The sequence below is a fragment of the Propionibacterium ruminifibrarum genome, from assembly GCF_900289195.1.
Classification (GTDB): Bacteria; Actinomycetota; Actinomycetes; order Propionibacteriales; family Propionibacteriaceae; genus Propionibacterium; species Propionibacterium ruminifibrarum.
Window position 1 is genome coordinate 1 of sequence record NZ_OMOH01000002.1, and the last position, 55690, is coordinate 55690.

Sequence of the window (55690 nt, forward strand, 5' to 3'; positions counted from 1 at the left end):
CAGGTTCGGGTTGGGTCTTCCCGATGTGGCCGGGCCGGTGTGACGATGGGGACATCACGGGCCCTGGGGGTGATTGTCATGATCCGGTGGCGGATCGGTCTCGCGGTGGCTGGCCTGTGCGCGGCCCTGGTGCTGGCCGGGTGTGGTTCGGGTGACTCGCCCGGGCCGGATGGTTCGTCCGTCAGCTCCTCGCCGGTGTCGTCGGGGCCGGTGTCGTCGGGGCCGGTGTCGTCTTCGCCGGTGTCTTCGGCGTCGTTGTCCGAGGATGAGTTGTATGCGGAGGCCGAGCGGGTCTACCGGGCGTATTTCGAGCTGGAACAGGACACCTTTGCGGCGGGCGGGGCCGAGACCCTGCCCGAGGGAATGGACGAGTACGTCATGGACCCCTTCGCCAATATCTTGGTACAAGGGTTCTCCCAAGTATTCGACAGGGGCTGGCGGATGCAGCCCGGGACGAGGGCCCGGATCGTATACGTGAAGAGAACTCCCGAGATCGCCCGTGAGGACTCCCTGGCCACCCTCCAGGTCTGTGTCGACTCCTCCCAGAGCCCGCTCGTGGATTCCAGCGACAACATCATTGGCGGCGGCTACGACACGAACAGGCTTTTCTTCCGGTACGACAATGATGGGCTGCTCAAGATCTACGGATCCAACAAGATGGAGGATGACTCATGCGAGGGCTGAGAATCGCGACGGGAATCGTCGTGCTGATCGCCGCATCAGGCCTTCACGCGCCAGCAGCACACGCCTGCGACGGATCAGGATGCACCGAGGACGATGGCTATCGAACCTATGAAGACAACGTCGATTTTGGTGATTCTGGTTCTGATTATTCGGTGTCGGTGTCTGAGTCGTATGAGGTTGCCGGGACAGGGCCCGTGGATGGTGGCGGGTACGGGCCGATGAGCCAGACGCCAGCACAGGCCCCTACCGGGCCCGGCCCCACGCCCGGGGAGGATGATGCCGATCCCGGCCCCATCACCCGCCCCGACGGCGATTTCGTGGTCTTCAACCCGGCCACCACCGGCCAACAACCACACACCAGCCCCGGAGTCGACCCGGTCGTGGTGGCCCGCCGGGCGATCGCCGCCCTCACCCTCGACGAGCCGGGCATCCTGCTCGACCCCGACCCCGCCACCAACGAGTGGGCCGCCACGGCAGTCGGGTTCAACACCTGGTTCCACGCCCCCGACCCCGGGGTTCGNTGCCCTACCAGAACCCGACAGGGGTGGACGCCCCGTCCCCGTACTGCGGACACGCCTGGGACACCCCCGGCGAGTACACCGTGACCGCGACCCGCACCTGGAACATCACCTGGACCGCCGCCGCACACACCGGCACCGACACCACCACCCGACCCGCAGGCACCCGCCACGTCACCGTCATCGAACTATCCTCACTCCTCACCAACCCCAACCGGTAACCAGGAGGCTCAAGCAGGACCATTTCATGGCTTCTCCGATAAGGACTGTCACATGGCAGTGTCACGCTCGGGATCCCATTGAACACGCACCGGCGACGCACTCCTGCGCGCCTCCCACTCCTCGCGGCTGCCGTGCGGCGGGTTCTGGTAATGCGACAGGCACGAGTGGGCGAGAGCCCACTCGAAACCGGCACGGGTGACCCGAATGGCCAGTACGCGCTCCTGGCCCGGTTTGGTCGCCCAACCGCAGCGATACATCATCCAACAGAACGATGGCTTGATCCAGGTCATCCGCCCCATGCGGAACGGCGGGACGAATCTTCAGGACGCCACGGCAGGCCCCGCGATCTGGGCGCCGTAGGCTTGATGGATGGTGATCGTTTCCTTATCAAAACACGCCCTGATCTGACGCAACGGAGTCACGGATCGCCTCCCCTCCCCACCGATACCATTCCTGACAGCTGCAGCCCCTTGTTGAAGGCGCTCGCGTCAACTTCGCCGCAGCTCCGCCTCGGCCAGCCCGGTGACGGTGAACCCGTTGATGCCGATGAGTCCGAGGAAGACGGTGTCGCAGTCGGCGGTGGTACGCACCCGCACCCGCCGGTCGGGGCCGATGGAAACGCTGACATCGACGATGTCATACTCACGCGCCACTGCATCGGCGGCTGCGATCGCCTGGGCATCACCGGCTGCGCCCTGCAGACGCGCGGCCGCGGCGCTGTCGGTCGCGGCCCGCGCCGCCGCTGCGGCGGCCGCCTGGGCCTCCCGCTGGGCGGTCAGGCGGGCGGCTCCGTCGACGGCCAGACCGGCCGCGAGGATGAAGGCGGGCATGACGGCCGCGAAGAGCGTGCTGACGCTCATTCCGCGCTCGTCCCCAGCCGGGCGGGGCAGGGCCGGCACGGGGACGGCTGGTGAACCGTGCCGGGGGTACCCGGCGTGAAGATCTGGCCTCATCACGTGCTCCCAGGGGTGGGGTGCGTCCAGTGTGGCATGCACAATCATCCGGGGAACAGGGCTGTGGACATCCCCCGAAGACGGGTCCCCTTTCGTCGCCCTCGTGGCCTAGGCTTGGGGCAATGGACCCGCACAAGGGCGGGCCCTGCTCAATGGAAAGGCTTCCACATGGTGAAGAAGGTAGCCCTGCTCACTGCCGGCGGTTTCGCCCCGTGCCTGTCCTCGGCCATCGCCGGTCTGGTGCGCCGCTACACCGAGGTCTCCCCCGATACCACGATCATCGGTTACCGCTACGGTTACGAAGGCCTGCTCAAGGGCGACTCGATCGAGTTCTCCCCCGAGGTCCGCGCCCACTACGACCGTCTCTTCGCCTTCGGCGGCTCGCCCATCGGCAACTCGCGCGTCAAGCTGACCAACGTCGCCGACCTGGTCAAGCGGGGGCTGGTGCCCGAGGGTTCCGACCCGCTGAAGATCGCAGCCGACCAGCTGGTCGCAGACGGTGTCGACGTCCTGCACACCATCGGCGGTGACGACACCAACACCACCGCTGCCGATCTCGCCGCCTTCCTCGCGCAGAACGGGTACCCGCTCACCGTCGTCGGGCTGCCCAAGACCATCGACAACGACATCGTCCCGGTGCGTCAGTCGCTCGGCGCCTGGACCGCTGCGGAACAGGGCGCCAGGTATGCGGCCAACATCATCGGAGAGCACAACGCGGCCCCGCGCGAGTTGATCATCCACGAAGTCATGGGCCGTAACTGCGGCTACCTCACCGCCGAGACGGCGCGCCGCTACCGCGCCTGGCTCGACGAGCAGGAGTGGCTGCCCGAGGCCGGCCTGAAGCGCGAGGCCTGGGACATCCACGCCGTGTACGTGCCCGAAGCCCAGATCGACATCGACGCCGAGGCCGAGCGCCTGTCGAAGATCATGGACGAGGTCGGCAATGTGAACATCTTCCTGTCCGAGGGAGCCGGCGTGAACGACATCGTCGCCCAGATGCAGGCCGCCGGCCAGGAGGTCCCGTTGGACGCCTTCGGCCACATTCAGCTCGACAAGGTGAACCCGGGCGAGTGGTTCGCCAAGCAGTTCGCCCCGCGCATCAGGGCGGCCAAGACCATGGTCCAGAAGTCGGGTTACTTCAGCCGATCCGCCAGGTCGAACGACGAGGATCTCGAACTCATCGCGGCCACCTGCGACATGGCCGTCGACGCCGCGCTCGCCGGCAACTCCGGTGTCGTCGGCCAGGACGAGGAGGCCGGTGACGAGCTGTCGGTCATCGCCTTCCCGCGGATCGCCGGACACAAGCCCTTCGACATCGGCCAGGACTGGTACAAGCAGATGCTGTCCGAGATCGGTCAGCCCGCCCCGGTCAAGGCCGAGTGATCCCCTGATCATCTGGTGGGGCGCCCTCAGGGGCGCCCCACCAGCGTTCCATCCACCCGAGGTTCCTGCCCGGTGAGCACCTTGCCCCAGCACATCCAGTGGCGCAGCCGGTGGGCTGCCTGCTGGGGGCACTCGCTGCTGCGCGCGCTGGCAACACCCATGCCCTGGGCCCCGTCCTCCGGACCGTCCACGGTGAGCAGGTCCAGCCCCGATGCCGGAAGCCTTCGCCCGCGCACGCCCGACGACTGGCACTCCTCCGCGCACATGCTGTGGGCGGCGCTCGTGCTGCTGCGGACCGCTCCCGCCGAGCTCGGCGGGCAGCTGTGCCAGGCCCTGACCGAGGCGCTGCGGCGTCGCTGGCGAGGCGGAGCCATCGGCGTGGAGGCGGATCATCTGCGCACCGAGCCCGGGGCCGGACGGCCCTTCGGCTGGGCGTGGACGGTCATGCTCGCAGCCGAGGCCCGCCGTCACCAGATCGCCGCCGAGCAGGGCTGGGCCACCCAACTGGGCGAGCTGGCCGATGCGGTTCGGGTCAACCTGCTGAATGCGCTGCCGCGGATGGGCTCCCCCGTACGGCTGGGCACGGAGCAGAACACTGCGTTCAGCATGGGACTGCTGCTGGACGCCTTCTGGACGCTCGGGGACTCCCGGACGGCCAATGCCCTGAGCGACCGGGCCCGCTCATTGTTCGGTGGCCAGGAGCGTTCCTCCTCCGCGGTCGATCCCGGCACCGCCGACATCTGCTCCCCCGCCCTGGCACAGGCCGACCTGGTCCGTCGGGTACTGCCGCCCAGTGTCTTCAGCCAGTGGCTCGCAGGTTTCCTCCCACGGCTGGGATCACCCAGGGACGCCACCCTGCAGGTCCCCGTTCTGCGCAGGGGCGCGGGCGGCGGGACCAGCCCGCTGCCCGCCCTGTCCCTCACCCGCGCCCTGCACCTGCGGCGGCTCGCACCGCACCTGCAACGGGCCCGTACAGAGTTGATGATCCGGTCGGCGGACCGGCTTCTCGAAGACTCCGCACCGCTCATCGCCACCGCACCGGTGACGGCCGCGCACCTGCTGGTGCCGTTGGCGGTGCTGACGGTGACCGATTGCTGATCAACGGGCACCTGGTGATCCGGGAGGGCCGCATGATCGTCTCCGATCGCCCCGGATCCGGCGTGACATTGCCGGACCAGTTGCGCGCCTGGACCGTCGACAGCTTTGAACTCGGCTCGCACCAGTGACGACCGGAAGCCGAGTCGTGCAGTGACTTCACCGTGTCGCGGACAGTCGTCAGGGAGGCGATCGGCCTCCTGCAAGCCGAGGGACTGGTGGAGAACCTCCAGGGGCGCGGCACCTTCGTCACCAAGCCCGGAGGCCACCCAAGAACCCGCCGTGGCCACAAGGGCCGCGATGCGAACACACCTCTCCCGGTCGCTCGCCGCCCTCGACGCTGCGGCAGTGCCGCACCGCGGCAGCAGGTAGCCAGGAGAACGCTACTTCTCGCGTCCGCGGCCGGCCATGATGAGACGGACGGCTCGCTCAGCGGCATCGGCAAGGGCCTGCCGGCCGTTGCGCAGGGAGTCCCCGAGGGTCGTGATGGAGGCGACGATCGGGACGAGACCGACGAAACCGTGGTCGTACAGTTCCTCGACGCCCTCACCGAACTTCCCGGCGAAGGCGACGATGGGCACACCGGCGGGCCGGGCGACGCGGGCGATCCCCGAGAGTGTCTTGCCCATGAGCGTCTGACGGTCCATGGCGCCCTCGCCGGTGAAGACGAAATCGGCGCCCTCGATGATCCGGGCGAGACCGACGGCCTCGACGACCAGGTCGACACCGGACTGGAGCCTGCCATCGAGGAAGGCGCGGAAGGCATAGCCCAGACCGCCGGCGGCGCCGACCCCTTCCTCGGTTGCGACGGAGTCCAGATGCCCGGACACCGTTGCGAGGCGTCGCAGGGCGTCGTCGAGGAATCTGACGTCCTCGGGGGAGGCACCTTTCTGCGGGCCGTAGACGGCGGAGGCGCCGCGGTCGCCGAGCAGGGGGTTGTCGACGTCGCAGGCGATCCTGAAGACCGCGTCCCGGGCCCGCGGATCGAGGCCGGAGACGTCCACTTCGGCGAGCCGGGTGAGGGAGGCCGGGCCGCCGTCCAGCTCAGCGCCATGCTCGTCGGTGAACCGCACGCCGAGGGCACGCAGCATGCCCGCGCCGCCGTCGTTCGTGGCCGAGCCCCCGATGCCGATGAGGAACTCGTGGGCGCCCCGGTCGAGCGCGGCGAGGATCATCTGCCCGACACCGGCGGTGGTCGCCTCGCGGATGCGGCGGCGTTCAGGGGGGATCATGCCAAGCCCGATCGCCTGCGCGCACTCCATGACGGCCACGCCGTCGGCGAGCGCGAACCGCGCCGATGCGGGCCCGCCGTACGCATCGGTGACGGGCACCTCGATCATCTCCAGGCCCAGCGCGTCGGCGAGGGACTCGGTGAAACCCTCACCCCCATCGGCCATGGGGACCTGGGGGCAATCGGCGTCGGGGAGCACCCGACGCACGCCCTCAGCAAGTGCCGCCGCGGCCTCGGCCGCACTCATGGATTCCTTGAAACTGTCGGGCGCGCAGACGATCTTCATGACGGCTCCTCCTTCACCGGGTACACCCTGTCTTAATAGACAACATCATGTGCCCAGCGCGAATCAATCCTGCGTGGCACCGGGCCTCAGCTCGATGCCGGCCAGTTTCTCGTACACCTTGACCAGCGAGGAGTGGTCCTCGGAGGCGAACCCGTCGCCGGCCAGGACGCTCATCATCTCGCGCACCAGTGACGTCAGCGGAAGGGGCGCTTCGACGCCGTGCCCGGTGTCCAAGACGTTCGCCAGATCCTTGATGTGAAGATTGGGGGCGAAACCTACACCGAGCACGTGACCGATGCGATCTCGTGCTCGATCCCCGCATCACGCTGGACCCAGCAGAAGGAGGACGAGATCGTCGCTGCGCTGCGGCTCGCCGTCGAGCGGGCGGTCATCCAGGCTCCCCTGCGTTCCTGACCCTCCGCGCAAACCTTCCCGCCCTGCTGCACCGTCTTCTTCTCCAAGACGACGACGGGCGCGGTCAATCGCGGGCAGGGTGGTGAACAGAACTGAAAAGCCCCCGTCAACAACGAGGGCCTTGATCTGCTCCCCCGACTGGACTCGAACCAGTAACCCTCTGATTAACAGTCAGATGCTCTGCCAATTGAGCTACAGGGGATCGTAGCCGCCTCGCACCGTTGTGCTCAGCGCGTGAAGGAACGTTACCAGCCTCCACCCGGAAACAAAAATCGGGGTTGCCGCCAGGCCCCGGGCCCTCACAGACCGTACTCGTCGGCCAGCCGCTCGCTCTGGTTGACGATGAACTCCTGCACCACCGGGTCGTCCATGGTCGCCCTGCCCGACGGCTGGGCCATCCAGGTGACATCGCCCTGCCCGGCCGGGTTCCGCCGCCCGCTGAGCACCACCGATCCCCCGCCGGGCACCTGGAGTTTCTCCTGAACGAGGATTGACGCCTGCACGCGCTCCTGGAAGGCCCCGGGCACCTGACCGGCCTCGGTCAGGACCGCCGAGTGCTCGGTGCCGTCGATGAGTGTCCAGGTCAGGAGGTCGTTGTCACGGTCCCAGGTGCCGTGCTGGATCTCCTGCCAGCCGACCTGACTCCACAGTCCCTCGTGTCGGACGGCGAGGCCGTCACTGAGGACGGCGACGAGAACGCCGTCGCCCCGGCCGGCCGCGATGACCTGCGGGGCGCTGCCCCGTAACGCGCGCAGTTCCCTCAGCTCATCGCGGCCGGTCGAGCGGGTGCGTCGTGTCGTTCGCATGTCTCCATTGTCGCCTCCGCCTGTGGCCGGTCGTCACCGGCAGGTCATGCGATCATCGCCTGCGCGGCCAAGTGGCGTCCCCGCTCCAGGGCTCGTCGCTTGGTGCGGGCCACGCTGGCCACGCTGACGCCCAGGCAACAGCTCATCTGGGCGAGCGTCATGGGTGCGCGTCCATCGAGGCCGAAGGCCATGGTGAGGACCCGCCGCTCGTCGCCGGGCAGCGACCAGACCCATTCGATGTCGATGTCCTGCTCGTCGTGGCGGCCCGTACCGAGCGTCTCGCCGAGGTCTGGTCTGCTGGTCCACAGGGAACTCAACCGCACCGGCTCGTCGCCCCCGTCCTCGTGCGCGGCGCTGGTCAGTCTTCTCATGAGCGAACGGCCGCACATGCCGGCGCTGTGCTGCTGGGCGCCGATGGCGCCGATCCGCTGGGAGATGATGAGCCAGGCCAGCGTGCTGAATCGGGTGCCTCGTCGCCAGTCCCACCGGTGGATGGCCTCGACCAGGGCGGCGGTGCCCTCCGCGATGAGCTCGTCGAGTTCCGCCACTCCCGGCTTGTCCCACTTGCGGGCGATGCGCCGCACCATGGCCGCGTTGGCCCGGCAGAAGACGAGGAAGGCCTGCTCGCCCTGCTCGGCGACCAGCCTCAGCTCGGTGGCGTCGGCACCGGCGGCCCACAGGCCCCGGTCCAGGCAGTGGCGGGCGTACTGGCCGGCCTCGATGGCCTTCGCCAGGGCGACTTCCTGCTCCGCGCTGAGCCGGTTCGGTTCGTTCCTGATGACGTCGATGGCATCCATGCCCACAGCCTCACGGCTGCACGGGGCCGGCGCCAGCGCTGTGGATGCCGAACAACGGACAACACGAGTTTCTGTGGAGAACCCGCCGAACCCCTGGTGTGCTGTCCCGAACCCCGCTGGAAGGTCACTCCAGGAAGCCGATGCTTTCCTGGGCGAGCTGCTTGCGCTCGACCTCAAGAGCCAGCAGCGTGGTGAACATCTCGGCGTGGTCGGCCTGGTCGGTCACCGGGTTGGTGCGCTGCAGACGTGACTTCAGGTCGTCGATGCGCCGCATCACCGTGAGCATGCGAAGCTTCGCGGTGTAGGCGGCGGCGTAGCGCTCGGTCGGTTCCTCGCTGAGCAGCGGTTCCACGAGCAGGGCCACCTCGAGCTGGCGGGCCGTGGGGTCGGCCGTGGTGGTCTGGAGCTGCTCCGCCCAGCCCTGCGGCTGGTAGCCGGTCTCGGCGATGGCCTCGAAGACGGCGCGGAACGCCGGGTGGGTGAAGTCGTCGGCACTCACACCGTTCCAGGCGGTGTCGAACAGGGTCGGCCGCTGCAGCATGAGCTTCAGGGTGCCGCGCTCGACGTCCAGCCGATGGTCCCGCGAGTCCGGCCAGGGCAGGCCGACCCGCTGGTGCGACGGGGCCGGTCCCGGCTCGACGATGTGGTCCGGCGCCCGTTCGGGTTCGGGGCGGCGGGGCCTGCGGCGGCGTTCGTCGCTGATGATTCTGCGCACCTCGCCCGGGTCCATGCCGACCAGGCGGGCCAGTTCGCGGACGTACTCGTTGACCAGCGAGGAATCCCGGATCGAGGCGATCATGCCGGAGGCGGCGCGCACCGCCTCGACCCGGCCGTCGGCCCGGTCGAGATCGTAGCCCGCGACCGTGTGGCCCATGACGTACAGGTACAGGGGTTCACGGCGGCCGATGAGTTCGCGGACGGCGGCGTCGCCCTGGGCCATGCGAAGATCGCAGGGATCCAGTCCGCTCGGCTCGACTGCCACGTAGGTCTGTGAGGTGAAGGAACGGTCGAGCTTGTAGACCTTCAGCGCAGCGGCCTGGCCGGCCCGGTCGCCGTCGAAGGTGAAGACGATCTCGCCGCGGGTCGCATCCGAACTGCCCATGAGCCGCTGCAGCAGGCGGGCGTGGTCCTCCCCGAACGCCGTGCCGCAGACGGCCACCGCCGTGTCGACGCCGGCCAGGTGAGCGCTCATGACGTCGGTGTAGCCCTCCATGACGACGGCCTGCTGCTTCTTGCCGATGTTCTGGCGTGCCAGGTCGAGCCCGTACAGGACGTGCGACTTCTTGTAGACGGGTGTCTCGGGCGTGTTGATGTACTTGGCGGGCAGGCGGTCATCGTCGTAGAGGCGACGGGCGCCGAAACCGAGTACGGACCGTCCCGAGTCCTTGATGGGCCAGATGACCCGGCCCTGGAAGTAGTCCCAGCCGCCGCGCTCTCGGATGAGGCCGGCGCGGACGAGTTCGTCGTCGCTGAAACCCGCCTTGTTCAGGTGGCGGTGCAGGGCCCGCCCGTCCTTGGGCGCGTAGCCGACCCCGAAGCGCTCGGCCGCGGCCCGGTCGAAGCCGCGGCCGTCGAGCATGCGCCGGGCCTCGATGGCCTCGGGGCCGGCCAGCTGGTTGGCGTAGAAGTCGGCGGCGAGCTTGTTGGCCTCCATGATGCGCACGCGCTGCCCGGGAGGCATCGAGGGGCGGCCGTCGTCGACGATGCGCAGCTGCACCCCGGTCCTGTCCGCCAGGGCCTGGACGGCCTCGGTGAAGGAGAGATTGTCGATCTTCTGCATGAAGGTGATGACGTCGCCGCCCTCGCCGCACCCGAAGCAGTAGAACAGGCCACGGGCCGGCGTCACCTGGAAGCTCGGGGTCTTCTCGTCGTGGAAGGGGCACAGGCCCTTGAGCGAGCCCCCGCCGGCGTTGCGCAACGTCACATAGGATCCGACGACGTCATCGATCCGGACGCGCTCCCTGACCAGGGCGATGTCCTCGTCGTTGATGCGTCCGGCCATGCCCGAATTCTATGCGCCCGGAGGGCGGCCCGGCTCAGCCACGGCCGTCGGTGACGGCCACCATGCGCAGGGCTGCGACGGTCGCCTCATAGCCGTGGTCCTTCGCCGACCCGGGAAGCCCCGCGCGGTCTCGCGCCTGCTCGATGTTCTCGCAGGTCAGCAGGCCGAAGCCGATGGGCTTGCCGCTGTCCAGGCTGACCCTGGTGAGTCCCGCCGTGGCGGCGTCGCAGACGTAGTCGAAGTGGGGTGTGCCGCCGCGCACGACGACACCGAGGGCGATGACGGCGTCATGGTCGCGTAGGGCGGTCTGCGCGCCGAGCGGCAGCTCGAAGCTGCCGGGAACCCGGATGATGTCGGGGATGATGGCGGCGTCGGCGCAGGCATGGTTCGCACCCGCCATGAGCCCCTCCATGATCTCGGGGTACCAGCTGGCGGCGACGACGGCGACGCTCACCGGGCTGCCGTCGCCGTGGCGGCCCGCGTCCGGGGTGAGAACAGGCAGTTCGATGGCGTTGGCGGGGCTCTCGTTGGTCTCGGCCATGGTCCTCTCCTTCAGTCCAGGTCCAGCAGATGGTTCATGCGGTCGCGTTTGGTCCGCAGGTAGGTGATGTTCTCGGGCCGGGCGCGCACCTGGTCCGGTTCTAGGCCTGCCACCTCGACGCCGGCGGCGCGCAGGCCGACGGCCTTGAGCGGGTTGTTGGTGAGAAGGCGGATGCGTGTCATGCCGATCTCCCGCAGGATCAGGGCGGCGGACGCGTAGCTGCGGGCCTCGACGGGCAGCCCGAGCTTCTCGTTGGCCGCCACGGTGTCGAGACCCTGCTCCTGCAGGTGGTAGGCGCGGAGTTTGTTGAACAGGCCGATGCCCCGCCCCTCCTGGTCACGCAGGTAGACGATGGCGCCCCCGGACTCGGCGACCATGGCCATGGCGGCGTGGAGCTGTTCGCCGCAGTCGCAGCGGTGCGAGCCGAGTACGTCACCGGTGAGGCATTCCGAGTGCACCCGCACGAGCGGGATGGTCTCCTCGGGTACCGGGACGACCAGGCTCATGTGCTCGATACCGTCGATGCGCCAGCACTGGGCGGTGAAGAGCCCCCACTCGGTCGGCAGGGCGACGGGGTCGGTGCGTTCCACGTCCGGCGCGGACCCGCCGGGGGCCCGCCCTGCAGGATGGACGCTCACTCGCGGGCCTCGGCCGGGGCGAAGGCCATGAACCGGCTCAGGTACTTGGCGAGGACATCGGTCTCGATGTTCACCATGTCACCCGCGGCGAGGCGGCCGAGGCGGGTTCCGGTGAGTGTGGCGGGGATGAGGCCGACCTCGAACCAGCTGTCCACGGCGTCGGGGTCGCTGACCGCGGTGACGGTGAGCGAGACGCCGTCGACGGCGATGGCGCCCTTCTCGGCGATCTGCGGAGCCAGCCGGTTCGGCACGCCGACCCGCAGCGTCGTCCAGCTGCCCTGCTCGGTGATCGACAGGACCCGCCCGGCGCCGTCCACGTGTCCCTGCACGATGTGGCCGTCGAGGCGTCCGTCGGCGGGCACGCAGCGTTCGAGGTTGACGACGTCCCCCGGCGCGACCTGCCCGAGGCTGGTGCGGTCCATGGTCTCGCCCATGAGTTCGGCGACGAACACGCCCTGGCGCTCGGGATCGGCGACCGATGTCAGGCAGACGCCGTTGACGGCCAGCGATCCCCCGACGGGGAGGTCGTCTGCGACGCCGTGGGTGTCGACGACCAGACGTGTGATGCCCGGGGCCGCTCCGGGCAGGAGTTCGACGACGGTTCCCAGCCCATCAACGATTCCGGTGAACATGCTTCTCCTCACGGGTAGGTGTCTTCTCAGGCCGGCGCGGGGACGGCCGGAGGATGATCTCGAGGTTGTCGTCGAGGGTGCGAACGGGTTCATCCAGTCGCCATTGGATGGCTCGGCCGAGCGTGTCGACGTTCAGCGCCCCGGTCGAGCGGATGCCGGGTCCGAGCATGAGCGGTGCCTGCTGGACGACGAGGGTGTCCACCAGGTCGGCGTCGATGAACGCACCGGTGATGGTGGGGCCGCCCTCGACGAGGACGTGCCCGACGCCGGCGGCCGCCAGTTCGGCGAGTACCTGCACCGGATCGTGGCTGGCGATCTGCAGCCACGGGCCATCGCGCAGCGCCGCGCCGTCGGGCACCGGACGCAGCCCCATCGCGACGTGCAGGGGCTGGTTGCCGAGCGGTTCCCCGTTCCTGTCACGGGCGGTGAGCCTGGGGTCGTCGGCGAGGACCGTTCCGGTGCCGACGAGGACGGCGTCCGCCCGGGCGCGGAGGGCGTGCGCCGACCGGCGCGCCCGGTCGCCGGTGATCCACTGGCTCGTGCCATCGGCTGCCGCGACGCACCCGTCGAGGCTCTGCGCGATCTTGGCCGTCACGTATGGCCGGCCCTGCCTGGCGGCGAGCAGCCAGCGGTCGTTCAGTTCACGGGCCTGCTCCGCCATGAGCCCCTCGACGGTCTCCACCCCGGCGGCACGAAGCCTGGCTGCGCCTCCCGAGGCGATGGTGTGCGGGTCGGCCGTGGCGTAGACGACCCGGGAGATCCCGGCGTCGATGAGCGCCCGCGAACAGGGACCGGTGCGGCCGGTGTGGTCACAGGGTTCGAGGGTGACGACCATGGTGGCGCCGCGCACGTCCTGTCCGCTCTCGCTGGCCGCGCGCAGGGCGTCGACCTCGGCGTGAGGGGTGCCCGCGCCCCTGTGATGGCCGACGGCGATGATGCGGTTCTGATCAACGATGGTGGCCCCGACGAGCGGGTTCGCGCCCCGGGCGCCCTGCCTGGCGACGTCGAGCGCCACGGCCATGGCCTGCGCCTCGAGTGGCGTGGTGGGCGCGTGCGGCTGTCCGTCGCCCCGACCCGACTGTGAACTCATCGGCCCCCTCCGGCATCCTCGCCCGGGGCCCATGAGTGAACGGTCCGGGATGGCCGGCCGGTTCCACGGTCGGCCCCGTCCGGCGATCGTGCGCCGCGACGGGTGGCCGTCCACTCATGCCATGCGCCTCCCATCCAGACTGTGACTGTCGGTTCTGGAATTCCACCAGATCAGCCGGCCGTTGGCCGGGTCGCGGACTCTCACCGCCGGTACGGATTTTCACCGTCCCCGGGACATGACAGGGTCAGTATGCCACGCCCGGGTCCATCCCGGTGGTTCTTTCACCCGGGTTGTACCGGCCGGGCGGCGGTTCAGGCGGCGGGGCGATCCTGGTGGACGCGGTGACCGGCCCGGAACATCGCCTTCATGTTGACTCCGCCGAGTGCCCGGTCGAGCAGCTGCGGGTCGGTGGCGACGAAGCCGGTGACGGTGTCGGCCCCGTAGTCGAAGAGCATCGGGTGCAGCGGGGTGGAGGGTCCGACGAGCACGGTGTGGGCGTCCCGGGACAGCTCCAGCAGGCGCGGCGCCGTCTTGTTGACGAAACTCGACCCGGAGATGAACACGTAATCGCACTCGGGCAGGATGTACTCGCAGGCGGTGTCCGGGTAGTCGCCGGGCTGCGGGTGGCGTTCCAGGCAGTAGAACTCGCCGGCCCGGTCCAGGGCGTCCCGGGCGAACCCGAAGTGCCCGATGACGGCGACCCGCTTGCCCTCAACCGCCCGGGCGTAGGGATCGAAGACCTGCTGCCAGGTCGTGCCCTCGCCGGTCGCCACGAAGCCCTTCTCGGCGGCCGAGTCCGGACGGGCGTACCAGGAGTTGATGGCCGCCTGGCCGATGGAGGCCTCGGCGAGATTCCAGCTGTGGATCAGGTCGGCGGCGGTACGCAGCGCCAGTCCTTCGAGCAGGACGCCCTCGAAGCTGTCCGGGCGCGACTTCACGTTCATGGTCCAGGCCATCCCGGCTCCCCCGGCCGAGTTGAGCACGCGGGTCCACTGCGCACCCACGTTCACTGCGTGAACCGTCACGTCCTCGGGTATCTCGGCGAGGAGATCCTCGTAGATCTGCCATGCCCCTGCCATCATCACCTCACGTTCCCCTAGGACAACGATTTACTTAGGTTAGCCTGTGAATAATGGCGAGTCCAGGACTCAGGTCGTGCCCCGGCACGACGAAGCACCCCGTCCTGGGGAAGAATGCTGGCGTGTCCATCGATCCGAGCCTGCGGCTGGCCGGTGCGCTGGCGCTGCTCGTCGCACTGGCGATGCTCGCCGCGTGGGCCGGCCGCTTCGCCTTCCTGAGATCGGTTCCGTGGGCGGCGGCGCGAGCCGTCGTCCAGTTGTTCGCCGTCTCGTTCATCGTCGTGGCGGCCGTCACGAGGCTCTGGGCCGCCGCGCTGTTCGTCGCCGCCATGTTCGCGGTCGCCGTGTGGACGACGACGGGACGGATCGGCGCCCGCCGGGCCTGGGCGTGGTCGGCGCTGGCGGTCGCCGCCGGCGTACTGCCGGTCCTGACGATCATCTTCGCAACCGGTGCGGCGCCGCTCAACGGCGCCTCGCTCGTACCGATCGGCTCGATCATCGTCGGCAACGCGATGAGCGCCCACACCTTGAACGGGCGGCGGCTCTTCGCGGCCCTGCGTGAGGGACGGGATGTCTTCGAGGCGGCGTTGTCCCTCGGGTTCGCGCGGCCCGATGCGATCGGGATCATCGTGCGCCCCATCGCCGGCGAGTCCCTCATCCCGACGCTCGACAGGACACGGACCGTGGGGCTCGTGACGTTGCCGGGCGCCTTCATCGGTGTTCTGCTCGGCGGCGGTACGCCGCTCCAGGCGGGGGCCGCCCAGGTACTCGTCATCATCGGGATTCTCGCGGCAGAATCGGTGACGGTGCTCGTCATGACCCTGCTGATCACCGGCGCACGGCTACTGCCCGCCGACGACCGCCGCCGCATCCGCCAGGGTTCCCCACGCCCGGGGCGGGGCCGGCCCCGGCGGGTGGCCCGGCACAGAGCCCGGTCCGGATCCTGGGCCCGCGCCGGGCGGGGCCGGGCGAAGTTTCGGGGCCGAATGGGCCGCGGACGTCGTCAGGCCCCGTGCCCCACGCCCCGCGGCAGCCGCGCCGGATCCCAGCCGAGCAGGCGCTCGGCACAGTCGAAGGCGAAACGGTCGGTCATGCCCGCGACATAGGTGACGGCGCTGCGCGTCAGGTCGTCGAGGTCGCGGTACTCGGACGGCAGGTCACCCGGATGGCCGATGTAGTACGAGACGAGCTGCTGCAGCACCTCGATCATCGCGTGCGACTGCGCCAGCGACTCCGGGCGGGTGTAGATGCGTTCGTAGTTGAACCGGCGCAGGGCGGCCAGTGCGCCAGCCGTGCGGGCGTCCATGCCGACGGCACCGGTGCGGGTGGTGGTGGTGACGACGGCCCCGATGAGCGTCGCCAGCTGCTCCCGCAGGGACAGGCCGATGACGTCGACGACCCCGCCCGGCACGTCGCCGGGCTCGACGATGCCGGCGCGGATGGCGTCCTCGAGGTCGTGGGCGCAGTACCCGATGCGATCGGCCCAGCTGACGATCTCACCCTCGATGGTGCACGGCGCCGGGCTCGACCACGAGTGGTTTGCGATGCCGTCACGCGTCTCGGCGCACAGGTTCAGGCCGGCCAGGGCGACCTCGGCCCCCCAGGGTCCGTGGTCGAAACCCTCGGGCAGGAACGCGTCGAAGGCCTCCTCGGAGGCGTGGCCGCCGGGCCCGTGCCCGCAGTCGTGGCCGAGCGCGATGGCCTCGGTCAGCGCCACGTTGGCGCCGATGCCGCGGGCGATGGAGGTGGCCACCTGGTAGACCTCGATGGCGTGGGTCAGGCGGGTGCGCTGGTGGTCGGTCGGGTAGACGACGACCTGGGTCTTTCCGGCCAGGCGCCGAAAACTCGTGGAGTGGACGATGCGGTCGTGGTCGCGTTCGAAGCAGGTGCGTTCGGTGTCGGGCTCCTCCTCGCGCATCCTGGAGCCGGCCCCGTGGGATCGCGCGGCGCCCTCGCGGAGGGTGAGGGCCTCGAGTTCCTCCCGGGCCAGGCGCCCGACGGGCTCCCCCCTGCCGATGAGCAGGTGCGAGTCCCGGTGCGGGCGCACGATGTCGTCGCCGTCCACCTCGTGCTCGTGGCCGCTCATGGTGCGCGCCCAGGCCCTGGAACGCGCGGTGGCAACCAACCCGTGGCCCGCATCCCGCCGGCCGCCACCACTGCTGCTCGTCATGGTCACCAGTATGGCCGGGAGCGCCGACACCGGGGCCGGCCGGTTCAGGCGACCTTCCCGGAGTAGCCCAGTTCCGCGTCGGACAGGTCCAGGTCGCGTCCGTCGCGGTCGTCCAGCCAGCCGGTCGGCATGACCACCCTGCGGCGCAGCGCGCCCTGACGGCCGCGCGGCCTGCCCAGGACGCCGGCGGGGTAGGGGCAGTCGGCTCCGGCCTTGGCGACGAGGACGGCGAGCAGTTCGTCGAGACGTTCGAAGGAGTCGATCATGCCGAGCGCCTGGCGCAGCTCGCCGCCGACCGGGAAACCCTTGAAGTACCAAGCCATGTGCTTGCGCAGGTCCGTCAGGCCGTGCCGCTCGCCCATCTGGCGGGCCAGCAGTTCGCCGTGACGGCGCACGGTCCGGCATATCTCGCCGAGCGTGGGCAGGGTCAGGCGCTCGCCGCCGGACATCGCCGCCGCCAGGTCGGCGAACAGCCAGGGGCGGCCCAGGCAGCCGCGACCGACCTCGACACCGGCGCAGCCGGTGCGCTCCATCATGGCCAGTGCATCGCCTGCCTCCCAGATGTCGCCGTTGCCGAGCACCGGGATGTCGACCTCGCTCACGAGGTCGGCGATGACATCCCAGTGGGCATGGCCGGAGTAGGCCTCCTCGACGGTGCGGGCGTGCAGGCAGATCGCCGCCGCCCCCGCCTCCTGGGCTATCCGGGCGACGTCGCGCCATGTGGTGTGGTCGTCGTCGATGCCGATCCGGGTCTTGACGGTCACGGGCACGCCGTGACGGTCCCCGGCCCGGACCGCCGCGGTGATGATCTCGCGCACGAGCCCGGTCTTCCAGGGCAGGACTCCCCCACCGCCCTTGCGCGTGACCTTGGGCACCGGGCACCCGAAGTTCAGGTCGACGTGGTCTGCGCCGTGCCGGGTGCACAGCAGTTCGACGGCCCTGGCCACGACGGGAGGGTTCGTGCCATAGGTCTGGACACTGCGGATGCGTTCGTCGTCGAAGAAGGTGAGCATGGCCCCCGCGCGCCGGTCCGCGCAGACCAGGCCGCGGCTGGTGACCATCTCGCAGATGCACAGCCCGGCCCCCTGTTCCTGGCAGAGCGTGCGGAAGGCGGCGTTGGTGACCCCGGCCATCGGGGCCAGGACGACCGGGGTCTCGATCTCGACGCGACCGCCCGAGGGCGAGGTGAGAACGAGGGGTTCGACGCGTGGCACCCGTCAAGCTTAGGCGGTGGGGAACGCCACGGGTTCGGCGCGGAACGCCCGATGACCGGTACCGCGGCCGGAATCCGCCCAGACCACTGCGGGCACCCCGGTCCGGCGGTCGTCGCGCAGGGCGAACACGCGCGGCACGGACCACTGGTGAACCGTGCCGGGCGGGGGCGGTTCCGGCTCGGCGGCCGCCCCGCCCGTCTCCGCGAGCGGGGCGGCCGCCGGCACGGTTCAGACGGTGATGACCGGTTTGATCAGGTCCCGCGGCTTCTGCCGCATCAGTTCGACCCCGTCCTCGACATGCTCCAGACCCGTGAACCGGTGGGTGATCATCTTCTCCGGGTGGATCCGGCCGGCCAGCACCAGCTCGGTCATGCGCTCCATCCGGCGCCTGCCACCAGGGGTCAGGCCACCGACGAGGTGCTTGTGGCCCATGCCCACCAGGAACGACTCGCGGCTGATCCGCAGCGCATCGCCCTCACCCAGGTAGTTGACGTTGCCGATCCGCCCGCCTGGCTTCAGGACGTCGAAGGCCTGCTGGAAGGTCCCGAGGTCGCCGCCGGCGACGACGACCCGGTCGACGCCCCGGCCCCCGGTCGCCTCCATGATCTGCTCGACGATGTCGCCCTCGCGATAGTTGACGATGTCGGTGGCGCCGAACTGCTTCGCCACCTCGATGCACGTGGGACGCGAGCCCACTGCGAACAACCTGCCCGCACCGAGGATCGCCGCCCCGGCGACCGACATGAGCCCCACCGGCCCGATGCCGATCACCACCGTCGTATCGCCCGGCCGGATCTGGGCCAGCTCGGCTCCGTGCAGACCCGTCGTCGCCATGTCCGACAGCATCGCACCGGTCTCGGCGGGAATGCCCTCGGGCAGCACGGCGAGATTGGCGTCCGCGTCATTGACATGAATGAACTCTGCGAACACGCCGTCCTTGGTGTTCGAGAACTTCCAGCCGCCCAGCGCGCCGCCCGAGTGCATCGGGTAGCCGTCCTGCGCAGCGATCGAGGACCAGTCCGGGGTGATCGCCGGGATGATCACCCGGTCACCCACCTTGATGTCGCGCACCGACGTGCCGACCTCGACGACTTCGCCGACCGCCTCGTGGCCGAGCACCATGTCATGGCGCTCACCGACCCCGCCCTCGTACACGGTGTGAATGTCGGACGAGCACGGCGCCAACGCCACCGGACGGCACACCGCGTCCAATGGCCCGCACACCGGCTCGGCCTTCTCGATCCAACCGGCCTCACCGATCCTCAACATGGCGTAACCCTTCACGATGCCTCCTCACGCAACAGAACTCGAAGGGGTTGGGTGTTGACCCGTGTCAGAGCCGGCGGTGTTCGTAACCCGCGGGCTCCGCCGCGGTCGGTACGGCGGCAACGTCGCCACCGGACATGAGCTGAGCCTAATGGATCAACCCCGGCCAGAGCCATGGGCGGCTGCGGGTCGTCGCCTGCCCCGCCGCGCCGAAACCCCCTTGCCGGGGCACGAACGGCGGGCACCGAGGGGGCTGGGGCTCAGACAGCCGATGCCGTGCCGAAGGAGGAACCGATCAGGCAGGGTTTGTCGCCTGCCCGGTGGCGTGCGACGGCCGGCAGGGTACGGCCCCGACCGGCCTCCTCACTGTTCCTCGCGGTACATCTGCATGCGCAGCTCAAGGCTCGTCTGGTCGGCGTCGAGCAGACGCAGCATGGCGGTGAGTCCGGCCGGGCTGTACTTGCCCGTCTGGTTCACCCTCAGCAGGGTCTCGCGCTGGGCCTTCACGGCCCGCAGGGCGTGTTCGCCGGCCACGCCGGCCAGGTGCCTGTCCTGGGAGCTCAGCCGGCCCGTACGGGCCCTGCCGAGCAGGTTCTCCGCCCGAGTCACGAGCGCGGACTCGTCGTTCTCGTCGGCGTCGAGGATCGTCGCGCCCCGGCCAGCACCGGCCTCGCGCAGTTCGGCGGGCGGGGGCACGCGGGCCGCCGCCTCGTGCATGATCTCCCGCAGCTCGGCCCTCTCCTGGGCCGATGCCCGCGCGGCCTGCGCAGGACGCACGAGCCGAACGAAGGCGCCCAGCGAACCGCCCTGCGCGACCAGTGAGATCGAGGCGACGAAGAAGGCGATGAGGATCATCACCGGCCGCCCGGGCAGATCAGTCGGCAGGGTCTGGGCCGCGGCGACGGTCACGGCACCGCGCATGCCGGCCCAGACGATGGTCGCCCCCTCGCGGGCGCCTAGACGTTCCTGGGTGTAGTAGTCGATGTCTGCCAGCGCCCGTTCCATGCGCAGGGCGAGCCACGCCGCCCTGCGCCGCTGCCGCCGCGTGACCGGGCGTTCGGGCCGGTCACGGTGGTGGGCGCCCATCAGGGTCCTGACGGTCGACGTGCGCCGGGCACGCCGGGCCGCGTGGCGGCGGGCCACGACGAGCATGAGGGCGACGACGCAGGCCCGGGCGGCCAGGACCACCGCGATGACGATCACCGACAGCACGAGAATCCTCCCCAGTGGCGCCTGCTCGTCATCGGCCAGTGCGGCCGGCAGCTGGAGCCCCATGAGCAGGAAGACGCTCGATTCGAGCACGAGCGAGATCTCGGCCCAGGTCGTCCGGTTCGCCGACCGCTGGGATGGTGTCAGCAGCGAGGTCGAGCGGTATCCCTCGACGAGTCCGCAGACGACAGCCGCGATGAGGCCTGATCCCCCGATGTGCTCGACCAGGAGAAAGGCCGCGTACGGCGTGGCCAGTGACATGAGCATGTCGGTCGTCACCGACGAGCTGCGGGCCCGGAGCCAGAGCACCTCGTTGCCGACGATCAGGCCGACCACGACGGCGGATATCACTGCCCAGAAGAACGAGCCCACCACCTGCCCGGCCGTGACCTGCCCCGTCGTGGCCACGAGGGCGGAGGACATCACGACGAGCGCCGAGGCGTCATTGACCAGGCCCTCGCCCTCGAGAACAGAGATGACGCGCTGGCTGACGCCGGCCTTGCGGGTGATCGACGTGGCCACGGCATCGGTCGGGCTGACGATGGCTCCCAGGGCGATGGCCGCCGCCAGCCCCAGGCCGGGCACGATCGCGTGCAGAACCAGCCCGACGGCGACTGCCGTAGCGATGACGAGCAGCACCGACAATGCCGCGATGGGACCGAGATTGCGCCGGAACTCCAGCAGCGGCATCCTCACCGCCGAGGCGTACAGGAATCCCGGCAGGATCAGTTGAAGGATGATGTCGGGGTCGGCGTGCAGAGCCGGCACGGCGGGGATCGTCGCAACCCCCGTGCCCAGAACGAGCAGCACCACGGGGGCGACCAGCCCGGCCCACTCGGCCAGCCGGTCGCTCAGCGCGATGACGAACAGTGCGGCGACACCGATGAGCAGGACGACATCCACGCCGAACGATTATCCACTCCGCGGCAAGGGCAGCGGCGCACCGAGCCGGGGACGCTCGTGGGGCCCGGCGCCGAAGCACCGAGCCCCACGAGTCTCAATCGATCGGACAGACGGATCAGGTCTCACGCGAGTGACGGCCGCGCAGCACCGAGCGCCAGCGCTCCTTGTTCACCGTGGCAATGGCGGTCAGCGAGATGCCTGCCGGGCAGGACACCGCGCACTCGCCGTACAGCGAGCACGGGCCGAAGTTCTCGTCGAGCATGGAGACCATCTTGCGGGCCCGGCGGCTGCGCTCCTGCTTGCCCTGCGGCATCTTGGCCAGGTGGGCGAGCTTGGCGCCGGCGAACAGCATGGCCGCGCCGTTCGGGCAGGCCGCGACGCAGGCGCCGCAGCCGATGCAGATGGCGTAGTCCATGGCCTGCTCGGCCGTCAGGTGATCCTGCGGCACGGTGTCGGCGTCCGGGGCGGTACCGGTCATGACGTTGACGTGACCGGCGGCCTCGACGAGCTCGTCGAGAGCCGCCCGGTCGATCGCGAGGTCGCGGATGACCGGGAAGGCCGCCGAGCGGAAGGGCTCGATCGTGAAGTGCGTGACCTCGGGGAACGAGCGCAGGTGCTGGCGACAGGCCGGCGTGTTGGCCAGCGGGCCGTGCGGTTTGCCGTTGACGAGGAAACCGCAGCAGCCACAGACGCCCTCGCGGCAGTCCGACTCGAAGACGATCGGCTCACCGCCGGCCTCAACGATCTCGTCGTTGAGCTGGTCGAGCATCTCGAGGAGGCTGAGCTCGGGCTCGACGTCCTCCATGACGTGGGTCTCGAAGTAACCCTCGGCGTCGGGTCCGTCCTGGCGCCAGATATCGAGTGTGACCTTCATCGGTAATCCCTCACCTGCAGATCGATCAGCGAGAAGTTGAGCGGCTCGCTGTGGCGGACATGGGTGCCATCGGGACGAGTCTCCCATGCGGAGACGGCGCACCAGTCGTCGTCGTTCCGCTTGGCCTCGCCTTCGGGGGTGGCGTACTCGGTGCGGAAGTGCGCACCGGAGGACTCGCGGCGGTCCAGGGCGTCGAGGACCATGACCTCTGCCAGCTCCAGGAAGTCGGCCACCCGGCCGGCCTTCTCGAGCTCCTGGTTGAGACGGTTGTCGGAGCCGACGACCTTCACGTCGCGCCAGAACTCCTCACGCAGCTCGCGGATCTCGCCGAGGGCCTTGACGAGGCCCGCCTCGTCACGGCTCACGCCACAGCCCTCGTAGAGGATGTCACCCAGGCGGCGGTGGAACCACTCGGGACGGCGGGTGCCGTTGTTGTTCGTCAGCTTGTTGATGCGTTCCTCGACGTAGGCGATCGACTCGCGCACCTCGGGGGCCTCGGTGGACAGGACGGGCTTGCCGACGAAACCGGCGAGGTAGTTCGGCACCGAGAGCGGCAGGGTGAACCAGCCGTCGACGCTGGCCGACAGGAGCGAGTTGGCGCCCAGACGGTTCGCGCCGTGGTAGTTGTTCGACGCCTCACCGCCGACGAACAGGCCGGGGATGTTGCTCATCTGGTCGAAGTCGACCCACAGGCCACCCATGGCGAAGTGGGCGCCGGGGGCGATGCGCATCGGCACCTCGTACGGGTCCTCGCCCGTGCAGTCGAGGTACATGTCGAACAGGTTGCCGTAGCGCTCCTTGATCGTCGCCTTGCCCAGTCGGTTGATGGCGTCCTTGAAGTCCAGGTACACCGAGTTGTGCAGCGGGCCGACACCGTGACCGGACTCGATCTGGGTGCGGGCGTTGCGGGAGGCCACGTCACGCGGGGTGAGGTTGCCGAACGAGGGGTACTTGCGCTCCAGGTAGTAGTCGCGCTCGTCCTCGGGGATCTCATTGGCGGGCCGGTCGTCGCCGGCCTTCTTCGGCACCCAGATGCGCCCGTCGTTGCGCAGCGACTCCGACATCAGCGTCGTCTTGGACTGCCAGTGCTGGCTGACCGGGAGAGCTGTCGGGTGGAACTGCAGGAAGCAGGGGCTGGCGAAGTAGGCGCCGTGACGATGCGCCCGCCACGTCGCCGTGGCGTTCGATCCCTTGGCCAGCGTCGACCAGTGGTAGACCGAGCCGTAGCCGCCGGTGCAGAGCACGACCACGTGCGCCGTCCAGCCACGGATCTCACCGGTGAGCAGGTCACGGGTGATGATGCCCTGCGCACGACCGTCGGCCACGACCAGGTCGAGCATCTCCATGCGGTTGTGCATCTTCACGGTGCCGGCGTCGATCTGCTCCTCGAGCGCCTGGTAACAGGCGACCTCGAGCTGCTGACCGGTCTCGCCACGGGTGTAGTAGGTGCGCGAGACCTGCACGCCGCCGAACGAGCGGGTGGCCAGCTGGCCGCCGTACTCGCGGGCGAACGGGGCACCGATGGCGTACATGTGGTCGATGACCTTGACCGACTCGATACCCAGGCGGACGGCGTCGGCCTCGCGGCCGCGGTAGTCGCCGCCCTTGACGGTGTCCTTGACGAAGCGCTTGAGCGAGTCGCCGTCGATCTTTCGGGCGCGGGCCGAGTTGATGCCGCCCTGGGCGGCCACCGAGTGGGCGCGGCGCGGCGAGTCGTGGAAGGAGAAGCAGTCGACGTCGTAGCCGAGCTGGCCGAGCGTCGCCGCGGCGCCGGAGCCGGACAGGCCGGTGCCGACGACGATGACCTTCATCTTGCGGCGGTTGGCCGGGTTGACCAGCTTGTACTCGTCCTGGCGGCGCGCCCAGGCGGTCAGCGGATCGCCCTCGGGGACGTTGGCGTCGAGCTCGGGCCCGACCTCGTAACCGGCGGCCTTCTGTGCCGGGCCGAGGATGTCACGGTTGCGCGGGGCGTCATTGGGGCGGACGAAGGGACGTCCGGAACCGTGATCGCCGGAGGCGGCTGCTGGCGGGGCCGCCGGGGCCGCAGCTGGCGTCGTGACGTCGAGCTTGTCCGCCACGGCACCGATGACGTTCTTGATGATGTTGGTCATGAGATCACCCCAAACAGGACGAGCATGGGCAGGGCCCCGTTGCAAACCATGATGATCAGAGCAATGAGCAGGAAGGCGATCAGCCAGATCTTGCGCAGGCGCGGCCCGGTGCCGCCGAAGTCATTGATGGCGTTCCAGCCGCCCTGACCGATGTGCAGGGCGACGACGACCATGAGAAGCGTGTAGAAGGCGGCCATCCACGGACGGGAGAAGCTCGCGACGAGGTTCTCGTACGCGTGGGCATGGACGACCATCTGGTTGCCCACCATCTCGTACGTGGCCTCCTCGAACTCCGAACTGGCGACGCCGCGGCCGATCGTGAGGTCGAGCAGGTGGACGATGATGAACACGAAGAGCAGGACGCCCTCGACGACCATGTACTTGGCGAACCACGCCTTCTTCTTCATGCCCTTGCGGGAGAACTTGCCGCGCGCCTTGCGTCCACGGGCGTGGATCGTCAGGCCGGCCCACACGTGCAGGATGAGGCTGACACCCAGCGCCAGGCGCATGACCCACAGCAGGCCCTCGTAGGGCAGGAACGGGAAGAGGAAGGTGCGCAGGAAGGCCGCGTACGCGTTGTAGTCCTCAGCGCCAAGGAACAGCTTGAGGTTACCGACCATGTGGACAAAGACGAAGAGAACGAAGATCGTGCCCGTGGCGGCCATGATCAGCTTCAGGGTCACGTTCGACGGATGCTGGTTCAGCTTCGGCCGGACGACCGTGTCCCCCTGTCCCCGCGCCTTCTCGATGACGCTCATGAGTTACTCCAATCGGGTGATGAATTGGTCATACCATATGCCCTTCACCGGGGGCTCGCAGCACTGGGGCGCACCTTTTGGGACGATTTGCAGACCTATTTTGTCGAGTTGGCCGGGTTAACGGGTCTGAGAACCGCAAACGGGTCCGTCACGCAGTACCTCGATGACCTAAATCTATAGGTCCGCGCGGGACGTCCACCACCGACCCCCGGCGTGGTGAGACGGCCTGTCGCGATGATCTGTCCGCGCCGGCTCAGGACGCGCCCCAGGTTGGTCGCGTCGACCTCGTAGCCGAGCACGTCGATGTACAGGTCGCGCAGCTGGGCGAGGGTGAACTCGACAGGGGCCAGGGCATAGGCGATGTTGGTGTACGACATCTTCGCCCGCACCCGGTCGAGCGCCTCGTCGACGATCCGGCGGTGGTCGAAGGCCATCTGGCCGAGCCGGGCCAGCGGCACCCACTGCCCCGCCGAGCCGGCGCCCGGCTCCACGTCGGGACCGACCAGCCCCACATAGGCCGTGGCGATGGTGCGCTCGAAGGGATCGCGCTCGGGGTCGGACAGTGTCACGAGCTGCTCGCAGTGACCGAGATCGGTCAGGTCGAGCTTGGTCGCCAGATGCCGCTCCAAGGCCGCGTCCATCGTCTCGCCGGCGTCGACCGGCCCGCTGGGCAACGCCAACTCGCCCGTGAAGGGCTCCCTGGTGCGGCGCCAGGTCAGCACCTGCAGCCGCTCCCGGCCCGGCGCCACGCGCAGGACCGCGGCGATGACCTCGTGGCGGAACTTGGCCACGCCACGACCATCCCGGAACGGCTCACTCGACACAGCACGATGCTATCGCCCGCGCCGCCCGCTTCCACAGGGCCGCGTCGGCGCGGGCGAACGGCACCGAACCGCAGATCCCGACCGGAGGGACCGGGCGGCGGAGCCGGACTCAGCAGCCGACCAGGCGGGTGGCCAGGTAGTCCCTCACCTGGGAGATCGCGATGCGCTCCTGCGTCATGCCGTCCCGTTCGCGCACCGTCACGGCGTCATCGTCGAGGCTGTCGAAGTCGACGGTCACGCAGTAGGGCGTGCCGATCTCGTCCTGGCGGCGGTAGCGCTTGCCGATGGCCTGGGCGTCGTCGAAGTCGATGTTCCAGTACCCACGCAGCTCATCGGCCAGCGAGCGGGCCTTGGGCGAGAGCCGCTCGTTGCGGCTCAGCGGAAGCACGGCCGCCTTGACCGGTGCCAGGCGCGGATCGAGCCGCAGGACGGTGCGCTTGTCGACCCCGCCCTTCGTGTTCGGCGCCTCGTCCTCCGTGTAGGCGTCGACGAGGAATGCCATGAGGGAGCGGGTCAGGCCGGCCGAGGGCTCGATGACATAGGGCAGGTAGTGCTCGTTCCTGGCCTGGTCGAAGTAGGTCAGGTCGGCGCCCGAGTGCTTGGCGTGCGTCCCCAGGTCGAAATCGGTGCGGTTGGCGATGCCCTCGAGCTCGCCCCAGTCACCGCCTGCGAAGCCGAACCTGTACTCGATGTCGACGGTCCGCTTGGAGTAGTGCGAGAGCTTCTCGGCGGGGTGCTCGTAGAACCGCAGGTTCTCGTCGGCGATCCCCAGGCCGGTGTACCACGCCCTGCGATGATCGATCCAGTACTGGTGCCACTCCTCGTCGGTGCCCGGCTCGACGAAGAACTCCAGCTCCATCTGCTCGAACTCGCGGGTGCGGAAGATGAAGTTCCCGGGCGTGATCTCGTTGCGGAAGCTCTTCCCGGTCTGCGCGACACCGAACGGGGGCTTCATGCGCGTGGTGTTGAGGATGTTCTTGAAGTTGATGAAGATGCCCTGGGCCGTCTCCGGGCGAAGGTAGTGCAGCCCGGACTCGTCCTGGACCGGCCCCAGATAGGTCTTGAGCATCATGTTGAAGTCACGCGGCTCGGTGTACTGGCCCCTCGTCCCGCAGTTGGGGCAGGGCACCTCGGCGAGATCGACCGAGTCCGGGTCGGCGATGTCCTTGCGGTTCGCGTACTCCTCCTGAAGCTGGTCCGCGCGGAACCGCTTGTGACAGCTGAGACACTCGACGAGGGGATCGTTGAAGACGGCGACATGACCAGAGGCGACCCACGCCTGCGAGGGCAGGATGACGGAGGAGTCCAGACCCACCACGTCGCCGCGGCTGGTGACCGTGGAGCGCCACCACTGACGCTTGATGTTCTCCTTGAGCTCGACGCCCAGGGGGCCGTAGTCCCATGCCGCGCGGGTACCGCCGTAGATCTCACCGCACGGGAAGACGAATCCACGCCGCTTGCACAGGCCGATGACCTTGTCGAGTTTGCTCTCTGCCACTGATGGCTCCTTCGTCACGCCGGATGTCCCGGCTACGGGCCGATACCTGGCTGGCACCGGCTGCGGGCCCACGGGCCCCGACCCATCATGCCCGAAGCATGCCCGCCACCATGTCGGCGCGCCGCTGCGCGGACATCCGAGTCACGGGCCGCGGGCGGTGCGAGGCGCGAAGCTGAGGACAACCTCAGTTTTTGCGAATCATTTGCATTTCTGTGACCATCGTCTCAGAATGGTTCTCATGAAAGACCGACTCCTGCGTGCTCCCCGCCATGCCGTCGCCGCCGCCCTGGCCTGTGCCCTTGCCCTGACCGGCTGTTCCTCGGGCTCGTCGGGGGCGGACACCGACACGGTGGACGTGGTCGCGGCCTTCTACCCGTTCCAGTTCGTCGCAGAGCGGGTCGGCGGCGAGCACGTGCACGTCTCCAACCTGACCCAGCCCGGCGCCGAGCCGCACGAGCTGGAACTCACCGCCCAGCAGATCGCCTCGATCGGCCAGGCCGACCTCGTGCTCTACCAGACCGGGTTCCAGGCCGCGGTCGACGAGGCCATTGCGCAGAACACGCCGAGGGGCGCGATCGACGTGGCGTCGATCGTCACCCTCCAGGACCCGGCCGGGTCCATCGACCTGACCGACGGCGAGGAGGACTCCGAGGGTGAGCACGACGAGGACGGGGACGAGTTCACCAAGGATCCCCATGAGTGGCTCGACCCGCAGAACATGATCACGATCACGAACGCGGTGCGTGACAGGCTCAGCGAGCTGGACGCCGACCATGCCGACCAGTACGCGTCGAACGCCGAGACGCTCGTCGAGCAGCTCCAGCAGCTCGACTCCGACTACTCGACGCTCAGCAGCTGCCAGCAGAAGAGCTTCGTGACGACGCATGCGGCCTTCGGCTACCTCGCCACTCGCTACGGCCTCAACCAGATCAGCATCGCCGGGCTGTCCCCCGACGAGGAGCCGTCGCCCGCACGTATCGCAGCAGTGCAGCAGCTGGCCAGGGAGAACGGCGTGACGACGATCTTCTACGAGACCCTCGTCTCGGACAAGGTGGCCAGTTCCATCGCGGGTGATCTCGGATTGACCACCGACGTCCTCGACCCCCTCGAGGGCATTACCGACGAGTCGAGGGGCAGTGATTACATCGAGGTCATGCGGTCGAATCTGGCCGCCCTCGAGACGGCCAACCAGTGCGGCTGACGTTTCCCGCGTCGCCCGCTCCGTCGTGCGTTGGCGCCCGCCCCTGGCGGGCGCCAACGCACGACGCGCATCCAGCCGACCGGCCGGCACCGGACCCACGGCAACAGCAGGAAGAAGAGCACCATGACCATCGGAAGCGAGGACGTCCTGGCCTGTCGTGACCTGTGCGTCAGCCTGGGCGGGCACCAGATTCTCGTCGACATCGACATGCAGGTGCGCCGGGCCGAGGCGGTCGCCCTGCTCGGCGCCAACGGCTCGGGCAAGTCGACCCTGGTCAAGGCGTTGCTCGGGCTCGTACCCATCAGTGCCGGTACCGTCTGGCTGTTCGGCGAGCCGTTGTCCCGGTTCACTCAGTGGCAGCGCATCGGTTACGTGCCGCAACGGGGGCAGTCCTCGGTGGCGAACGCGACCGTCCGCGAGATCGTGTCCACCGGCCGCCTCGCCCATCGCCGAGCATTCCGCCGGCTGAGCGCGACTGACCGGGCAGTCATCGACGAGTCCCTGGAACGCGTCGGCCTGTCGGCGCGGGCCAAGGACCCGATCGGCATCCTCTCCGGCGGTCAGCAGCAGCGGGCGCTCCTCGCGCGAGCCCTGGCCAGCCAGGCCGAGCTCCTGGTGATGGACGAGCCCCTGGCCGCCCTCGATCTCGACACCCAGAAGAGCCTCACGGAATTGTTCGGCACCCTCACATCGGACGGCCTGTCGATCCTGGTCGTCCTGCACGGACTGGGGCCGATGGCCCAGATCATCGACCGCTGCGTCATGCTCCGCACCGGTCACAAGGTCTACGACGGCCCGCTCGAGCCGAGTGATGCCAATGGAACCGGCGGTCACCACCGCGCCGCGCCCGGGCCCGAACCCTATCTGCCCGATCCAGGGCTCGTGAGACCACTCGACACCGGAGAGGGACACTGACATGTCGATCTTCGCCCTCGCGTTCATGCAGCGGGCACTCGTCGCAGCGCTGCTCTCCGGCATCATGAGCCCGGCCGTCGGCACGTACATCGTCCAACGGCGCCTGTCACTGCTCGGTGACGGTCTCGGCCACGTCGCCATCGCCGGCGTCGGCCTGGCACTGATCACCGGCTGGGCCCCCACCCCCGTGGCCATCGTCGTCTGCGTCATCGGCGCCGTGGCGATCGAGCTGGCTCGTCAGAGCGGCCGGGCCCCAGCCGATGTGGGCCTGGCGATCCTGTTCTACGGCGGGCTCGCCGCCGGCGTCCTCATGGCCGGGATCTCGGGCAAGGGCTCCGGTGTGCTCTCGCAGTACCTCTTCGGTTCGCTGACGACGGTGAGCGCCTCGGATGTCATCGTCGTGGCTGCCATGACACTCGTCATCGTGACGCTCTGCCTCGGTCTGGCGCCTCAGCTCTTCGCCGTCTGCGCCGACGAGGAGTACGCCCGGAGCCAGGGGCTACCGGTGCGAGCGCTGGAACTGTGCATCGTCGTCATGGCGTCGGTGGCCGTCGCAGTGTCGATGCGCACCGTCGGGCTCCTCCTGGTGAGTGCCATGATGGTCGTTCCGGTCGCGGCCGCGAACAACCTGGTGACCGGCTTCAGACGCTCATTGACGGTGGCTATGGGCATCGGTCTGGCGGTCAGCGCGGTCGGCGTCATCGGCTCCTTCTACTGGAACACGGCGCCCGGCGCGACGATCGTCGTGAGCGCCATCGTCGTCTTCATGGTCAGCACGCCGATCGGGACGCTGTTGCGTCGCAGGAGGTCGCTGACGAGCGAGGATGACCCTATAGTGAGAGCTGCAGGTGGGCACGTCCGCACCGAAGGCACCACCCCCGCCACCGACCGCGGTTCCTCGGAGCAGCTGCCCGACTTCCCGATATCGCAGATGGAGAGAAAGGCCGATGAGCGCTGAGAAGTCCACGTCGCAGGACACCAAGACGCCCCCGCGCAACACGCGTCAGCGCCGGCTCATCAAGCAGACCCTCGGCGAAGGACGGGATTTCAGGACCGCCCAGCAGCTGCACGCCGAGCTGGTCATGGCAGGCGAGCACGCCTCCCTGGCCACCGTCTACCGCGTCCTGAACTCGCTGGCCGACAACGGCGAGGCCGACACATGGCGCACGCCGGAGGGCGAGATGGCCTACCGGCGCTGCCTGACGATCCGCCACCACCACCACCTGATCTGCCGCACCTGCGGGCGCACCGTCGAGATCAGCGGCGGCCCGGCCGAGAAATGGGCCGAGGCGATCGCCGCCGAGCACGGTTTCACCAGCCCCGAGCACCATGTCGAGATCTTCGGCACCTGCCCCGACTGCACCGCCCAGGATCCCGAGAACACCTGACCCGCTGACCGCCCCCGCACGGGGCAGGGAGCCCCTCGCGGTGCGGATCACCCCATGACCGAGCGCCTTCGCCGGGCCCGAGCGTTCCCGGCCCGGCGGGCAGGCGATATGATTTGCACAACAGAACACATCACCTTTGCGAGGGAAGCCGGTGAGAAACCGGCACTGACGCGCAGCCGTGAGCCAGCTCAACGCTGGCGAGTCGGAATGCTCGCTCTGGTGATCAAACCTTCTACCGCTGTCGCGAATGCACCGGTGACCGTGATGTCACCGTGCTCTGCAGCGAAAGGATGACATCATGAGCGCCACGAGCTGGCACATTGAACAGCCCCGTGGGGGCGAATCGGGTTCGACACCCCTCCTTCATCTTCTGCCCTCCACCCAGATGACCCCCCGCCTGGACACCTACCTCCACGTATGGCTCGCCACACGCGCCGGCTCCGTCGCCGACAAGACCCTCCGCACCGATCAGGACCTGCTCCGCCTCATCCCGCAGTCCTACCTGAGTCAGGACCCCCGCGCCCTCACCCAGCCGGCCGTGAGCAGGCTGCTCGCGCGGTTCCGCTCGCGGGGACTCAGTGAACTCTCGGTTCGTCGTTACCGCGCCAGCCTGTCGTCGTTCTTCAGCTGGCTGCGGGCTCAGGGAGTCATCGACGACTCCCCCATGCCCCAGCAGCCGACGCGCCAGCCGGTCAAGCAGGCCACCTCCGCGATGCCGTTCACGGCGCCCGAGTTGCACGCCGCGTTCCGGCTGTGGCAGGCAAGGGATCGCCGGCTGGCACTGGTCATGCTCGTCCTGGCCCACACCGGCCTGCGCTGGGCCGAGGCTCGCGCCCTGCTCGTCTCGGACGTGCACCTGCGCGAGGGCTGTCTGGTCGTCCGCCGGTCCATGCCCGAGGGCGTGAGCACTCGGGAGTTCGGTCCCGAGCTGATCCGCCGCGTGCCGCTGTCGAAGTGCGCGACTCGTGCGCTGGCCGAGCTCGTTGCCGGCTCCCGCCCGGACCAGCTGGCCATGACCACCGACCGCGGCTGCCAGCTGCACCGCACCTCGGTGCTTCGCGCGCTCGACTGGCCGCACACCGGGCAGGGCCGCCGCCTCGTCGACCTGCGCCACACCGCCGCACAGCTGTGGCTCGATTGCGGCCACTCCCCCGCTCAGGTCCGCACCTGGATGGGGCACAGCCTCATCACCGGGTAATCGCCTCGGCACGGGTGCCGGCGCGCCGAGCGGGTCGGCGCCCGGTCACTCGATCATGTCCTGGCTCTTGAGTTCGGGCAGGAACAGGGCGGAGACGGCCGCGATGACGAAGCTCACCGCGAAGACGGTGAAGACGAGGGCGTACCCGCCGCGCAGGATGAGCGGCACGACGAGCGGGGCGATGATACCGGCCACCCGCCCCACGGCAGAGGCCGCGCCGGTGCCCGCCCCGCGCAGGGCAGTCGGGTAGATCTCGGGTCCGATCGCGTACAACGCCCCCCACGCCCCCAGGTTGAAGAAGCTGAGCGCACAACCGGCGATCATGATGCCCGCCGCACCGGATTGCAGGCCGAACACCATTGCCGAGACCCCCGAGGCCAACAGGAAGCTCGCCAGCGTCGGACGCCTGCCCCAGCGCTCGATCAGCCAGGAGGCGACCGCATAGCCAGGAAGCTGGGCCAGGGTGATGACCAGCGTGTACCCCATGGAGTGCACCAGCGAGTGCCCCTGACGGTAGAGCAGGGTCGGCATCCAGGTGAAGGCACCGTAGTAACTCAGGTTGACGAAGAACCAGACCAGCCACAGGGCGGTCGTCGAACGGCGGTGCGCCGGGGCGAACAGGGAGCGGGTGCCCCTCCCCTTCGGCGACGCGCTCAGCGGCGTGGCGGAGACCGCCGTCGCCTCGTCGACCTCGGGTTCGACACCGGCCGATCGTTCGAAGACACGGACGGAGGCCTCCGCCTGCTCAAGACGCCCGGCCGACTCGAGGAAACGGACCGATTCGGGTAGGCCGTGCCGGACGACGAGTGCGTAGACGGTCGGGACGATGCCCACCAGCAGGGCCCACCGCCAGCCGGGCCACCCGCCAATGGTCCGGGGAACGAGGAAGTACCCGAGCAGGGCGGCGAGGATCCACCCCAGGGCCCAGAAGCTCTCCAGCCAGACGACCATGCGCCCTCTGATGCGTTGCGGTGCGAACTCGCTGACGAGCGTCGAGGCGACGGGCAGCTCGGCCCCCAACCCGAGGCCCACGATCAGCCGCAGGCAGATGAGCATGGCCACACCCGTGGAGAAGGCGGCCGCGCCAGTGGCGATGCCGTAGACGAGCAGTGTCAGGGCGAAGACGTTCCGTCGGCCCAGCCGGTCGGCGAGCAGGCCGCCGACCGATGCGCCGATCATCATGCCGACGAAACCGATCGAGCCGATCCAGCTGAGCTGCCCGTTCGAGAGCCCCCACTGGGCCGCCAGTGCCGTCATGACGTAGCTGATGAGGCCAACGTCCATGGCATCGAGCGCCCAGCCGACACCGGAACCGACGAGCAGCTTTCCGTGCTCGGACGAGAAGGGCAGTCTGTTGAGGCGCTCGGCCCGTGTTGGTAGTTCTCCGGCCGTCATGATGACTCCTCCATGTCGCAGAGTCGGATCACCGAGGTTTTCGATACTTAGACGATAACACTCCTGTCGGTCATCCGGTCATCACGATCCCAAGTTTTTGACTTGCCATCGCAAACATGGTCTCAGCGGACGCACGAAGCCCGTCCCCAGCAGCTGGGGACGGGCGATCCGCACCAGGGTCGGGGCATCAGCCCCGGCGGATGGGCGTCGTGGTCAGTCGCTAGCCCTGGCCGCGGCGGTCCCCTCCTGCTCGGCGCCCTGGTTCTTGTGCGCCGTGGGCAGGGTCTTGCCGAAGAGGAGCAGGACCAGGGCGATGGCGGTGACGCCGCCGACTGCCTTGCCGATGATGACCGGGACGATCATCGTGCGCTCGGCGCCGGCGACGAAGCCCAGGTGGTCGCCGAACATGAAGGCCGCGCTCACTGCGAAGGCCGCATTGACGACCTTGCCGCGGGGATCCATGTCCTTGAAGATCTGGAACATCGGGATGTTGTTGGCCAAGGTGGCGATGAAACCACCGGCTGCCGACTCGTTGATCCCGATGAGCCGGCCGACCCTGCCGAGCGGTTTGCCGAGCAGCCTGATGATCAGGTGCACGGCGGGGAAGGCGCCCATCAGCATCATGGCGATCGAGGCCACGATGGAGAAGCCCTCGGTGACCGGGGTGAGCTCCCAGCCCTCCGGCATGATCGCGACCCCGGTCATGAACTCGAAGACACCGATGGCCAGGCCGACGGTGATGACGATGACGAGGATCCTGCCGAAGATCTCGAATCCCCTGGTCATCTTGTCGGGGAAGCGCCACAGACCCAGGGCGATGAGGAGGGCGAAGATGATGATCGGCACCAGGTTGCGCAGGATCATGACCGGGCTGTAACCCGCCACGAGACCGCCGACGAAGACGCCGACCGGGACGGTGACGACACCGGCGAGGATGCCCTTGGACAGATAGCCGCGGTCCTCCTTCTCGATGATGCCGAGGGCGACGGGGATCGTGAAGACGATCGTCGCGCCCATCATCGAGCCGAGGATGAGACCAGACAGCTCGGCCGCCTCCGGTGTGGCGGACATCTCCTGCGCCAGCGGCCAGCCGCCCATGTCGATGGCGAGCAGCGTCCCCGCGAACATGCCGGGGTCCGCCCCGAACAGCTGGAAGACGGGGTTGATCACCGGGTTCAGGATCTTCGCCAGGTCAGGCGCCAGGCACACGATGCCGACCATCGAGATCGACAACGGGCCCATTGCATTGAGGCCCTCCTCGAACTGCTCGCCGAGGCCGAACTTGTTGCCGATCATCCGGTCGATCGCACCAAGCAGCATGCAGATCATCAAGATCCACACGATGACTTCATTGGCGTCCATGGGTCATCCACTCCTCACATCATTCTGTGTCGCGATGGGAATCAGGTCTGCCGGGTTGTGGTCCGAACGAGGCGCAGCCACGTCGGGGCTGTCCCGGCCGACAGGTCCGGGATCATTCGAATGCGTCCGCCGGCACCGGCGGACGGGGCTCACGCGGAGGCCCCCGCCCGGGCCCCTGGGCCCGGGTCGGCGCCGATCGTCACCGGCCCTCCGCCCAGTTGGAGGGGAAGGTGACGTAGACGAACTTGGCCCAGGAAGGAGTGCCGAAGGTGATGGCGGAGCCCTTGGGCACGTAGAGGACGTCACCGGCACGGCCCACCCGCACGCCAGAATCGGTCCCGATGTGCAACTCCCCCTCGAGCACGACCTGCACCTCGTCGTAGGTGAGGGTCCAGGGGAAGGTACCTGCGGTGAGAGTCAGGTAGCCCGCTGCGAGTGGACCGTCCTCACTGGTGACCACGTCGACGGCCTGGACCTGCTGGTCCGGGCCCGGGCCGGCGAACGGGAAGTCCTCGAGGACGGCCTCGGACTGCCGGCACAGCTTGACCTGCCCGGCACGCCCCTCGCCATTGGCGGTGTCGCCGCCGTCCTTCGCGAGAACGGAGGCGATGACGGACCGGACGATATTCGTCAACGCGTCACCGTCCGGGGACGGGCCCTGGACCGCCGGGGCGGGGGCGGCGGGAGGCGCCGCCCGCTGCTCGCCCGCCCGCTCGATCCTGATGCCCCTGGCGGTCGCCTCCTCGGCCGCCAGGGGCGTGACGAGGTCCCGCTCTCCGATGACGAGACGTCCGTCACGGGCGTCCTCGAGGTTCCTCACGGCAATGACGTGACGACTCATCTCAACCACTCCGATCGCTCACTGGCCGGGGACAGGGCCGTTCGTGGGACTACTGGGCGTTCGCCTCGCCGACGTGCGGGAGGATCAGCTCGACGTCGGTGTGCGGACGCGGGATCACGTGAACCGAGACGAGCTCGCCCACTCGGCCCGCCGCTGCGGCGCCGGCATCCGTGGCGGCCTTGACGGCTCCGACGTCGCCGCGGACCATGACGGTCACGTAGCCCGCACCGATCCGTTCCTTGCCGATGAGACGCACGTTCGCGGCCTTGACCATGGCGTCGGCCGCCTCAATCGCTCCGATCAGTCCCTTAGTCTCGACCATGCCGAGCGCGGTCATCTGGAAATCAGCCATTGTGGTACTCCTTCGGATGTGTTTCCCGGGACGATCCGCCGTCCCCGGGGTCTGCTCTGTTTCGGTTTCGTCCTGCGCTGCCGGCGGGCGCCCTCCGGCCGGAGGAGCGTCCGTCGTCTGGGACCCGGGGCCCTGCCCCGAGGTCTTCTCGACCGGGGCGGCTCCTGAACCGCCCGCGGTCATGTCCTCACCGGACTTCTTGCGTGTCCTGGGCCGCTTGGGCCCGTCCGTCACCTGGTCGGTGGAAGCCGCGGGCGGTGACTGGGAATCAGTGGTCATCAGTCCTGGACCTCCCCTACTGGCGTGTCAGTTCCCTGAGCACCCGGGACACGATGTCGTCGATCGAGGACGCGTCGAGCCCCACGGCCGGGTTCGGGCGAGCACCGTTGATCACACCGCCGTAGGCCCTCGCGGCGGCGGGTGCGTCGTTGAGGTGGTAGGCGATCCGTTTGATGTTGAACAGGTGCTCGACCGAGACGTTGTCGCTGATCACCGCGCCGCCGACACCCCCGGGCGCGAGGGTGAAGGAAGGAGTGAGTCCGGTGGTGAAGCCGACCGCGCCGAGCGAACCCCACGTGTTGACCATCATGCGGAAGGCGGGCTTCTGAAGGGCGAAGGCCATGACGACCTCCTCGTCCGCGGCGTGCACCGAGACGCTGTGGCCGGCACCGTACTTCAGCAGCTCGAAGGCCTTCTCGCAGCCCTCGCGCCAGCCGTCGACCGTGGTGAAGCCGAGCAGCGTGGTCAGCTTCTCCTGCGAGATCGGGTGCTGCGGGCCGATCTCGGTGAGCGGCGCCACCAGGATGCGCGCATCGGGGGGAACCTCGATCCCGACCTGGTCGGCGATCTGCTGGGGGGTGCGCCCGACGAACTTGGCGTGCATGAGGCCGTTGGGGCGGAACATGCCGGCCGTGACGGCCCTGGCCTGGTCGGCGCTCAGCCAGTGGGCGCCGGCCGCCTCCATGCAGGACTTGAGTTCCTCGGCGATCGGTGCGTCGGCCAGCACCGACTGTTCCGTTGCGCAGATCGTCGAGCAGTCGAAGGACTTCGACTCGACGATCATCTCCGCCGCCCGCTTCACGTCGGCGCTGCGGTCGACGTAGCACGGGTTGTTGCCCGGCCCCACGCCGATGGCGGGTTTGCCGCAACTGTGCGCCGCGGTGACCATGCCCGGACCGCCCGTCGCGAGGATGAGCGAGACCGTCGGGTGGCGCATGAGCTCGTTCGTGCCGGCCAGACTGACCTCGGTCATGCAGCCCACCAGGCCGTGCGGCATGCCGGCGGCCTCGCCGGCCTCGACCATGACGCGCACCGCCTCCGACGTGCTCTTGATGGCGGTGGGATGAGGCGCGATGACGACGCCGTCGCGTGCCTTCACACTGATGAGGATCTTGAAGATGGCCGTCGAGGTCGGATTCGTCGAGGGGGCGAGTGCGGCGATCACGCCCACCGGGTAGCCCACCTCGATGATCCGCTTGGCGGTGTCGTGGCGCAGGACGCCGCAGGTCTGGACGTCCTTGATGGCGTCCCAGCAGCCCTGCGCGGCGAACTCGTTCTTGAGCCGCTTGTGCTCGGCGAAACCGAATCCCGTCTCGTCGTGGGCCAGCTGTCCCAGGCGGGCGGCGTTCGCCATCGCCGCGTCGACCATGGCCTGGCAGATCCGGTCCACGTCGGCCTGCTCGGCGTACTGGAACGAGCGCATGGCCTCCTTCGAGGCCGTCACCAGGTCGCGCGCCTGCTGGATGGACACCAGGTCGGCGTCGAAGTGCCCTGTCATGTCGTCTCCCTTCTTCCGGACGCCTCAGTACTGCCTGGGGTTGGCGGCGACCTCGAGGACACCCTGCTGGAAGGCCGAGCAGGCCGCCTGGCAGGCGCTCTGGGAACCGCTGAGCAGACCACCGGAGAAGTTGGTCTCGGACGGCGGCTCGTACCAGACCCTCATCTCGACCTCGGCCGCCTTCATCGCGAGGTCGAGGGCATAGGTGGCCTCCAGCGGAGGAGCGATGAGATAGGCCAGGGACTGGCCCTGCGGGATGCCGGCCTGAGCGCTCAGATAGGAGCCGGTGCTCGAGATCAGGTGCGGGAAGAAGGTGAGGTCCCCGGCCTCGTCGGCCGTGTAGAACCAGGCCTCCTGCTCCGCGTAGGAGACGCACGCATCCAGGCCCGCGCGAGCCTCGGCCGGGTTCGGCGCCGCGAGGATACCGAGGATCTCACCGGACAGCGGTCCCGAGGGGTAGCCCGAGCCGGCGTAGAAACTCTTCGCGTAGACGACCTCGACCTCGGCGAACTTGGTCGCCTCGTCCAGCGCCGTGTACAGGGCGTCGTCGATGTCGCAGGTGACGAAGGCGATGGAACGCTGATCGGGCCGCAGGTTCAGTTTCTCGGCGAAACCACGGTCGACGCTGGCGATGACCTTCGTCGCCAGAATATTCGGTTTGACGGGATCAAGAATTGCCATGATGAGGACTCTCCTGGGGACTCATTCGCCGGAACTGTTGAGGATTTCACGCAGCTTGATGCCGCTCGCCGAGTACTTGATCATGCGCTTGACGTAATCGACGATGTAGGCGCCGGCCTCGAGGGGATTCGTCCCGCCGTGCACCGTGATCATGCAGATGAGGTCGCGGTCGGCATCGCTCTTGCCCTGCTCCGGATCGAAACCCATGTAAGCGCTCATGGCATCGGCGATACCGAGCCCCGGACGTTCCCCGAGCAGCAGCACGATGACCTTCGCATGGATGATCGAGTTGATGTCGTTCATGATGCCGACACGGCAGTTCTCGACGAAGAAGGGCGTGCCGGTGCTCAGCCCGGCAGCCGCCAGGCCCTTGGCGATGACCGGGTAGATGTTGGGCAGGTTGTTCGTCACCGCGGCGGCCGACAGGCCGTCGCCGACGACGATCTGGACGTCGGGATTCTTGACGCACATCTCGTCGACGATCCTGCGGCCCTCATCGCTGAGCCGGCGGCCGAGATCGGGACGCAGCAGGTAGACCTCGCGATCGGCGGCGGCCGACTGCACGGTGAACAGGTCGAACTGCTCCTTGGTCTCCTCGCCGACGACACCGTAGATCGCGTCCTGCGTCACACCGTGGTCCGCCTGGAAGAGCAGGAGGGTCTCGGTTCGCGGCCGTGCCCCGGCCCGTCCCACGCAGATACGGGCACTGGTCGAGGCGATCAGGTTGCGGGCGCCCTCGGGATCGGCCGGGTTCTCGATCCCGCAGCGGGTACGCATCTGCGGCGTGGTCGGGTCCGGCAGGTCGATGACGAGATCGGAGTCGGACGTCCCGGGCTGCTGCGCCAGGGCGACCCCGCCGGAGTCAGTGACATCATTCCCGGCCTCCAGGCGCCGCAGCTCCGCAACGATCCTGGCGACGATTTCTTCCACGTTGTCCATGTCGTTCACCACCCTCATTTCCCAAGAAAGATTGTCGCGTCGCCCGCCTTGGCGGTCAGTTGACCGTTCTTCCACAGGCCCATCTGCTCCATCCACGCCTCGAATTCGGGCAGCGGACGGTAACCCGTGGCCTGACGCAGCGAGGCGATGTCGTGATAGCTCGTGGTCTGGTAGCTCAACATGGCGTCATCACCCATCGGGATGCCCATGATGTAGGAGCCGCCGGCGACCGCGAACAGGACCATCAGGTTCTCGATGTCGTTCTGGTCGGCCTTCGCGTGATTCGTGTAGCACACGTCACAACCCATCGAGATGCCCGTGAGTTTGCCCATGAAATGGTCCTCTAGCCCGGCCCTGGTGATCTGCACCGAGTCGTACAGGTACTCGGGTCCGATGAACCCGACGACCGTGTTCACCTGGTAGGGGTCGTAGCGCTTCGCCAGGGCGTAGTTGCGGGCCTCCATGGTCAGCTGATCGGCGCCGAAATTGGCGTCGGCGGACAGGGCGGATCCCTGCCCGGTCTCGAAGTACATGTAGTTGGGGCCGGGCGTCCAGCAGTACTTCTTGGCCAGCTCGTAGGCCTCGTCGAGCTGCTCGACGCTGGTTCCGAAACTCTCCATGGCCTTCTGTGAACCGGCGATCGACTGGAAGATCAAACCGGCCGGGGCGCCGCGACGCAGGCATTCCATCTGCGTGGTGACATGGCCGAGGACGCAGTTCTGGGTGGGAATCTCCCAGTCGTCGATGACCTCCTTGGTCATCTCGAGCAGACGGGAGATGCTCCCCACCGAGTCGTCGGAGGGATTGATGCCGATGACGGAGTCACCGGAACCGAAGGAGAGACCGTCATAGACAGCCGCCCGAATTCCGTCGACGGAGTCGGTCGGATGATTGGGCTGCAGCCGTGATGCGATCGTGCCGCGCAGGCCCATCGTATTGTTGCAATGAGTCACGACCTCGATCTTCCGCGCCGCATAGATGAGGTCCATGTTCGACATCAGCTTGCAGACCGCGGCAACGATCTCACCGGTCATCGCATTGCTGATGCGACGGATCATCGCGCCCGTGGTCTCATTCGAGAGAATCCACTCCCTGAACTCACTGACGGTCCAGTTCTTGATCTCCCCGAAAATCGTCTCGTTGACACCGTCGTCGATCGCGCGAGTGACCGAGTCCGCATCATAGGGGACGACCGGATTGTCCCGCAGGACACCGAGCGGGACCTGAGCCAGGACCTCCTTGGCCGCGACGCGTTCAGCGGCGGAACCGGCCGCGATACCGGCCTGCTCGTCGCCGGATTTCTTCTCATTGGCCTTGGCCAGCAACTCCTTGATCGAATTGAATTCATAAGTCTGACCGAATAATTTGGTTCGGAGCAGCATCATCCCACCACCTTGGCACTGACAAAACGAATTGTTTTCCTCATGACTTCTCATCCTGTTCGGTATAGAACACCAGTGTTTTCACGGATACCGGAACGACCCTGTCGTCGAACATCGGCTCACCGATGTCGATGAAATCCCCTTCGCTCAGGTCCACCTGGTCGACAACGATCACCGGCAGGTCCGGATCGCTGATGTTGATCGTCTGTCCGATGACCTGGGCGAAGTCGTGCTCGATCACCAGAACGAGGGGCAGCCCGGGTTTGATCAGCCTGGCCGCGAAGGCCGCGCACCCCTGCGCCACCGCGGTCATCTCGGCGTAGTCCAGGCCGGCCGGCAGGTCGAGGCTCACCGCCCACGGAATGTCGGGGTCCTGGCCGGACCAGCGGTGAACGGCCGCGGTCAGGGCGTTCTCGACCTGGGACGCATCGGCCAGCGAACTCACCGAGTCCGTCAGGTGCGGCTCGATGACCGGCAGGCTCCTCAACGGCAGGATGGTGCGGTCCGTCCAGATCGTGGAGCCGGACAGGGCCACGTGCTGACTGGCCGCGCCGAGCACCGTCGCGCGCAGGGTCTGCGCCGGTTCGCGCACCGGCAGCCGTTGCAGCCGCAGGTTCTCGCGCAGGGACTTCGCCAGCAGGGGGCCGACATCGCCGTACCGGGCGATGTCGGTGAGACTCTCCGCGGGGTGATTGGCGTAGTAGAGACTGCCCACGCCGCCGGAGAGGAAGTACGCGGCGACGTGATCGGGAAGATCCATCGGGGGGCTCAGGGCCAGGCTGTTCCCCAGCGGCGTCGTGTCACCGGTCATGAGGTCGACGATGACCTCGGCCATCGTGTCGGTGAGTTTGCGCAACGAGTGGAGCGAGGGGCGAGACCCCTCGACGAGATCGTCCAGGTGCAGGGCATCGGCGATGATCCGCCCCGATGGCGCCAGGTGGACGAGGACTCCGCTCTCGGGGTCGAGCAGCACCTGCCGACCGCCCACCATGGCGGCCGAGGAACTGACATGGTTCCCGGCCGAGAAGACCGCGGCGTTGGCCGAACCGCCGCCGATGTCCACGTTGACGACGGCGCAGTAGTGCGACGCCGACCAGTCGCAGGCGCCCGAGCCGCGCCCGGCGATCTGGGATTCGAGATTGGGGCCGGCGACGGTGACGACGAAGTCGCCGGCGACATCGGCGAGACCGCGCAGAATCGCCTCGGAATTGTGCTTGCGGGCGGACTCACCGGTGATGATGACGGCACCGGTTTCGATCCGTTCGGGGGAAATTCCGGAGCGTGCTATCTCGGCGCGCACGAGCCCCAGAAGCGCGTCGACGTCGATCTCCTCAGGACTGTTGAGCGGGGTGATCACCGGTTCGCTCTGGTAGAGAACCTCGCGGGCACCGACGTCGAGCCGCGGAATCGCACCCGCCCGGCCACGCCTGGTGATGGTCAAGCGGGACAGGACCACCTGCGTCGTCGTCGTGCCGACATCGATACCGATGCTCACCAGGTCGTCAGGGTGCTGCATCGCCCCACCCCTCGAGAAGCCCGCGGCGGCCCGCCGCCGACCGGTGGAACGTGAGTTCGTGCACGGAAGAGGGAGTTCGTGACGGGTACGTGACCGGGACACCGCCATGCAGCGCCGACAGATGTCGCGACCCCCGGCATCGCAGGCCATCGGACGGCTTCGGCAGGGGCCGCCGCGCGTCACACGGAACCGGCTCTGCGAAGGAGCGAAGGAGCAGGTGGGAGACCGGCCCGGGGAGATTGTCCAGGGGTGTGCGAGCAGACCCCTGGGGTGATTCCACCCCGATTGTCGCGACTGCCTGACCGATTGCTCTGGCGATTCGCACTTGACCCCCTTTTTTACGAGGATGAAAGTGTGTTCAGCGGGCTATCGGAAATGGTCGTCTGTCAACAAATGTCGTCGCGCCCGAGTCTCTGGTTCACAAAAATTAATAACCTTCTCACTTGATTGAAGAAGCATAGCCGACAAGCCTCCCGAGGTCCAATCCGGGTCCCGGGACTTGGCCGACAGTGAAACCAAGAATTATTACCGGAGCAATGTCGCGATACCGAATACGTGACTGGTTGTCAAGGTGGCCTCGCTGCTGTTCGGCGAGGCCACCTCGGGAAAATCGACTGGCCGAGATCAGCGCACCGACAGGCTGCCCTTGAGGACGCAGCGGCGACGACGCGCGAAATTACGCGCCGAGGTCAGGCCCTCACCGGTCGGACCTGCGATGGTGAAGGTCGGGTAGCCCTCACCGCCGATGCCGATGCCGTTGTAGGACGGGCCGTTCTTCACGTAGATCGTGGTCTGGATCTTCTTGCCCATCTTGGTCAGGGCCTTGACGTCGAGGGAGTGCATGATCGCGGTGTGCCGGTTGCCGTGTTCGGCCTCGACGGCCTTGTCGATGGCCTCGTCGACGTTCTTGACACGGACGATGCCGAGAATCGGCATCATGAGCTCGGTCTGGACGAAGGTGTGCTCGAAGGGCACCTCGGCGATGAGCAGGCGGGTGCTCTCGGGCACCTCCAGGCCGGCCTCGGCGGCGAGTACGCAGGCGGGCTTGCCCACCCACTTCGCGACGGCATGGCCGTCCTTGGCGACGAAGGATGCGAGCCTGGCGATGACAGCGGGGTCCTTGATCTCGACGGCGCCGTGCTTGAGCATCTCGAACTTGAGCAGATCAGTGATCGAGTCGACCGCGATGACCTCCTTCTCGGCCGTGCAGGGCAGGTTGTTGTCGAAGCTTGCTCCGTCGACGATGTCCTTGGCGGCCTGCGGGATGTCGGCGGTGGCGTCGACGACGGCCGGGGGGTTGCCGGCACCCGCGCCAATGGCCTTCTTGCCGCTGGACAGGACCGATTTCACGATGCCGGGGCCGCCGGTGGCGACGAGCATGCGCACCTTCGGGTGGGCCATCATGGCGTTGGTGTTGTCGATCGAGGGCTTCTCGACGGTGGTGATGAGGTTGGCCGGGGCACCGACCTCGCCCAGGGCCTTGTTGATCCTGCGGATCAACCAGTGGGTGAGCCTGGTGGCACGCGGGTGGGGGCTGAACACCACGGCGTTGCCGGCGGCCAGCATGCCGATCGAGTTGTTGATGATCGTCTCGGACGGGTTGGTGGTCGGGGTGATCGCACCGATGACGCCGAAGGGCGAGAACTCGATGGTGGTCAGGCCGTCGTCGCCGCTCCAGGCCTCTGTGATGATGTCCTCGACGCCGGGGGTCTCCAGCGCCGCGTAGCGGTTCTTGAGGTACTTGTCGTGGGCGTTGCCCATGCCGGTCTCCTCCACGGCGGCCTCGGCCATGTACGTCAGGGCCTCGTCGTCGGAGCAGACGTTGCGGATCGTCTGGATGTAGCACTTGCGGTCGCGCATCGAGCAGTCCAGGTACTGGCGCCATGCCTTGTCGGCCGCCTCGACGGCGTCGTTCATGTCGGTGAAGATGCCGTCACCCGTGGCGCTGGGGGCAGCCGCGCCGCCCTGGGCGGTCAGCCCGCTCGCCTGCCGCGCCACGACCTCCTGCACGGTCTCACGAACGACCTTCGAGATGAGTTCGGGGCTGATGGTCATGAGCGGCTCTCCTTCTGTGCTGTTGCCAATGCGTACGTGATGATCGACTCGTCCTGGTCGGGCGTGCCGCCGGAGACGCCGATGCCCCCGGCGAGCTCGCCGTCGACGAAGACCGGGAGGCCTCCGCCGAAGACGACCACGCGGCCGTTGTTGAAGTTCTGGATGCCGGGAATCTCCCCGCCCGGGCCCGAGAGATCCTTGAGTTCGGCGGTGGGTCGCCCGAAGGCGGCCGCGGTGAACGCCTTGCTCTGGGCCGCCTCGATGCTCACGAGCAGCGATCCGGCCATGCGTTCCAGCAGCATCAGGTTGCCGCCCTGGTCGACCCCGGCGAAGACGCAGGGCACGCCGACCTCGGCGGCCTTCTGCTCGGCGGCCTCGGCCAAGAGCTTCAGCGTGGCCAGGTCGTAGCGGGGAAGGGCGCTGCCGCCCCGTGCGTCGGTGACCGTCGAGCCCTCCTCCGGTCCGTTCGGCGCTGCGGCGCCCGCGGGCGCCGCCAGGGTGCGCTCGACCGCCTCGCGCACCAGCTGTTCGACGTGGGCCAGGTCATGGCGGTGCTCGGCCAGGCGGGCCAGAGCGTAGAGCGCGTCGGACAGGCGGTTGAGGTACTTGATGACATCCGGACGGATCTCCTCGTACTCGCCGGCGGTCAGTACGCGACGTTCCGCGCGGCGCACGACGGTGCGGGCCCGGTGGAGGATGCCCGAGATCTGGTCACGGCCCGGCACGACGAAGTTGCGCTGGGGGCCGGTCACGGCCAGGCACTCGTCGATGAGGTGCTCGAGCTCGGTGACGTCGTCCGCGCCGATCTTGTTGTCGAGGATCTCACGCCCTGCCGCGTCACTGGCCAGTTCGGCGGCCAGCGTGAACAGGCGCTGCTGGATGTGGTGCAGCGTGGCGCGGATCGTGGGATCGGTCATCGCGGCCTTGGCCTCGCCGATCGTGGAATTCGCCTCGTCGACGGTGCCGTAGGCCTCGACGAGCGGGGACTGCTTGGGGACGCGGGAGCCTCCGAACAGGCCGGTCATGCCCTTGTCACCGCTGCGGGTGTAGACGTTGGGCATGCTCAGACTCCCCCGAGTTCGACGGTGTCGACGATGCCGACGATCGTGGAGTCGATCGGCGAGTCGGAGCGTGATGCCGCGAAACGCGCCGAGGAGCCCTTGGTGACGATGACCGTGGCGCCGATGCCGGCCCCGACTGTGTCGACGGCGATCTCGGGGCGGCCAGTGGGCTTCTCCTCGGCGTCGAGAGGCTGGACCAGGAGCAGCTTGAACCCGACCAGTCGTTCATCCTTGCTGGTCGAGACGACGGTGCCGCGTACCGTGGCGAGGAACATGTCTTCAGGCCTCCCTGACGATCGTGATGGAACGCGCGCCGGCGATGTCGGCGGCCATGGCGGTGATCTTCGCCGTGGCCGGGACCCGGAGCACAGTGCCTTCGGGCAGACGCTGGACGACGCGCTGGCTGATGAGTTGCTGCTGCACCGCGACGGCACGGGCTGCCGGGGCGGGGGCCGGTGTGGGAGCGGACCCGGCCGGTGCGGCCGGGGCGGCGGCGGGGGCCGGGCAGGCGCCCAGCCTGCGCAGCAGCTCGTGGCGGCTCATCCGCAGAGCCGTGGTGATCGGGGAGATCCTCGCGTGATCGATCCGCTCGTAGGCGGCCAGGACGGTGCGGGCCAGGGCACCGGCCCGGGCGGTGCGCACGCCGAAGCCGCGGAGCGTGCACAGGTTGTCGCGCATCATCTGGGCATAGCCCTCGGGGATCGCGCCGAACCAGCGCTGCTTGTCGGGATCGTCGGGATCGCAGGCCGAGGACGAGACGACGACGGGTTTGCCGGCCAGCAGGTAGTCGTTCATGAGATTGCTTCCCAGGCAGTCCGCCACGCCATGCGCGGTCTTGGCCGCGATGTTCTGGGTGAGGGTCGGCACGATGAGCATGTCGTGGCTCCCGGTCAGCTGCCTCGTGGCGACCGTCATACCCAGGGCGCCGATCAGGTCCTGGTCGAGGATGCGCTCTGCGCTCGGGGTCTGGACGAACTCGAGGTGGACGCCCTCGCCGATCAGCATGGCGAGTTCGGGAATGGTCTTCTCGAAGCCGATCAGTGCCCCGGTGAAGAGCACGAGGGCTCTACGGGGCGCCGGGGTCACCAGTTCGGCAAGGGTGCTGCGTATGACTGCGCGCACGTCGTCGGCATTCATCAGTGAGTCTCCTTTGCCGTCATCGGGATGCCCAGCGGGGTCACGAACAGGGGTTCGGCCGGACGCAGGACCGGGCGCCCGAGACGCGCGGCGAACACATCGGGGGCGTTGGGGAAGGAACTGGAACCGCCCACCAGGTAGACGATGGGCACGTCGACGCCCTTCAGGGAACGCTCGGCGATCGAGGCCATCTTGTCGAGGGTGGGCCGGATGATGCCCACCACGTCATCGCGGCGGGCCGGGTCCTTCTTCATGGCCTCGGCCTCCTCGTAGGGCACCTGGTAGGCGCCCGACAGGACGAGCGTCATGTGATGCCCGCCCGTGGCCTCGTCGACGGACAGCTTCACCCGGCCCTTCTCCAGGACGGAAACGCCCGTGGTGCCGTGACCGATGTCGATCACGCAGCCGTCGGCGATGCCGAGGGCACGGGCTGCGGCGACGGGCTCGTCGACGACCTCGGCGACGTCCAGGTCCGAGGCGACCACGACGTTCTCGAAGACCTTGACGTCGCCGGCCGCGATGCCCGGCGGGATCGACACGGAGGCCTTGTCGAAGTGGTGGCCCAGACGCTCCTGCACGTCGTTGGTGAGTGCGCGCACCGCGCTGGTGGCGCCGGCCCAGTCGACGACGACTCCGTCGCGGACGACCGTCGAGTGCACCCATCCCCCGGCGACGGGCCGATCGTCGGCGTCGACCACAGACACGACGATGTTGGCGGTGCCGAGGTCGATGCCGAGCCGCAGCTCGCCCTCGTACTCCTCGACATCGCCGGTGCGCACGAGATCGGCGAATCGATGGATCATCCGCTCTCGCTCGGACAGTGCCGTCGTGTCTGTGGTCATGTGCCTCACCTGATCCGTTGGACGTCGTCGCAGCCGTGTACGGTCATCGTGGCGTGCGGAACGTCCGACCGCTGCGGCTGCTCGTTCACTCTCATGCCGCCTCAGGCCTTGGACGGCAGCAGCTTCTCCACGTCGTTGTGCGGGCGCGGGATCACGTGGCGGGAGAGGACCTCCTCGCCCACGTTCGTCGCTGCGGTGTACCCGGCGTCGACGGCGGCCTTGACCGCGCCGACGTCGCCTCGCACCATCACGGTCACCAGTCCGGCGCCGACCTTCTGGTAGCCGATCAGCGTCACATTGGCGGCCTTCGTCATGGCATCGGCGGCCTCGACGGCTCCGATGTAACCCTTGGTCTCGATGAGACCGAGTGCTTCACCCATGGTTCTTCCCTCCTCTGGTTATTTCTTCTCGGCCTGCGGCTTGTCGTCGCCGACAGACGTCTTCTTCTGGCTGGACGAACGGGACGTCGTCCTCTTGGCACCCTGCGCCCCGGCAGCGGCGGGTGACTTCTTCGCCTCTGCACCCTCCCCGGCTTCCGAGGCCTGCTCAGCGGTCACCGCGTCGGCGTCGGCGGCCGTCTTGGCCTCGGCGACCGGCGTCTGCTCCTGCTCGGCGACCGCCTTGCTCTCAGTGGCCGACTGCTGCTCCTGCTCGGCGACCGCCTTGGTCTCGGCGGCCTGCTTGGCCGCCTGTTTGGCGGCCTGATCCACCGAGGTGGGCGCGCCGAGACCGACGGTTGCCGGGGACAGCACGACACCACCGAGCTGCGTGTTCGGCCGGGGAATCACCGAGACCGCGAAGACCTTCGACACCTGGGCAGCGGCGCTCCGGGCAGCTGCGATGGCGGACTGGACGGAGGAGACCTGGCCCTCGATCTTCACGGTGACCATGCCTGCGCCGTCAGTCGTCTCGTAACCGATGAGCCGGACGTCAGCCGATTTCACCGCGACGTCGGCGGCCTCGATGGCCGCTGGCAGACCGAGGACCTCGATCTCGCCCAAGGCGTTCGTGAGCATTGTGTCTCCTTCACTCATTGGTGACCTCGATCAGGGGCATGCGTTTGACGAGTCTGGCGGCATTCGCGCCCATGTCACGGGCGTGAGTCCAGTCGGCGTCGACGTCGAATGTGAGGTAGGGCCTGGCAGGGTCGAGCTTCTCCGTCGTGACGACGATCTGGCGGGTGCTGACCCCCACACCCACGCCCAGGCGGGAGGCCAGCGCGGCCTCGTGGGCGAGTGCTGCGGCGTCGAAGGATCCACCGCGCGTCACCAGGCTCGGCACGCCCTCCTCCTCCATGCCGAATCCGATCTGGTCGATCCGGTCGGCGGGCACGTCCGATCCTGCCCTGATGCCGATGGTCGGTCTTTCCTGCTCGACTGGTCTCATGGCCGGCCCTCCCACGAGAGAACGAGGCCGGTGGCGACGGCGTTGCGCGGTCCCTGCGTGCCACGGATGTTGGCTCGGCCGGCGACGACGCGGTACTCGCCGAGCGCCTTGGTGACCAGTTGCGGAATCTCGAAGTCGAGGGCGGAGCCGCCGACCAGGACGACGTGGGCGATGTCGCGCACGTTGCGGGTGGGGCTCACGGCGGCCAGGGCACGCAGGGCATTGGTCACGAAGACGCGTTCCTTGGCGCGGATGCGGACCTGGCGGATGACCTCCAGGGGCTGGCGCAGCGGCAACGGGATCATGCCCTCGGGGTGAAGGATGACCGTCCGCGCGTAGAGCTCGGGGGCGAGCGGTTCGTCGAAGAACTGGGCGGTGCCGTCCTCGTGGCGGATGTTGAAGAGGGTCTCGACGCGGGCCAGCGGATAACGTTTGATGTTCTCGGCGAAATCGGTGCCCTCCAGGCCCAGTTCGGAGGCGATGAGCAGCGTCACCATGTTGCCGGCACCGGCCAGGTGGATCGAGGCGGCCCGGTCGCCGTCGCGGAGCACCGAGGCGTCGGTCGACCCGGCCCCCATGTCGAGGATCGCGATCGGCGTCGACGTGCCGGGAGTGGTCAGCGCGCCGCGGATGGCCATGTCGGCCTCGACGCCGCCGATCTCGACGCGGATGCCGAACTGCTTGGTCATGTCGTCGGCGATGCGCTGCATCTGCAGGCGGTCCGCCTTGACCATGACGGCGATGCCGACGGCGGCCTCCAGGGAGAACTCGCCCGCCAGGCCGCCGGTGACGGACTGGGGCACCTGGGTGTCGACGGCGAGCAGGTCGGTGATCTCGACGCCGGAGGGGTCGCGGTCGGTGAGCTGGCCCATCGTGACGCGGACCTTCTCCATCATGCCGCCGATGTTCGTGCCCGGTTCGCCCTTGATGTCCTGCAGGAGCCCCGCCTGGGCGCCGACCCGCATGATCTCGTCGGCACCGGCCTCGACGTCGACGTCGGCGTTGCGCTCGCCGATGAAGTGCAGGGTGCCGGCTGGGATGTGACGTTCGGTGACGTCACCGGCCGGGGTCTTGATGACCACTGCGGACCGGTTGCCGACGAGGGCTCGGGCCATGGGGACGACCGAGGCGGTCTCGGAGGGCGAGAGTTCGAAGAGGGTGGCGATGCCGTAGGGGTTCGACAGCGTCTCGATCACGCGGCCGGCCTCGGCCACCTCGATCGCGGCCGGCATGCCGATGGGCACCTTGTCGATGAGCTTGACCTCGTCGATGATGGGGATCTTGCGCTCGAGACGGTTGGTGACGAGGACGCCGTCGTCGAGCTGCAGGATGGCGCCGGCGATCCTGACCCGTCCGGCGTACGCATTGATGAGTTCTGCCACGGCTCGGAAACCGTGGGTGCGGTCGGCGACGACGATGTAGGACTCCCCCGCCCTGGCGAGCTCGAGGTCATCGATCCTGATCGTCGTGCCGACCGCGACGCCGAGCCCCCCGGGCGTGGCCGGGTTGTGCCCGATCATGGTGGACTCGGTGATGATCGTCTCGGAGATCGTCTCCATGGCCACATCGCCGATCACCGGCGCGGCCTCGTTGATGCGGATCAGATCGAGCTCGCCGATCTCGTGACCCGCCTTCTCGAGGGCGACGGTGAGCGCCTGGAACACGCCCTGGGTGTTCTGGGGCGTGCCCTTGATCCCCGTCGTGGGGATGGTCGATGCGGACAGGAACCTCGGGGTGGCACCGTCATGGACTTCTGCCAGCGCCACCTCCGTGGTGGCGTTGCCGATGTCGACGCCGGCGATGAGAGCCATGGGACGAATCTCCTGATGATGTGAGCGGGATCAGCGGGTGAGGATCACTCGCTGTCCTTGAGGCGGCCGCGTTTCTCGTAGACGTCGGCACCCTCGCGGATGAAGGCCGCGTTGATGGTGCAGCCGTAGTCCTTCTCCAGCTTGTCGGCGATGGCGTACAGCTCGGCCTTGGTCGAGCGATACGGGCGCAGCGCGTCGTAGACCTCGAGCAGTTCGTCATCGGGGACGGCGATGAGCTCGGCGGCCCGCCGCATGTTGCGCGCCAGCGAGTCACGACCGTCGGACTCCGCCACCTGGGCCTGCAGTTCGAGGGTCTCGGGCGCGATACGGAAGTCCTCGGCCTTGAGTTCGCCGTTCTTCAGCTTCTCGAACGAGAAGTCGGTGAGCGGGCGACCGTTGGCGGCCTTGATCTTCTCGGGGGCCTTCTCGCCCAGCGGGTACTGGGACTTGTCGACCCTGTCGGCCCGTGCCGGGGACGGGGACGGCGCTGCCGCCGGTGCCGCGGTGTCTTTCTTGGCGAAGGTCACGTTGTCCTGATTGAGGTTCGCCATGACCTCGCTCATGATCTGGCGGATCAGTTCTTCCGAATCCATGGCTTCTCCTATCGGTACTCGACCCGAAGCGCCTGGGGCTTCTTGCTCAGGTCGCAGAGCCCGGCTTCCTTGAGGTGGAACAGTGCGGCGATGGCCTGGTACTTCGGACGGGCCATCTGGTCGTTGCGCACCGGGACGGGATCGGGCGACTCGCCCTTGGCGTAGCGGGCCGCGTTCTTGCCGATCGCACGGAACGTCTCCAGGTCGATCAGGGGCGCCTGGCTGAACAACTCGAGGTTGGACAGCGGAGGCAGGTCCTTCTGGTGGATGACCGTGGTGCCGCGGGACTGGATGCCGATGCCCACACCCGAACCGGAGTACTCGGCGGCGTCATGGGCGATGAAGCCCACGTCGGCCGTACGGAAGATCCGGATGAAGCGGTAGCTCAGTCCCTCCTCCTCGATACCGGCGCAGACCTCGCGGACCACGTCGGCGTGCGGCAGGTCGATGATCGTCTTGTTGATGACACCGCCGAACGCCGGCGCCAGGGCGATGACGACCTCGCGGGGATTGGTGCCGCGCTCGGCCGGACCGGCCTCGGTGACCACGAGTTCCTCACCGTCGCCGAGCGGTGCGGCCGGGGCCGCGGCCGGGGCGACGGCGGTGGCGGCGGCGGCCGGAGTGGACGTGGCTGGGGCCGGGGCGCCGGTGAACTCGCTGACGACCTGTTCGATGATGCTACGGAGCGTCTTCTCATCCATGGTGCTCACCTCAGATGCTCTCGGGGCTGATGGCCTGGCGAATGTTCGACAGCTGAGCCCACTTCTCGTCACTGATCTGGTAGCCCGTGAGCGGACCAGCGTAGGTGTTGGGGTAGTTGACGGAGCTGATCACATGGAAGTCCTCGTCCAGGATGGCCGAGGTGTGCAGGTAGTCGCCGGCGACGCGCTGGGTCAGCATGTTGTAGACGGACTCCGCGACGTCCTCGAAGCCACCGCGAACCAGGGCATGGACGATGTCCACACCGGTCAGGCCACGATTCATGAGGTCCTCGGCGGCCTTGAGGTCCTCGACCACGTTGCGAACCGGCATGTCCTCCGAACCACGGGCGTAGGTGGCGGCCTCGACCTCCTCGTCGGTGATCTCGGTCAGTCCGAGCTCACGGAAGATGGCCTGAATGGCGCGGGCGGCCTTGTTACGGACGCGGACGACCTCGTCCTCGGTGACGGGCACGAGACCGCCATCGATCTTGAGGTCGCGCTGGATGACGAGCCAGTCGTCGTAGTCGTCGGCGTCCCAGTTGGAGCCGGCGAACATGTTGTCGTAGTTCGGCGTGGCCGAGTAACCCGAGCAGATGAAGTCCGTGCCGGGCACGAACTGCATGAGCGAGCGGGCGACTCGACGCAGGTCCGAGTGCGTGAAGGTCTGGTCGTTGGACGAGGCGCACTCCAGGTCGAGGCTGACCGCGATGAGGTTCTCGGCGAGCACGGCACGGATACCGCCGGGAACGGCCGCGGGAACACCGATGCAGGAGACCGAGCCGTTCTGGATGCCCTGGGAGCCGGCTCCCTTGGTGAAGTAGAGGCAGCGGGCCTCGAGGTACAGCATCGACTTGCCCTCGGCGTAGCCCATCTGGACCTCCGAGCCGGTGCCCGAGGTGAACCGCATCTTCAGGCCGCGGGACGCGTAGCAGGAGGCCAGGAAGGCCTTCGACCACGGCGTGTCGTCGCCGTCCATGAAGACCTGTTCGGTGCCGTACACCGACACGGTCTCCGCGTACGCGGTGAAGCCGCGCATGCCGAGGGCGAGCTCGGTGGCCTCCTCGACGGAGCACTGGGTGAGGATGCCGGGACGACCCACCTGGGAACCCACCATGTTGGCGATGGCGTTGAAGGGCGCATAGCGCACGATGCCGACCGTCGTCTCCTCCTCGGCGAAGCCTCGCAGCGAGCCCTCGGCGGCGTCGGCGGCGATCTGCACCGGGTTGTCCCTGACGTTCGTCACATGGGCCTGGTTGGCCGGGAACAGACGCGACCGCATCTTGGTCACGGCCATCATCATCTCGAGCACGTTCATCGTGCCGACGACCTCGACCATCTTGGCGGGGGTCATGGCCGTCGTCAGTTTCACGACCTCGGAGCGCGGCACGCGGAAGTCGACCATCTTGCGGGCCAGCTCCAGCGAGGGGGTCGCGTTGACCTCGACCGCGTTCTCCAGTCGAATGCCGTAGTCGGCGATGAAGGTGTCGATCATGTCGAACTCTTCACGCTTCTTGCCGTCGAGCTCGACGACCACACCGTTCTCGATCTTGATCGAGGGAGTGGGATCGGCCGGCGAGTTCATGGCGATGAGGCCCATCTCGGGCCACTCTTTCACATAACCGTCCTGGCTGACCGGACGTGCGTCCAGCGCCTCGAAACGCTTGCTTCTCACGGAAGATGCCTCGTTTCTCAGATGTACGGGGTGGTGGTCGACACGGGGGTCGCGCCCATGGCACCGAGCAGTCCCAGACCGACCTCGCGGGCGGCGACGATCGCCTGGCGCACCGCACCGGAGTCGCCGGTGAAGGCCGAGATGACCTCGTTGGAGTAGCTGGTGCCGCCGTTACCGGGGCTGGAGTAGCCGATGACGTCGATCGTCGAGGCCTTGACCGCGGTATCGGCCAGGACGACGCCGATGGCGGCCGGGGCGCCGACCGTGATGCCGAAGGACTTGCCGAGCGGGGCCCCGAAGGCCTTGTTGAGGGCGTGGGAGGCCCGCGCGGTGTACTGGAACTCCAGGTGCCCGGCGTCGTTGCCATAGACATCCCCGAACGTGCGCTCGAGCTCACCGAGGGTCACCTCGACGGCACGACGGGCGTCCGAGACGTCCTCGGCGCCGAAGATGATGAGGGAGCCGTGACCTGCGCCTCCCTTGGTGTCACGCGGGAGCTCGATCGAGATGATGTCGGTGTTGGTCGCCTTGACACCCTCGTCAGCGGCGAAGATGTGCGGGCCGGCGCCGGTGCGGTCGCCGATGATGCCGATCGAACGGAACTTCGGGTCGATGCCCATCAGCTTGTGCAGCTGCGGGTCGACGTTGGGGATGACCAGACCGATGGTGTCGCCGAGCTCGGTGGCGCCCACGAACTGAGTGGCCTCGGGGATGGTGACCTGACGCTGGGCGGGCGCCGCGGGTGCGGCCTTGTCGGCGGAGATCTTGTTCATGACGGCCGACATGATCTGGTCGACGAGCTGATCGTTAGCCATTTTCGGTCAACGCCTCACTTCTGGTCGACGGACGGGAGGATCTTCTCCACGTCGGTATGGGGACGCGGGATGACATGGACCGAGACCAGCTCGCCCACGTTCTGCGCGGCAACGGCGCCCGCGTCGGTGGCAGCCTTGACGGCACCGACATCACCGCGGACGAGCACGGTCACCAGACCGGAACCGACGCGCTGGCTGCCGATGAGCACGACATTGGCCGACTTCACCATCGCGTCCGCAGCTTCAACGGCGGCGACGAAACCCTTCGTCTCCACCATGCCAAGGGCTTCTTGCATTCTGAACTCCTCCGTTGGACTTGATACGAGCCGCCATTGGCCACGCCGGCCACGGGCGGGAATACCTAAGACTCTAGGCCATGAATCAGGAGAGAAGGTCATTCAGCGCTCTACATTTTGGCCCGATGTCACTCATTGCCGCGCGACCAAAAAATCACTTGGAGAACCAAAAAGTGTAAATGCTCGGCGACACATCGGGGCTGTTGGGACAATGCGGCCACATCCATGCCCGCACCCTTGACATCGACACCCATGAAGGCGTCATACTTATTCATTGCGTGGCCCCGGAGAGAGCGGGGCCTGCAGCTCGGGAGGCCTCCGGCGCCACCGTCGCACCGCATCCTCCAGCGGGCCCCGGGGCCGCCCCAGAACATGTTCACCACGCGATCGGAACCGCTTCCGCGGAGCCGGCCTGGACGAAAGGCGATGATGGCCGAGAAGCAGCGCATCATCCAGGAGTTCGTCCCGGGCAAGCAGGTCACGCTCGCACACGTCCTGTCCAACCCGGATGACGGCCTGTACGCCAAGATCGGCCTGCCGAATGACGGCAGCGCGATCGGCATCATGACGATCACCCCGAGTGAGGCCGCGATCATCGCGGCCGACGTGGCGACCAAGGCCTCCAGCGTCGAGTTGGGTTTCGTCGACCGCTTCTCGGGCTCCCTGGTCGTCCTCGGCAGGCTCGCCGACGTCGAGGCCTCGATCACCGCAGCGACCGACACGCTGTGCAGCGAGCTCGGTTTCGCCCCCGCTCCCCTGACCCGCACATGAAGCGCCTGCTCATGATCGGCAGCGTGGGCTGCGGCAAGACGACGCTCATGCAGCGCCTGCACGGCCGGGAGATCGCCTACGAGAAGACCGAGACGATCAACACCGAGGACAACGTCGTGGACACCCCCGGCGAGTACCTCGAACTGCCCTTCTACAAGCACGCCCTACGTCTTGCGTCCTTCGACCGCGACTTGGTCGTCATGCTCGCCTCGGCGACCGTCGCCGAGGCGAAGTTCCCGCCCGGCTTCTCGACCTTCTTCACGGTCCCCTCGATCGGCGTCGTCACGAAGATCGATCTCGCCGAACAACCCGCCATCGACATGGCGGCCGCGCACCTGCGTGAGGCCGGTGCCACCGAGATCTTCTACGTCTCGGCGGTGACGGGCGAGGGCATTCCCGAACTCG

The 55690-nt window shown here is 68.1% G+C and carries 54 protein-coding genes, 1 tRNA gene, 3 pseudogenes and 1 riboswitch (1 of these 59 cut by a window edge); of the genes and pseudogenes, 13 read left to right on the forward strand and 45 right to left on the reverse strand.

What is annotated here, in order from left to right; translation table 11 throughout:
- The coding region (locus PROPJV5_RS01995) for a hypothetical protein (protein WP_220474300.1) at positions 1 to 684 on the forward strand (684 nt) is incomplete at its 5' end.
- 787 nt (positions 685 to 1471) lie between these two features.
- Here PROPJV5_RS01995 and PROPJV5_RS12660 read toward each other — a convergent pair.
- Together PROPJV5_RS12660 and PROPJV5_RS02010 are read right to left on the reverse strand one after the other, a co-directional pair.
- Positions 1472 to 1729: pseudogene (locus tag PROPJV5_RS12660) on the reverse strand (DUF4291 family protein); the annotation flags it as partial.
- Between the two features lie 183 nt (positions 1730 to 1912).
- The gene (locus PROPJV5_RS02010; RefSeq protein ID WP_119714686.1) at positions 1913 to 2284 is read right to left on the reverse strand and encodes a hypothetical protein; all 372 of its coding nucleotides are present in this window, start codon (positions 2282 to 2284) and stop codon (positions 1913 to 1915) included.
- A 261-nt stretch (positions 2285 to 2545) separates the two neighbouring features.
- Between PROPJV5_RS02010 and PROPJV5_RS02015 the strand changes: the two genes are divergently transcribed.
- The 3 genes and pseudogenes from PROPJV5_RS02015 to PROPJV5_RS12990 all read left to right on the forward strand — a co-directional run.
- Positions 2546 to 3760, forward strand: a complete 1215-nt coding sequence (locus PROPJV5_RS02015; RefSeq protein WP_119714687.1) for a pyrophosphate--fructose-6-phosphate 1-phosphotransferase — start codon at positions 2546 to 2548, stop codon at positions 3758 to 3760.
- Positions 3761 to 3832: 72 nt separating this feature from the next.
- On the forward strand, positions 3833 to 4858 hold the full coding sequence (locus PROPJV5_RS02020) for a DUF2891 family protein (RefSeq protein WP_147385321.1): 1026 nt from the start codon (positions 3833 to 3835) through the stop codon (positions 4856 to 4858).
- 158 nt (positions 4859 to 5016) lie between these two features.
- Positions 5017 to 5094: pseudogene (locus PROPJV5_RS12990) on the forward strand (GntR family transcriptional regulator); the annotation flags it as partial.
- Between the two features lie 144 nt (positions 5095 to 5238).
- On the opposite strand, the gene PROPJV5_RS02035 reads toward PROPJV5_RS12990, so the two are convergent.
- Positions 5239 to 6372, reverse strand: coding sequence for a glycerate kinase (locus tag PROPJV5_RS02035; protein ID WP_119714689.1), 1134 nt, complete (start codon positions 6370 to 6372; stop codon positions 5239 to 5241).
- Between the two features lie 63 nt (positions 6373 to 6435).
- On the reverse strand, positions 6436 to 6660 hold the full coding sequence (locus PROPJV5_RS02040) for an NAD-binding protein (protein ID WP_338047464.1): 225 nt from the start codon (positions 6658 to 6660) through the stop codon (positions 6436 to 6438).
- Here PROPJV5_RS02040 and PROPJV5_RS12995 point away from each other — a divergent pair, their 5' ends adjacent.
- Positions 6661 to 6786 carry a hypothetical protein gene (locus PROPJV5_RS12995; RefSeq protein ID WP_275403693.1) on the forward strand — a complete coding sequence of 42 codons (126 nt, stop codon included), beginning with the start codon at positions 6661 to 6663 and terminating at the stop codon, positions 6784 to 6786.
- Positions 6787 to 6915: 129 nt separating this feature from the next.
- Here PROPJV5_RS12995 and PROPJV5_RS02045 read toward each other — a convergent pair.
- From PROPJV5_RS02045 to PROPJV5_RS02085, 9 genes are all read right to left on the reverse strand, one after another.
- Positions 6916 to 6988, reverse strand: a tRNA-Asn gene (locus tag PROPJV5_RS02045).
- A 97-nt stretch (positions 6989 to 7085) separates the two neighbouring features.
- Positions 7086 to 7592, reverse strand: a complete 507-nt coding sequence (locus PROPJV5_RS02050) for a hypothetical protein (protein ID WP_119714690.1) — start codon at positions 7590 to 7592, stop codon at positions 7086 to 7088.
- A gap of 44 nt (positions 7593 to 7636) precedes the next feature.
- A complete protein-coding gene (locus PROPJV5_RS12665) occupies positions 7637 to 8389 on the reverse strand; it encodes a sigma factor (RefSeq protein ID WP_119714691.1) in 753 nt (250 codons plus the stop codon).
- 124 nt (positions 8390 to 8513) lie between these two features.
- Positions 8514 to 10391 (reverse strand): DNA primase, encoded by a 1878-nt coding sequence (gene dnaG, locus PROPJV5_RS02060; RefSeq protein WP_119714692.1) that lies wholly within the window; start codon positions 10389 to 10391, stop codon positions 8514 to 8516.
- 34 nt (positions 10392 to 10425) lie between these two features.
- Positions 10426 to 10932 carry a 6,7-dimethyl-8-ribityllumazine synthase gene (ribH, locus tag PROPJV5_RS02065; protein WP_119714693.1) on the reverse strand — a complete coding sequence of 169 codons (507 nt, stop codon included), beginning with the start codon at positions 10930 to 10932 and terminating at the stop codon, positions 10426 to 10428.
- Between the two features lie 11 nt (positions 10933 to 10943).
- Positions 10944 to 11570, reverse strand: coding sequence for a GTP cyclohydrolase II (locus PROPJV5_RS02070; RefSeq protein ID WP_119714694.1), 627 nt, complete (start codon positions 11568 to 11570; stop codon positions 10944 to 10946).
- Positions 11567 to 12202 carry a riboflavin synthase gene (locus PROPJV5_RS02075; RefSeq protein WP_119714695.1) on the reverse strand — a complete coding sequence of 212 codons (636 nt, stop codon included), beginning with the start codon at positions 12200 to 12202 and terminating at the stop codon, positions 11567 to 11569. Before PROPJV5_RS02075 ends, PROPJV5_RS02070 begins: the two co-directional genes overlap by 4 nt.
- On the reverse strand, positions 12183 to 13223 hold the full coding sequence (ribD, locus tag PROPJV5_RS02080) for a bifunctional diaminohydroxyphosphoribosylaminopyrimidine deaminase/5-amino-6-(5-phosphoribosylamino)uracil reductase RibD (protein ID WP_119714966.1): 1041 nt from the start codon (positions 13221 to 13223) through the stop codon (positions 12183 to 12185). The genes PROPJV5_RS02075 and ribD overlap by 20 nt, the downstream gene beginning before the upstream one ends.
- 187 nt (positions 13224 to 13410) lie before the next feature.
- A riboswitch (FMN riboswitch) is annotated at positions 13411 to 13532 on the reverse strand.
- Positions 13533 to 13603: 71 nt separating this feature from the next.
- A complete protein-coding gene (locus PROPJV5_RS02085; RefSeq protein ID WP_119714967.1) occupies positions 13604 to 14371 on the reverse strand; it encodes a DUF364 domain-containing protein in 768 nt (255 codons plus the stop codon).
- A 158-nt stretch (positions 14372 to 14529) separates the two neighbouring features.
- Between PROPJV5_RS02085 and PROPJV5_RS02090 the strand changes: the two are divergent.
- Positions 14530 to 15228 (forward strand): annotated as a pseudogene (locus PROPJV5_RS02090) (ABC transporter permease); the annotation flags it as partial.
- Positions 15229 to 15374: 146 nt separating this feature from the next.
- On the opposite strand, the gene PROPJV5_RS02095 reads toward PROPJV5_RS02090, so the two are convergent.
- The 9 genes from PROPJV5_RS02095 to PROPJV5_RS02140 form a co-directional block, all read right to left on the reverse strand.
- Positions 15375 to 16457, reverse strand: coding sequence for an HD domain-containing protein (locus tag PROPJV5_RS02095; RefSeq protein ID WP_420812710.1), 1083 nt, complete (start codon positions 16455 to 16457; stop codon positions 15375 to 15377).
- 128 nt (positions 16458 to 16585) lie between these two features.
- The gene (gene dusB / locus PROPJV5_RS02100) at positions 16586 to 17755 is read right to left on the reverse strand and encodes a tRNA dihydrouridine synthase DusB (protein ID WP_239018362.1); all 1170 of its coding nucleotides are present in this window, start codon (positions 17753 to 17755) and stop codon (positions 16586 to 16588) included.
- A 228-nt stretch (positions 17756 to 17983) separates the two neighbouring features.
- Positions 17984 to 19024, reverse strand: a complete 1041-nt coding sequence (locus PROPJV5_RS02110) for an NAD(P)-dependent alcohol dehydrogenase (protein WP_275403694.1) — start codon at positions 19022 to 19024, stop codon at positions 17984 to 17986.
- Between the two features lie 360 nt (positions 19025 to 19384).
- A complete protein-coding gene (locus PROPJV5_RS02115) occupies positions 19385 to 21133 on the reverse strand; it encodes a cation:proton antiporter (protein WP_119714698.1) in 1749 nt (582 codons plus the stop codon).
- A gap of 115 nt (positions 21134 to 21248) precedes the next feature.
- Positions 21249 to 22007 carry a succinate dehydrogenase/fumarate reductase iron-sulfur subunit gene (locus tag PROPJV5_RS02120; RefSeq protein ID WP_119714699.1) on the reverse strand — a complete coding sequence of 253 codons (759 nt, stop codon included), beginning with the start codon at positions 22005 to 22007 and terminating at the stop codon, positions 21249 to 21251.
- Complete coding sequence (locus PROPJV5_RS02125; RefSeq protein WP_119714700.1) at positions 22004 to 24118, reverse strand: fumarate reductase/succinate dehydrogenase flavoprotein subunit; 2115 nt, start codon at positions 24116 to 24118, stop codon at positions 22004 to 22006. The genes PROPJV5_RS02120 and PROPJV5_RS02125 overlap by 4 nt, the downstream gene beginning before the upstream one ends.
- Positions 24115 to 24876 carry a succinate dehydrogenase cytochrome b subunit gene (locus tag PROPJV5_RS02130; protein WP_119714701.1) on the reverse strand — a complete coding sequence of 254 codons (762 nt, stop codon included), beginning with the start codon at positions 24874 to 24876 and terminating at the stop codon, positions 24115 to 24117. Before PROPJV5_RS02130 ends, PROPJV5_RS02125 begins: the two co-directional genes overlap by 4 nt.
- Positions 24877 to 24971: 95 nt before the next feature.
- Entirely contained in the window at positions 24972 to 25700 is a 729-nt protein-coding gene (locus PROPJV5_RS02135) for an NUDIX hydrolase (protein WP_239018363.1), read from the reverse strand.
- Between the two features lie 109 nt (positions 25701 to 25809).
- The gene (locus PROPJV5_RS02140; RefSeq protein ID WP_182858538.1) at positions 25810 to 27198 is read right to left on the reverse strand and encodes a glycine--tRNA ligase; all 1389 of its coding nucleotides are present in this window, start codon (positions 27196 to 27198) and stop codon (positions 25810 to 25812) included.
- A gap of 238 nt (positions 27199 to 27436) precedes the next feature.
- Here PROPJV5_RS02140 and PROPJV5_RS02145 point away from each other — a divergent pair, with 238 nt between their 5' ends.
- From PROPJV5_RS02145 to PROPJV5_RS02165, 5 genes are all read left to right on the forward strand, one after another.
- Positions 27437 to 28399: a metal ABC transporter substrate-binding protein gene (locus PROPJV5_RS02145; RefSeq protein WP_119714704.1), complete on the forward strand. Its 963-nt coding sequence runs from the start codon at positions 27437 to 27439 to the stop codon at positions 28397 to 28399.
- 123 nt (positions 28400 to 28522) lie between these two features.
- Positions 28523 to 29314: a metal ABC transporter ATP-binding protein gene (locus PROPJV5_RS02150; protein WP_119714705.1), complete on the forward strand. Its 792-nt coding sequence runs from the start codon at positions 28523 to 28525 to the stop codon at positions 29312 to 29314.
- Position 29315: 1 nt separating this feature from the next.
- Entirely contained in the window at positions 29316 to 30272 is a 957-nt protein-coding gene (locus PROPJV5_RS02155; RefSeq protein ID WP_119714706.1) for a metal ABC transporter permease, read from the forward strand.
- Positions 30262 to 30702: a Fur family transcriptional regulator gene (locus tag PROPJV5_RS02160; RefSeq protein WP_119714707.1), complete on the forward strand. Its 441-nt coding sequence runs from the start codon at positions 30262 to 30264 to the stop codon at positions 30700 to 30702. Before PROPJV5_RS02155 ends, PROPJV5_RS02160 begins: the two co-directional genes overlap by 11 nt.
- A gap of 298 nt (positions 30703 to 31000) precedes the next feature.
- A complete protein-coding gene (locus PROPJV5_RS02165; RefSeq protein ID WP_119714708.1) occupies positions 31001 to 31900 on the forward strand; it encodes a tyrosine-type recombinase/integrase in 900 nt (299 codons plus the stop codon).
- Between the two features lie 45 nt (positions 31901 to 31945).
- On the opposite strand, the gene PROPJV5_RS02170 is transcribed toward PROPJV5_RS02165, so the two are convergent.
- The 23 genes from PROPJV5_RS02170 to pduA all read right to left on the reverse strand — a co-directional run bounded on the left by PROPJV5_RS02170 (position 31946) and on the right by pduA (position 54514).
- Positions 31946 to 33295, reverse strand: coding sequence for an MFS transporter (locus PROPJV5_RS02170; RefSeq protein ID WP_119714709.1), 1350 nt, complete (start codon positions 33293 to 33295; stop codon positions 31946 to 31948).
- A gap of 213 nt (positions 33296 to 33508) precedes the next feature.
- The gene (eutH, locus tag PROPJV5_RS02175; protein ID WP_119714710.1) at positions 33509 to 34657 is read right to left on the reverse strand and encodes an ethanolamine utilization protein EutH; all 1149 of its coding nucleotides are present in this window, start codon (positions 34655 to 34657) and stop codon (positions 33509 to 33511) included.
- A 199-nt stretch (positions 34658 to 34856) separates the two neighbouring features.
- Complete coding sequence (locus tag PROPJV5_RS02180) at positions 34857 to 35498, reverse strand: cupin domain-containing protein (protein ID WP_119714711.1); 642 nt, start codon at positions 35496 to 35498, stop codon at positions 34857 to 34859.
- A 49-nt stretch (positions 35499 to 35547) separates the two neighbouring features.
- Positions 35548 to 35850 (reverse strand): BMC domain-containing protein, encoded by a 303-nt coding sequence (locus PROPJV5_RS02185; RefSeq protein WP_119714712.1) that lies wholly within the window; start codon positions 35848 to 35850, stop codon positions 35548 to 35550.
- Positions 35851 to 36145: 295 nt separating this feature from the next.
- A complete protein-coding gene (locus PROPJV5_RS02190) occupies positions 36146 to 37627 on the reverse strand; it encodes an aldehyde dehydrogenase family protein (RefSeq protein WP_119714713.1) in 1482 nt (493 codons plus the stop codon).
- Between the two features lie 24 nt (positions 37628 to 37651).
- Entirely contained in the window at positions 37652 to 38308 is a 657-nt protein-coding gene (gene eutL, locus PROPJV5_RS02195; RefSeq protein ID WP_119714714.1) for an ethanolamine utilization microcompartment protein EutL, read from the reverse strand.
- Positions 38309 to 38329: 21 nt separating this feature from the next.
- Positions 38330 to 39247, reverse strand: coding sequence for an ethanolamine ammonia-lyase subunit EutC (gene eutC, locus PROPJV5_RS02200; RefSeq protein WP_119714971.1), 918 nt, complete (start codon positions 39245 to 39247; stop codon positions 38330 to 38332).
- Positions 39248 to 39261: 14 nt separating this feature from the next.
- Entirely contained in the window at positions 39262 to 40632 is a 1371-nt protein-coding gene (locus PROPJV5_RS02205; protein ID WP_275403695.1) for an ethanolamine ammonia-lyase subunit EutB, read from the reverse strand.
- 37 nt (positions 40633 to 40669) lie between these two features.
- The gene (locus PROPJV5_RS02210; protein ID WP_119714715.1) at positions 40670 to 42145 is read right to left on the reverse strand and encodes an ethanolamine ammonia-lyase reactivating factor EutA; all 1476 of its coding nucleotides are present in this window, start codon (positions 42143 to 42145) and stop codon (positions 40670 to 40672) included.
- Between the two features lie 624 nt (positions 42146 to 42769).
- Positions 42770 to 44200 (reverse strand): aldehyde dehydrogenase family protein, encoded by a 1431-nt coding sequence (locus tag PROPJV5_RS02215; protein ID WP_119714716.1) that lies wholly within the window; start codon positions 44198 to 44200, stop codon positions 42770 to 42772.
- Positions 44197 to 45261 carry a cob(I)yrinic acid a,c-diamide adenosyltransferase gene (locus tag PROPJV5_RS02220; RefSeq protein WP_119714717.1) on the reverse strand — a complete coding sequence of 355 codons (1065 nt, stop codon included), beginning with the start codon at positions 45259 to 45261 and terminating at the stop codon, positions 44197 to 44199. Before PROPJV5_RS02220 ends, PROPJV5_RS02215 begins: the two co-directional genes overlap by 4 nt.
- Positions 45262 to 45263: 2 nt before the next feature.
- A complete protein-coding gene (locus tag PROPJV5_RS02225; RefSeq protein ID WP_119714718.1) occupies positions 45264 to 45536 on the reverse strand; it encodes a EutN/CcmL family microcompartment protein in 273 nt (90 codons plus the stop codon).
- A gap of 4 nt (positions 45537 to 45540) precedes the next feature.
- Positions 45541 to 46398 carry a flavoprotein gene (locus tag PROPJV5_RS02230; protein ID WP_119714719.1) on the reverse strand — a complete coding sequence of 286 codons (858 nt, stop codon included), beginning with the start codon at positions 46396 to 46398 and terminating at the stop codon, positions 45541 to 45543.
- Entirely contained in the window at positions 46398 to 47240 is an 843-nt protein-coding gene (gene eutJ, locus PROPJV5_RS02235) for an ethanolamine utilization protein EutJ (protein WP_119714720.1), read from the reverse strand. The genes PROPJV5_RS02230 and eutJ overlap by 1 nt, the downstream gene beginning before the upstream one ends.
- A gap of 101 nt (positions 47241 to 47341) precedes the next feature.
- Entirely contained in the window at positions 47342 to 47620 is a 279-nt protein-coding gene (locus PROPJV5_RS02240; RefSeq protein WP_119714721.1) for a BMC domain-containing protein, read from the reverse strand.
- A gap of 18 nt (positions 47621 to 47638) precedes the next feature.
- Positions 47639 to 48256, reverse strand: coding sequence for a BMC domain-containing protein (locus tag PROPJV5_RS12500; RefSeq protein ID WP_182858539.1), 618 nt, complete (start codon positions 48254 to 48256; stop codon positions 47639 to 47641).
- 10 nt (positions 48257 to 48266) lie between these two features.
- Entirely contained in the window at positions 48267 to 48626 is a 360-nt protein-coding gene (locus PROPJV5_RS02250; protein WP_119714722.1) for a glycerol dehydratase reactivase beta/small subunit family protein, read from the reverse strand.
- Positions 48623 to 50437, reverse strand: a complete 1815-nt coding sequence (locus tag PROPJV5_RS02255) for a diol dehydratase reactivase subunit alpha (RefSeq protein ID WP_119714723.1) — start codon at positions 50435 to 50437, stop codon at positions 48623 to 48625. Before PROPJV5_RS02255 ends, PROPJV5_RS02250 begins: the two co-directional genes overlap by 4 nt.
- Positions 50438 to 50481: 44 nt before the next feature.
- The gene (locus tag PROPJV5_RS02260; RefSeq protein ID WP_119714724.1) at positions 50482 to 51030 is read right to left on the reverse strand and encodes a diol dehydratase small subunit; all 549 of its coding nucleotides are present in this window, start codon (positions 51028 to 51030) and stop codon (positions 50482 to 50484) included.
- Between the two features lie 8 nt (positions 51031 to 51038).
- The gene (locus tag PROPJV5_RS02265; RefSeq protein ID WP_119714725.1) at positions 51039 to 51731 is read right to left on the reverse strand and encodes a propanediol/glycerol family dehydratase medium subunit; all 693 of its coding nucleotides are present in this window, start codon (positions 51729 to 51731) and stop codon (positions 51039 to 51041) included.
- 10 nt (positions 51732 to 51741) lie between these two features.
- On the reverse strand, positions 51742 to 53403 hold the full coding sequence (locus PROPJV5_RS02270; protein WP_119714726.1) for a propanediol/glycerol family dehydratase large subunit: 1662 nt from the start codon (positions 53401 to 53403) through the stop codon (positions 51742 to 51744).
- A gap of 17 nt (positions 53404 to 53420) precedes the next feature.
- The gene (gene pduB, locus PROPJV5_RS02275) at positions 53421 to 54218 is read right to left on the reverse strand and encodes a propanediol utilization microcompartment protein PduB (RefSeq protein WP_119714727.1); all 798 of its coding nucleotides are present in this window, start codon (positions 54216 to 54218) and stop codon (positions 53421 to 53423) included.
- 14 nt (positions 54219 to 54232) lie between these two features.
- On the reverse strand, positions 54233 to 54514 hold the full coding sequence (gene pduA, locus PROPJV5_RS02280; protein WP_119162238.1) for a propanediol utilization microcompartment protein PduA: 282 nt from the start codon (positions 54512 to 54514) through the stop codon (positions 54233 to 54235).
- A gap of 429 nt (positions 54515 to 54943) precedes the next feature.
- Between pduA and PROPJV5_RS02285 the strand changes: the two genes are divergently transcribed.
- Both PROPJV5_RS02285 and PROPJV5_RS02290 read left to right on the forward strand, forming a co-directional pair.
- Positions 54944 to 55285 (forward strand): BMC domain-containing protein, encoded by a 342-nt coding sequence (locus PROPJV5_RS02285; RefSeq protein WP_119714973.1) that lies wholly within the window; start codon positions 54944 to 54946, stop codon positions 55283 to 55285.
- 11 nt (positions 55286 to 55296) lie between these two features.
- A protein-coding gene (locus PROPJV5_RS02290; protein ID WP_220474303.1) for a EutP/PduV family microcompartment system protein crosses the window boundary here: on the forward strand, positions 55297 to 55690 show its 5' portion. The gene runs 17 nt beyond the window's last position; 394 of the gene's 411 nt are visible here — the first part of the coding sequence; it begins with the start codon at positions 55297 to 55299; the stop codon falls past the right edge of the window.

Bases quoted from the DNA above. Each gene is read 5' to 3' on its own strand.
- PROPJV5_RS02010 (WP_119714686.1), bottom strand. From the start codon at position 2,284: ATGAGCGTCAGCACGCTCTTCGCGGCCGTCATGCCCGCCTTCATCCTC.
- PROPJV5_RS02015 (WP_119714687.1), top strand. From the start codon at position 2,546: ATGGTGAAGAAGGTAGCCCTGCTCACTGCCGGCGGTTTCGCCCCGTGC.
- PROPJV5_RS02035 (WP_119714689.1), bottom strand. From the start codon at position 6,372: ATGAAGATCGTCTGCGCGCCCGACAGTTTCAAGGAATCCATGAGTGCG.
- PROPJV5_RS02050 (WP_119714690.1), bottom strand. From the start codon at position 7,592: ATGCGAACGACACGACGCACCCGCTCGACCGGCCGCGATGAGCTGAGG.
- PROPJV5_RS12665 (WP_119714691.1), bottom strand. From the start codon at position 8,389: ATGGATGCCATCGACGTCATCAGGAACGAACCGAACCGGCTCAGCGCG.
- dnaG (WP_119714692.1), bottom strand. From the start codon at position 10,391: ATGGCCGGACGCATCAACGACGAGGACATCGCCCTGGTCAGGGAGCGC.
- ribH (WP_119714693.1), bottom strand. From the start codon at position 10,932: ATGGCCGAGACCAACGAGAGCCCCGCCAACGCCATCGAACTGCCTGTT.
- PROPJV5_RS02075 (WP_119714695.1), bottom strand. From the start codon at position 12,202: ATGTTCACCGGAATCGTTGATGGGCTGGGAACCGTCGTCGAACTCCTG.
- ribD (WP_119714966.1), bottom strand. From the start codon at position 13,223: ATGGCCGTGGCGCTCGACGTCGCCAGGCAGGGCGCCCGGGGCGCGAAC.
- PROPJV5_RS02085 (WP_119714967.1), bottom strand. From the start codon at position 14,371: ATGGCAGGGGCATGGCAGATCTACGAGGATCTCCTCGCCGAGATACCC.
- PROPJV5_RS02095 (WP_420812710.1), bottom strand. From the start codon at position 16,457: ATGAGCGGCCACGAGCACGAGGTGGACGGCGACGACATCGTGCGCCCG.
- PROPJV5_RS02110 (WP_275403694.1), bottom strand. From the start codon at position 19,024: ATGTTGAGGATCGGTGAGGCCGGTTGGATCGAGAAGGCCGAGCCGGTG.
- PROPJV5_RS02120 (WP_119714699.1), bottom strand. From the start codon at position 22,007: ATGAAGGTCACACTCGATATCTGGCGCCAGGACGGACCCGACGCCGAG.
- PROPJV5_RS02125 (WP_119714700.1), bottom strand. From the start codon at position 24,118: ATGACCAACATCATCAAGAACGTCATCGGTGCCGTGGCGGACAAGCTC.
- PROPJV5_RS02130 (WP_119714701.1), bottom strand. From the start codon at position 24,876: ATGAGCGTCATCGAGAAGGCGCGGGGACAGGGGGACACGGTCGTCCGG.
- PROPJV5_RS02145 (WP_119714704.1), top strand. From the start codon at position 27,437: ATGAAAGACCGACTCCTGCGTGCTCCCCGCCATGCCGTCGCCGCCGCC.
- PROPJV5_RS02150 (WP_119714705.1), top strand. From the start codon at position 28,523: ATGACCATCGGAAGCGAGGACGTCCTGGCCTGTCGTGACCTGTGCGTC.
- PROPJV5_RS02155 (WP_119714706.1), top strand. From the start codon at position 29,316: ATGTCGATCTTCGCCCTCGCGTTCATGCAGCGGGCACTCGTCGCAGCG.
- PROPJV5_RS02160 (WP_119714707.1), top strand. From the start codon at position 30,262: ATGAGCGCTGAGAAGTCCACGTCGCAGGACACCAAGACGCCCCCGCGC.
- PROPJV5_RS02165 (WP_119714708.1), top strand. From the start codon at position 31,001: ATGAGCGCCACGAGCTGGCACATTGAACAGCCCCGTGGGGGCGAATCG.
- PROPJV5_RS02170 (WP_119714709.1), bottom strand. From the start codon at position 33,295: ATGACGGCCGGAGAACTACCAACACGGGCCGAGCGCCTCAACAGACTG.
- eutH (WP_119714710.1), bottom strand. From the start codon at position 34,657: ATGGACGCCAATGAAGTCATCGTGTGGATCTTGATGATCTGCATGCTG.
- PROPJV5_RS02180 (WP_119714711.1), bottom strand. From the start codon at position 35,498: ATGAGTCGTCACGTCATTGCCGTGAGGAACCTCGAGGACGCCCGTGAC.
- PROPJV5_RS02185 (WP_119714712.1), bottom strand. From the start codon at position 35,850: ATGGCTGATTTCCAGATGACCGCGCTCGGCATGGTCGAGACTAAGGGA.
- PROPJV5_RS02190 (WP_119714713.1), bottom strand. From the start codon at position 37,627: ATGACAGGGCACTTCGACGCCGACCTGGTGTCCATCCAGCAGGCGCGC.
- eutL (WP_119714714.1), bottom strand. From the start codon at position 38,308: ATGGCAATTCTTGATCCCGTCAAACCGAATATTCTGGCGACGAAGGTC.
- eutC (WP_119714971.1), bottom strand. From the start codon at position 39,247: ATGGACAACGTGGAAGAAATCGTCGCCAGGATCGTTGCGGAGCTGCGG.
- PROPJV5_RS02205 (WP_275403695.1), bottom strand. From the start codon at position 40,632: ATGATGCTGCTCCGAACCAAATTATTCGGTCAGACTTATGAATTCAAT.
- PROPJV5_RS02210 (WP_119714715.1), bottom strand. From the start codon at position 42,145: ATGCAGCACCCTGACGACCTGGTGAGCATCGGTATCGATGTCGGCACG.
- PROPJV5_RS02215 (WP_119714716.1), bottom strand. From the start codon at position 44,200: ATGACCATCAGCCCCGAACTCATCTCGAAGGTCGTTCGTGAGACCGTG.
- PROPJV5_RS02220 (WP_119714717.1), bottom strand. From the start codon at position 45,261: ATGCCCAACGTCTACACCCGCAGCGGTGACAAGGGCATGACCGGCCTG.
- PROPJV5_RS02225 (WP_119714718.1), bottom strand. From the start codon at position 45,536: ATGTTCCTCGCCACGGTACGCGGCACCGTCGTCTCGACCAGCAAGGAT.
- PROPJV5_RS02230 (WP_119714719.1), bottom strand. From the start codon at position 46,398: ATGAATGCCGACGACGTGCGCGCAGTCATACGCAGCACCCTTGCCGAA.
- eutJ (WP_119714720.1), bottom strand. From the start codon at position 47,240: ATGACCACAGACACGACGGCACTGTCCGAGCGAGAGCGGATGATCCAT.
- PROPJV5_RS02240 (WP_119714721.1), bottom strand. From the start codon at position 47,620: ATGGGTGAAGCACTCGGTCTCATCGAGACCAAGGGTTACATCGGAGCC.
- PROPJV5_RS12500 (WP_182858539.1), bottom strand. From the start codon at position 48,256: ATGCTCACGAACGCCTTGGGCGAGATCGAGGTCCTCGGTCTGCCAGCG.
- PROPJV5_RS02250 (WP_119714722.1), bottom strand. From the start codon at position 48,626: ATGAGACCAGTCGAGCAGGAAAGACCGACCATCGGCATCAGGGCAGGA.
- PROPJV5_RS02255 (WP_119714723.1), bottom strand. From the start codon at position 50,437: ATGGCTCTCATCGCCGGCGTCGACATCGGCAACGCCACCACGGAGGTG.
- PROPJV5_RS02260 (WP_119714724.1), bottom strand. From the start codon at position 51,030: ATGGATTCGGAAGAACTGATCCGCCAGATCATGAGCGAGGTCATGGCG.
- PROPJV5_RS02265 (WP_119714725.1), bottom strand. From the start codon at position 51,731: ATGGATGAGAAGACGCTCCGTAGCATCATCGAACAGGTCGTCAGCGAG.
- pduB (WP_119714727.1), bottom strand. From the start codon at position 54,218: ATGGCTAACGATCAGCTCGTCGACCAGATCATGTCGGCCGTCATGAAC.
- pduA (WP_119162238.1), bottom strand. From the start codon at position 54,514: ATGCAAGAAGCCCTTGGCATGGTGGAGACGAAGGGTTTCGTCGCCGCC.
- PROPJV5_RS02285 (WP_119714973.1), top strand. From the start codon at position 54,944: ATGGCCGAGAAGCAGCGCATCATCCAGGAGTTCGTCCCGGGCAAGCAG.